General features: G+C 53.5%; 45 protein-coding genes, 1 other RNA gene and 1 pseudogene (1 of these 47 running past the window's edge). 22 read left to right on the top strand and 25 right to left on the bottom strand.

Annotated elements, in window-relative coordinates; genetic code table 11:
- Positions 1 to 265, bottom strand: the 5' portion of a protein-coding gene (gene fur, locus HYE77_RS26945; RefSeq protein WP_003212228.1) for a ferric iron uptake transcriptional regulator. Its footprint begins 140 nt before the window's first position; the window shows 265 of its 405 coding nt (coding positions 1-265); it begins with the start codon at positions 263 to 265; the stop codon falls past the left edge of the window.
- 98 nt (positions 266 to 363) lie between these two features.
- Here fur and HYE77_RS26940 point away from each other — a divergent pair, with 98 nt between their 5' ends.
- Positions 364 to 891, top strand: a complete 528-nt coding sequence (locus HYE77_RS26940) for an outer membrane protein assembly factor BamE (protein WP_003212232.1) — start codon at positions 364 to 366, stop codon at positions 889 to 891.
- Between the two features lie 62 nt (positions 892 to 953).
- Here the strand turns inward: HYE77_RS26940 and HYE77_RS26935 are convergent, their stop codons facing one another.
- On the bottom strand, positions 954 to 1,268 hold the full coding sequence (locus HYE77_RS26935; protein ID WP_003212234.1) for an RnfH family protein: 315 nt from the start codon (positions 1,266 to 1,268) through the stop codon (positions 954 to 956).
- The gene (locus tag HYE77_RS26930; protein ID WP_003212236.1) at positions 1,261 to 1,695 is read right to left on the bottom strand and encodes a type II toxin-antitoxin system RatA family toxin; all 435 of its coding nucleotides are present in this window, start codon (positions 1,693 to 1,695) and stop codon (positions 1,261 to 1,263) included. The genes HYE77_RS26935 and HYE77_RS26930 overlap by 8 nt, the downstream gene beginning before the upstream one ends.
- A 168-nt stretch (positions 1,696 to 1,863) precedes the next feature.
- Between HYE77_RS26930 and smpB the strand changes: the two genes are divergently transcribed.
- Positions 1,864 to 2,346 (top strand): SsrA-binding protein SmpB, encoded by a 483-nt coding sequence (gene smpB / locus HYE77_RS26925; RefSeq protein WP_003212238.1) that lies wholly within the window; start codon positions 1,864 to 1,866, stop codon positions 2,344 to 2,346.
- Between the two features lie 55 nt (positions 2,347 to 2,401).
- Here the strand turns inward: smpB and HYE77_RS26920 are convergent, their stop codons facing one another.
- On the bottom strand, positions 2,402 to 3,169 hold the full coding sequence (locus HYE77_RS26920) for an FCD domain-containing protein (protein ID WP_003212240.1): 768 nt from the start codon (positions 3,167 to 3,169) through the stop codon (positions 2,402 to 2,404).
- Positions 3,170 to 3,430: 261 nt separating this feature from the next.
- Between HYE77_RS26920 and HYE77_RS26915 the strand changes: the two genes are divergently transcribed.
- The 5 genes from HYE77_RS26915 to HYE77_RS26895 all read left to right on the top strand — a co-directional run bounded on the left by HYE77_RS26915 (position 3,431) and on the right by HYE77_RS26895 (position 10,415).
- Positions 3,431 to 5,125 carry a lactate permease LctP family transporter gene (locus HYE77_RS26915; protein ID WP_102604506.1) on the top strand — a complete coding sequence of 565 codons (1,695 nt, stop codon included), beginning with the start codon at positions 3,431 to 3,433 and terminating at the stop codon, positions 5,123 to 5,125.
- 70 nt (positions 5,126 to 5,195) lie between these two features.
- On the top strand, positions 5,196 to 8,006 hold the full coding sequence (locus tag HYE77_RS26910) for an FAD-binding and (Fe-S)-binding domain-containing protein (protein ID WP_177069918.1): 2,811 nt from the start codon (positions 5,196 to 5,198) through the stop codon (positions 8,004 to 8,006).
- Positions 8,007 to 8,192: 186 nt separating this feature from the next.
- Entirely contained in the window at positions 8,193 to 8,477 is a 285-nt protein-coding gene (locus HYE77_RS26905; protein ID WP_003212250.1) for a hypothetical protein, read from the top strand.
- Positions 8,478 to 8,580: 103 nt separating this feature from the next.
- Positions 8,581 to 8,974: a transfer-messenger RNA gene (ssrA, locus tag HYE77_RS26900) on the top strand.
- A gap of 184 nt (positions 8,975 to 9,158) precedes the next feature.
- A complete protein-coding gene (locus HYE77_RS26895; RefSeq protein WP_177069917.1) occupies positions 9,159 to 10,415 on the top strand; it encodes an integrase domain-containing protein in 1,257 nt (418 codons plus the stop codon).
- A 178-nt stretch (positions 10,416 to 10,593) separates the two neighbouring features.
- On the opposite strand, the gene HYE77_RS26890 is transcribed toward HYE77_RS26895, so the two are convergent.
- Both HYE77_RS26890 and HYE77_RS26885 read right to left on the bottom strand, forming a co-directional pair.
- The gene (locus HYE77_RS26890; protein WP_177069916.1) at positions 10,594 to 11,604 is read right to left on the bottom strand and encodes a Kiwa anti-phage protein KwaB-like domain-containing protein; all 1,011 of its coding nucleotides are present in this window, start codon (positions 11,602 to 11,604) and stop codon (positions 10,594 to 10,596) included.
- Positions 11,597 to 12,232, bottom strand: coding sequence for a hypothetical protein (locus HYE77_RS26885; RefSeq protein ID WP_177069915.1), 636 nt, complete (start codon positions 12,230 to 12,232; stop codon positions 11,597 to 11,599). The genes HYE77_RS26890 and HYE77_RS26885 overlap by 8 nt, the downstream gene beginning before the upstream one ends.
- A 521-nt stretch (positions 12,233 to 12,753) precedes the next feature.
- On the opposite strand from HYE77_RS26885, the gene HYE77_RS26880 reads away from it, so the two are divergent.
- Positions 12,754 to 13,041, top strand: coding sequence for a c-type cytochrome (locus HYE77_RS26880; RefSeq protein WP_177069914.1), 288 nt, complete (start codon positions 12,754 to 12,756; stop codon positions 13,039 to 13,041).
- Between the two features lie 87 nt (positions 13,042 to 13,128).
- Here HYE77_RS26880 and HYE77_RS26875 read toward each other — a convergent pair whose 3' ends face one another.
- The 4 genes from HYE77_RS26875 to HYE77_RS26860 form a co-directional block, all read right to left on the bottom strand.
- On the bottom strand, positions 13,129 to 15,306 hold the full coding sequence (locus HYE77_RS26875) for a TonB-dependent siderophore receptor (RefSeq protein WP_177069913.1): 2,178 nt from the start codon (positions 15,304 to 15,306) through the stop codon (positions 13,129 to 13,131).
- A 97-nt stretch (positions 15,307 to 15,403) separates the two neighbouring features.
- A complete protein-coding gene (locus HYE77_RS26870) occupies positions 15,404 to 15,817 on the bottom strand; it encodes a DUF2946 domain-containing protein (RefSeq protein WP_177069912.1) in 414 nt (137 codons plus the stop codon).
- Positions 15,817 to 16,455 (bottom strand): putative natural product biosynthesis protein, encoded by a 639-nt coding sequence (locus tag HYE77_RS26865; RefSeq protein WP_177069910.1) that lies wholly within the window; start codon positions 16,453 to 16,455, stop codon positions 15,817 to 15,819. The genes HYE77_RS26870 and HYE77_RS26865 overlap by 1 nt, the downstream gene beginning before the upstream one ends.
- Positions 16,456 to 17,065: 610 nt before the next feature.
- Complete coding sequence (locus HYE77_RS26860) at positions 17,066 to 17,797, bottom strand: SDR family NAD(P)-dependent oxidoreductase (RefSeq protein ID WP_025110493.1); 732 nt, start codon at positions 17,795 to 17,797, stop codon at positions 17,066 to 17,068.
- 755 nt (positions 17,798 to 18,552) lie between these two features.
- On the opposite strand from HYE77_RS26860, the gene HYE77_RS26855 reads away from it, so the two are divergent.
- Entirely contained in the window at positions 18,553 to 19,053 is a 501-nt protein-coding gene (locus tag HYE77_RS26855; protein WP_177069907.1) for a GNAT family N-acetyltransferase, read from the top strand.
- 310 nt (positions 19,054 to 19,363) lie between these two features.
- Here the strand turns inward: HYE77_RS26855 and HYE77_RS26850 are convergent, their stop codons facing one another.
- The 4 genes from HYE77_RS26850 to HYE77_RS26835 all read right to left on the bottom strand — a co-directional run bounded on the left by HYE77_RS26850 (position 19,364) and on the right by HYE77_RS26835 (position 26,861).
- Positions 19,364 to 20,875, bottom strand: coding sequence for an efflux transporter outer membrane subunit (locus tag HYE77_RS26850; protein ID WP_128191727.1), 1,512 nt, complete (start codon positions 20,873 to 20,875; stop codon positions 19,364 to 19,366).
- Between the two features lie 14 nt (positions 20,876 to 20,889).
- Complete coding sequence (locus HYE77_RS26845; protein WP_177069905.1) at positions 20,890 to 24,075, bottom strand: efflux RND transporter permease subunit; 3,186 nt, start codon at positions 24,073 to 24,075, stop codon at positions 20,890 to 20,892.
- 176 nt (positions 24,076 to 24,251) lie between these two features.
- Positions 24,252 to 25,427 carry an efflux RND transporter periplasmic adaptor subunit gene (locus tag HYE77_RS26840; protein ID WP_110968952.1) on the bottom strand — a complete coding sequence of 392 codons (1,176 nt, stop codon included), beginning with the start codon at positions 25,425 to 25,427 and terminating at the stop codon, positions 24,252 to 24,254.
- A 159-nt stretch (positions 25,428 to 25,586) separates the two neighbouring features.
- Positions 25,587 to 26,861 carry an MFS transporter gene (locus HYE77_RS26835; protein WP_039769096.1) on the bottom strand — a complete coding sequence of 425 codons (1,275 nt, stop codon included), beginning with the start codon at positions 26,859 to 26,861 and terminating at the stop codon, positions 25,587 to 25,589.
- Between the two features lie 356 nt (positions 26,862 to 27,217).
- On the opposite strand from HYE77_RS26835, the gene HYE77_RS26830 reads away from it, so the two are divergent.
- The 4 genes from HYE77_RS26830 to HYE77_RS26815 all read left to right on the top strand — a co-directional run bounded on the left by HYE77_RS26830 (position 27,218) and on the right by HYE77_RS26815 (position 30,666).
- The gene (locus HYE77_RS26830; protein WP_025110499.1) at positions 27,218 to 28,207 is read left to right on the top strand and encodes a GlxA family transcriptional regulator; all 990 of its coding nucleotides are present in this window, start codon (positions 27,218 to 27,220) and stop codon (positions 28,205 to 28,207) included.
- A 264-nt stretch (positions 28,208 to 28,471) separates the two neighbouring features.
- Positions 28,472 to 29,212, top strand: a complete 741-nt coding sequence (locus HYE77_RS26825; protein ID WP_016973809.1) for an SDR family oxidoreductase — start codon at positions 28,472 to 28,474, stop codon at positions 29,210 to 29,212.
- 366 nt (positions 29,213 to 29,578) lie between these two features.
- Positions 29,579 to 30,184 (top strand): SCO family protein, encoded by a 606-nt coding sequence (locus tag HYE77_RS26820; RefSeq protein WP_016973810.1) that lies wholly within the window; start codon positions 29,579 to 29,581, stop codon positions 30,182 to 30,184.
- Positions 30,184 to 30,666, top strand: a complete 483-nt coding sequence (locus HYE77_RS26815) for a copper chaperone PCu(A)C (RefSeq protein WP_016973811.1) — start codon at positions 30,184 to 30,186, stop codon at positions 30,664 to 30,666. Before HYE77_RS26820 ends, HYE77_RS26815 begins: the two co-directional genes overlap by 1 nt.
- A 337-nt stretch (positions 30,667 to 31,003) precedes the next feature.
- On the opposite strand, the gene HYE77_RS26810 is transcribed toward HYE77_RS26815, so the two are convergent.
- Both HYE77_RS26810 and HYE77_RS26805 read right to left on the bottom strand, forming a co-directional pair.
- Positions 31,004 to 31,390: a nuclear transport factor 2 family protein gene (locus HYE77_RS26810; RefSeq protein ID WP_047335640.1), complete on the bottom strand. Its 387-nt coding sequence runs from the start codon at positions 31,388 to 31,390 to the stop codon at positions 31,004 to 31,006.
- 308 nt (positions 31,391 to 31,698) lie between these two features.
- Entirely contained in the window at positions 31,699 to 32,430 is a 732-nt protein-coding gene (locus HYE77_RS26805; RefSeq protein WP_025110503.1) for a DJ-1/PfpI family protein, read from the bottom strand.
- A 54-nt stretch (positions 32,431 to 32,484) separates the two neighbouring features.
- Here HYE77_RS26805 and HYE77_RS26800 point away from each other — a divergent pair, with 54 nt between their 5' ends.
- The 6 genes from HYE77_RS26800 (at position 32,485) to radC (ending at position 38,040) form a co-directional block, all read left to right on the top strand.
- Positions 32,485 to 33,498, top strand: a complete 1,014-nt coding sequence (locus tag HYE77_RS26800) for a GlxA family transcriptional regulator (RefSeq protein ID WP_371321571.1) — start codon at positions 32,485 to 32,487, stop codon at positions 33,496 to 33,498.
- A 488-nt stretch (positions 33,499 to 33,986) separates the two neighbouring features.
- Positions 33,987 to 34,316, top strand: a complete 330-nt coding sequence (locus HYE77_RS32725) for a hypothetical protein (protein ID WP_008436736.1) — start codon at positions 33,987 to 33,989, stop codon at positions 34,314 to 34,316.
- A gap of 66 nt (positions 34,317 to 34,382) precedes the next feature.
- Positions 34,383 to 35,351 carry a DUF932 domain-containing protein gene (locus HYE77_RS26795; protein WP_047335639.1) on the top strand — a complete coding sequence of 323 codons (969 nt, stop codon included), beginning with the start codon at positions 34,383 to 34,385 and terminating at the stop codon, positions 35,349 to 35,351.
- A 111-nt stretch (positions 35,352 to 35,462) separates the two neighbouring features.
- Complete coding sequence (locus tag HYE77_RS26790; protein WP_177069903.1) at positions 35,463 to 36,467, top strand: YqaJ viral recombinase family protein; 1,005 nt, start codon at positions 35,463 to 35,465, stop codon at positions 36,465 to 36,467.
- 106 nt (positions 36,468 to 36,573) lie between these two features.
- A complete protein-coding gene (locus tag HYE77_RS26785) occupies positions 36,574 to 37,494 on the top strand; it encodes a hydrolase or metal-binding protein (protein WP_177069901.1) in 921 nt (306 codons plus the stop codon).
- A 48-nt stretch (positions 37,495 to 37,542) separates the two neighbouring features.
- Complete coding sequence (gene radC / locus HYE77_RS26780) at positions 37,543 to 38,040, top strand: DNA repair protein RadC (RefSeq protein WP_177069899.1); 498 nt, start codon at positions 37,543 to 37,545, stop codon at positions 38,038 to 38,040.
- 96 nt (positions 38,041 to 38,136) lie between these two features.
- Here the strand turns inward: radC and HYE77_RS26775 are convergent, their stop codons facing one another.
- Together HYE77_RS26775 and HYE77_RS26770 are read right to left on the bottom strand one after the other, a co-directional pair.
- Positions 38,137 to 38,793, bottom strand: coding sequence for an inovirus Gp2 family protein (locus tag HYE77_RS26775; RefSeq protein WP_177069897.1), 657 nt, complete (start codon positions 38,791 to 38,793; stop codon positions 38,137 to 38,139).
- 351 nt (positions 38,794 to 39,144) lie between these two features.
- A complete protein-coding gene (locus tag HYE77_RS26770; RefSeq protein ID WP_177069895.1) occupies positions 39,145 to 39,345 on the bottom strand; it encodes an AlpA family transcriptional regulator in 201 nt (66 codons plus the stop codon).
- Between the two features lie 385 nt (positions 39,346 to 39,730).
- On the opposite strand from HYE77_RS26770, the gene HYE77_RS26765 reads away from it, so the two are divergent.
- From HYE77_RS26765 to HYE77_RS26755, 3 genes and pseudogenes are all read left to right on the top strand, one after another.
- Positions 39,731 to 40,582: a hypothetical protein gene (locus tag HYE77_RS26765; RefSeq protein ID WP_177069893.1), complete on the top strand. Its 852-nt coding sequence runs from the start codon at positions 39,731 to 39,733 to the stop codon at positions 40,580 to 40,582.
- A gap of 278 nt (positions 40,583 to 40,860) precedes the next feature.
- A pseudogene (locus HYE77_RS26760) lies at positions 40,861 to 41,244 on the top strand (integrase); the annotation flags it as partial.
- Entirely contained in the window at positions 41,241 to 41,507 is a 267-nt protein-coding gene (locus HYE77_RS26755) for a hypothetical protein (protein WP_177069891.1), read from the top strand. The pseudogene HYE77_RS26760 and the gene HYE77_RS26755, both read left to right, overlap by 4 nt.
- Here HYE77_RS26755 and HYE77_RS26750 read toward each other — a convergent pair whose 3' ends face one another.
- The 7 genes from HYE77_RS26750 to HYE77_RS26720 form a co-directional block, all read right to left on the bottom strand.
- Positions 41,508 to 42,290, bottom strand: a complete 783-nt coding sequence (locus HYE77_RS26750) for an HNH endonuclease (protein ID WP_177069889.1) — start codon at positions 42,288 to 42,290, stop codon at positions 41,508 to 41,510. It lies immediately after the preceding gene.
- 169 nt (positions 42,291 to 42,459) lie between these two features.
- Positions 42,460 to 44,442, bottom strand: coding sequence for a hypothetical protein (locus tag HYE77_RS26745; protein ID WP_371321570.1), 1,983 nt, complete (start codon positions 44,440 to 44,442; stop codon positions 42,460 to 42,462).
- Between the two features lie 15 nt (positions 44,443 to 44,457).
- Positions 44,458 to 48,921, bottom strand: a complete 4,464-nt coding sequence (locus HYE77_RS26740; protein ID WP_177069888.1) for an Eco57I restriction-modification methylase domain-containing protein — start codon at positions 48,919 to 48,921, stop codon at positions 44,458 to 44,460.
- 22 nt (positions 48,922 to 48,943) lie between these two features.
- A complete protein-coding gene (locus HYE77_RS26735) occupies positions 48,944 to 51,724 on the bottom strand; it encodes a helicase-related protein (protein WP_177069886.1) in 2,781 nt (926 codons plus the stop codon).
- The gene (locus HYE77_RS26730; protein WP_177069883.1) at positions 51,721 to 57,012 is read right to left on the bottom strand and encodes a DEAD/DEAH box helicase; all 5,292 of its coding nucleotides are present in this window, start codon (positions 57,010 to 57,012) and stop codon (positions 51,721 to 51,723) included. The genes HYE77_RS26735 and HYE77_RS26730 overlap by 4 nt, the downstream gene beginning before the upstream one ends.
- Positions 57,005 to 57,247 (bottom strand): hypothetical protein, encoded by a 243-nt coding sequence (locus HYE77_RS26725; protein WP_177069881.1) that lies wholly within the window; start codon positions 57,245 to 57,247, stop codon positions 57,005 to 57,007. The genes HYE77_RS26730 and HYE77_RS26725 overlap by 8 nt, the downstream gene beginning before the upstream one ends.
- 2 nt (positions 57,248 to 57,249) lie before the next feature.
- The gene (locus HYE77_RS26720; RefSeq protein WP_122517440.1) at positions 57,250 to 57,444 is read right to left on the bottom strand and encodes a helix-turn-helix domain-containing protein; all 195 of its coding nucleotides are present in this window, start codon (positions 57,442 to 57,444) and stop codon (positions 57,250 to 57,252) included.
- Between the last annotated feature and the right edge of the window lie 227 nt (positions 57,445 to 57,671).

The following is a 57,671-nucleotide window of genomic DNA, read 5'->3' as shown; positions in this document are numbered from 1 at the left end:
GGTCGTGATGACCGCCGTCGGCCAGTTCGAACACTGCATGACCGCCGTCGAAATTATGACGAACCACCAGTCCTGCTGCTTCAAACTGGGTCAGAACACGGTAAACCGTGGCCAGGCCGACGTCCTCGTTAGACTCCATCAGCGCCTTGTATACATCCTCGGCACTCATGTGGCGCTGCTCAGCAGAATCGAGCATTTGTAGAATCTTGACTCGTGGCAGAGTCACTTTAAGACCGGCTTTGCGTAGTTCGCTATTTTCAACCATGGTTAGCTTTCTCGCGGATGCTGCTTCGCAGCTTCTCTTAATACGGGTATGATCGGCGTTTACGTTGTCCCAGCCAAGATAGTGGAAGTCGCCCACCGATGCAAAACACCAAGCTCTTGCTAACCAGTTTCACCTTTGTGGGACTGCTCGCACTCGCCGGTTGTTCATTCCCCGGGGTTTACAAAATCGACATCCAGCAGGGCAATGTCGTCACGCAGGACATGATAGACCAGTTACGCCCGGGAATGACCCGACGGCAAGTACGGTTTATCATGGGCAATCCCCTGCTGACCGACACATTCCATGCCGATCGCTGGGATTATCTCTATAGCATCCAACCTGGTGGCGGTGAACGCCAGCAGGAGCGGGTCAGCGTCATCTTCAATGGCAATGACCAGCTCGTCAGCCTGTCGGGGGACTTCAAACCGGGCGTAAGCCGCGATGAAGCCTTGCTGGGCAAGGACAACGGCACCACCGCTCCTGCGCCCGCGCAGAACGAGGAGAAGCCCAAGTCCGAGGTACCGGCCAAGCCTGGCTCGTTGCTGGACGAGATCCAGAAAGGCGTCGACGGCGTGCAAACCGTTCCGGTGCCAACTCCAGAACCTCTGGACGCCAGCCCGCAGTAAGTTTGTAACGCTCGATAAAAAGCCCGGCATGCCGGGCTTTTTGTTGTCTGCCGTTTCTCAAGCTATGAATTCTGCTGTTTTGCCTTGGCAGCCTTCGCCGCACGCAAGCGACGTATCTCCATCGGATCTGCCAGCAATGGCCGATAGATCTCGATTCGGTCTCCAGCCTGCACCACACGCACGTCAGCGTCTGCCACCACCTTGCCGAAAATCCCCAAGGGGCAATCCTGCAGATTCAGCTCCGGAAATTGCGCAGCCATTCCCGAGCCCAACGCTGCGGCCCTGAGGGTTGAGCCCGGCGCTACTGCCAGGCTCATCAACACCTGGCGATCCACCGCGGCGTACACCACCTCGATTTCAACCAATGGCTCAGCCATGCATTTGCTTGGCGCGCTGGCAAAACGCGTCCACCAGAGTATTGGCCGCCTGATTGAACAGTGGCCCCAGGGTGGCACGCACGATAGGGCCGGCATAGTCGAACGACAGGTCCAGGCTGATCTTGCAGGCTTTCTCGTTCAACGCCTTGAACACCCACACACCGTGCAACTGAGTGAACGGACCTTCTTCGAGATTCATCTCGATGGACTGCCCGGGCACCAGCGTGTTGCGCGTGACAAAGTGCTGGCTCAAGCCGCCCTTTGCCACCCCCACGCTGGCAACCATGTGCTCATCACTGCTCTCCAACACCTCGGCAGTCGAACACCAAGGCAGGAACTCCGGGTAACGCGCCACGTCGTTGACCAGGTCATAGAGCGCCTGTGCCGGATAAGGCAGCAGGGCCGAACGTTGAATATGCGTCGTCATGTGAGCGTTATTTCCACAGCTGAGCGGCAAACATCGCGAAAGGACAACAGGATTCGCGAAAGAAAAAAATCAAAAACCAGCCTGCATTGTCCGGGATTCATTCAACACGCTCAAGCACGCAGGTTGACCGTAGCCGACGCGCTCGCAACTCCCTATAATGCCGCCCCTATGGCTAAACAAAAGAAACACCCAACAGGGACCATCGCGCAAAATAAAAAGGCGCGACACGATTACTTCATCGAACATCGTTTCGAGGCTGGTCTGGTCCTGGCCGGCTGGGAAGTAAAAAGTCTGCGTGCCAGCAAGCTGCAGCTGGTCGACAGTTATGTGCTGCTCAAAGACGGCGAGGCATGGCTGCTCGGCAGTCATATCACGCCGCTGATGACCGCCAGCACCCACGTAATCGCCGACCCGGTGCGCACGCGCAAGCTGTTGCTCAATGCCCGCGAGCTGGAAAAGCTCCACGCCGCCGTGCAGCAAAAGGGCTACGCCTGTGTCTGCCTGTCGTGGTACTGGAGCAAGCACCTGGTCAAGTGCGAGATCGCACTGGGCAAGGGCAAGAAGGAATACGACAAGCGTGATACCGAGCGCGAGCGCGATTCCAACCGGGAATTGCAGCGTGCCGTGCGCAACAAGGGCAAGGAAGACTGACTTTCTTGTGACTTGATGTGGATGACGGAGCCCGCTCCCTCATCCACAGCATTTGCTACATCCCTTTGCGCCGTTCCGCCCGGGCCATGCGCTGAACCTCCTGCCGCACTTCCTCCAGCACTTCCTGCACATACAGCAGGTGACGTGTTGAGACTTCCCGTGCCTGCTCGGCACGCCCCTCGATAATCGCCAGGTACAGGTCCCGATGCTGATTGATCAGCATGTCGCGGGTCTCCGTACGCTGCTGGTACATGCCGCCAATATTGGTCACCACATTACGCTTGAGCAGGTCGAACAGGCCGCGAATGGTGTGCAGCAATACCGCGTTATGGCTGGCCTCGGCGATGGCCAGGTGAAACCTCGCATCCGCCGCGCCCTCTTCCGCCCGACTCACTTCATCCGACCGCGTGTAGCAATCCTGCAACTCCTCGAACGCCGCGGTCAGCCGCTCGCGGTCCACCTCAGTGGCACGCAACGCTGCGTAATACGCGCAAGAGGCCTCCAGGGTCTGACGAAACTCCAGAAGATCACGCTGAGCCTCCGGATTATTTTCCAGCAGATGCAGCAGCGGATCACTGAAGGTTGAACCCAGCGACTCCACCACATAATTGCCACCACCTTGGCGACTGATCAGCAAACCTTTTGCCACCAGCTTCTGGATCGCCTCACGCAACGACGGCCGCGACACCCCGAACTGCTCGGCCAGTGCGCGCTCGGCCGGCAAGCGCTCGCCCGACTTCAGCGTGCCCTCAAGGATCATGCCCTCAAGCTGCTCGACGATGTCGTCAGACAAACGGCGCTGACGCACCTGATCAAACCCCATAGCTCACTCTCCACCATCCCGACCACTCGCCGGGGCCCCTATTCTGGCCTATCGCCGCGTATCCGGCACCTATCAGAACGCCCTCGTTTAAGCCAATCAGCCCCCACCAACCCCGACCTACGACCAAAGATTCACAAGCGGCAAATTGACACATCCCCCAGAAGGCTTTTAACCTAGCCAACGGTGATTGTAAATTGGTAATACCAATTACCCAAATCATCCAAGCAGTGCCTGACCAACAACAATTAGGGGCCACCCCATATGCAAACCTGGCAACAGCTCTACAGCCCGCTCGGCAGCCTCGGCCTGTCCGCACTGGCCGCCGTCATTCCTATCGTATTTTTCTTCCTGGCCCTGGCGGTGTTTCGCCTCAAAGGCCACGTTGCGGGCAGCATCACCCTGGCACTGTCGATCCTGGTGGCGATCTTTGCCTTCCAGATGCCGGTCGACATGGCGCTCGCCGCCGCCGGTTATGGCTTCGCCTACGGCCTATGGCCAATCGCCTGGATCATCGTCGCCGCCGTATTCCTGTACAAACTGACGGTCAAGAGCGGCCAGTTCGAAATCATCCGCAGCTCCGTGCTGTCGATTACCGACGACCAGCGCCTGCAAGTGCTGCTGATCGGCTTCTGCTTCGGCGCGTTCCTGGAAGGCGCCGCCGGTTTCGGCGCACCGGTGGCGATTACTGCCGCACTGCTGGTAGGCCTGGGTTTCAACCCGCTGTATGCCGCCGGCCTGTGCCTGATTGCCAACACCGCCCCCGTTGCGTTCGGCGCACTGGGGATTCCGATCATCGTGGCCGGGCAAGTGACCGGGATCGACGCGTTCAAGATCGGCGCCATGGCCGGTCGCCAGCTGCCGCTGCTGTCGCTGTTCGTGCCGTTCTGGCTGGTGTTCATGATGGACGGCCTGCGCGGCGTCAAGGAAACCTGGCCAGCCGCACTGGTTGCAGGCCTGAGCTTCGCCGTTACCCAGTTCTTCACCTCGAACTACATCGGCCCGGAACTGCCGGACATCACCTCGGCCCTGGCCAGCCTGATTTCCCTGACCCTGTTCCTGAAAGTCTGGCAGCCCAAGCGCAGTGCCGGCGCGCAAATCGCTGGCGCAACGTCCGGCACTGCCGTCACTGCCAGCGCCGGTGGCTTTGGCCTGCCTCGCAACACCCTGGCTTCGCCTTACAGCCTGGGGGAAATTTTCAAGGCCTGGTCGCCGTTCCTGATCCTGACCGTGCTGGTCACCATCTGGACCCTCAAGCCGTTCAAGGCGATGTTCGCCGCCGGCGGCGCGATGTACAGCTCGGTATTCAACTTTGCGATCCCGCACCTGGATCAACTGGTGATCAAGGTTGCGCCCATCGTTGCCACCCCGACTGCCATCCCGGCGGTATTCAAGCTTGATCCGATTTCCGCCACAGGCACGGCGATTTTCTTTTCCGCCCTGGTATCGATGCTGGTGCTGAAGATTGATTTCAAAACTGGTCTGACCACCTTGAAAGAAACCTTTTATGAGCTGCGCTGGCCGATCCTTTCCATCGGCATGGTGCTGGCCTTTGCCTTCGTCACCAACTATTCGGGCATGTCATCAACCATGGCCCTGGTGCTGGCGGCTACCGGCGCGGCATTCCCGTTCTTCTCGCCATTCCTTGGCTGGCTCGGGGTATTCCTGACGGGTTCTGATACTTCATCCAACGCACTGTTCAGTTCGCTGCAAGCCACCACCGCGCACCAGATCGGCGTCAACGACACCTTGCTGGTAGCGGCGAACACCAGCGGCGGCGTGACCGGCAAGATGATCTCGCCGCAGTCGATCGCCGTGGCATGCGCCGCCACTGGCCTGGTGGGCAAGGAATCCGACCTGTTCCGCTTTACCCTCAAGCACAGCCTGTTTTTCGCGACGATCGTCGGGCTGATCACCTTGGCCCAGGCTTACTGGTTCACCGGTATGCTGGTGCACTAAGACCTGCACGCGATAGGGTAAGAACCGACGCCGGGCAGCGATTCCGGCGTCTGCTATTTCTGGAGGACCGATGAGCCTGCCTGCTGCTTTTCTGAGCGACGCCGCACAACTGATCCCGAAAGATCGTCGTTTCGACGATCCACTTTCCACCCTCGCCTTCGGCACCGACGCCAGCTTTTACCGACTGATCCCACAACTGGTGATCCGTGTCGAGTCGGAAGATGAGGTGGTGGCGCTGCTGCAACTGGCCCAACGCGATCGCGTGCCGGTGACCTTTCGTGCGGCGGGCACCAGCCTTTCGGGACAGGCCATCAGCGACTCGGTACTGATCGTGCTGGGGGACAATTGGAACGGGCGCGAGATTCGCGGCCAGGGCACACAAATCCGCTTGCAGCCCGGCGTGATCGGGGCGCAAGCCAACGCCTGGCTGGCGCCATTCGGGCGCAAGATCGGTCCGGATCCGGCGTCGATCAATGCCTGCAAGATTGGCGGCATCGTCGCCAACAATGCCAGCGGCATGTGCTGCGGCACGGCGCAGAATACCTATCACACCCTCGCAGGAATTCGCCTGGTGCTGGCCGACGGCAGCCGCCTGGACACGGAAGATCCGGCCAGTGTTGCGGCCTTTCGCCAACGTCACGGCGACCTGCTTGAACGCCTGGCAACCCTGGGTCGCGAAACCCGGGCAAACGCTGAGCTGGCTGCAAAAATCCGCCACAAATACCGTCTGAAAAACACCACCGGCTTGTCACTCAACGCCCTGGTGGATTTCGACGAGCCACTGGATATCCTCAGCCATTTGCTGGTCGGCTCCGAAGGCACCCTGGGTTTTATCAGCGCAGTGACCTACGACACGGTGATCGACCACCCGAACAAAGCCTCGGCCCTGATCGTGTTCCCGGATGTGGAAACCTGCTGCAACGCGGTGACGGTACTCAAAACCCAACCTGTTTCAGCGGTTGAACTACTGGACCGCCGCAGCATGCGTTCGGTGCAGGACAAACCCGGCATGCCGGCTTTCGTACAGCACCTATCGGAAAATGCCTGCGCCCTGCTGATCGAATCCCGCGCCGCCTCGCCCTCGCTGCTGCATGAGCAACTGGCGCTGATCATGGCCTCCCTGGCCAGCTTCCCAGTGGAGAAACAAGTCGACTTCACCGAAGACCCGGTGGAAAACGCGCGCCTGTGGGCGATCCGCAAAGACACCTTCCCCGCCGTGGGCGCCGTGCGTAAAACCGGCACCACCGTAATTATCGAAGACGTCACCTTCCCGGTGGAACAACTGGCCATTGGCGTTAATCGCCTGATCGAGTTGTTCGACAAACATCACTACGACGAAGCGATCCTTTTCGGACACGCCCTGGAAGGCAATCTGCACTTTGTGTTCACCCAAGGCTTCAACAGCGCGCAAGAAGTCGCACGCTACCAGGCGTTCATGGACGACGTCGCCCAGTTGGTGGCCGTGGAGTTTGGCGGCTCGCTGAAGGCCGAGCACGGTACCGGTCGCAACATGGCGCCCTTTGTCGAACTGGAATGGGGCAGCGATGCCTACCAATTGATGTGGCAGCTCAAGCGCCTGCTTGACCCCAACGGCATTCTCAACCCGGACGTGGTGCTCAGCGAAGACCCGCAAATCCACCTCAAGCACCTCAAGCCACTGCCCGCCGCCGACGAGCTTGTGGATAAGTGCATCGAGTGCGGTTTCTGCGAGCCGGTGTGCCCATCGAAGGGACTGACCCTGAGCCCGCGCCAGCGCATCGTGATCTGGCGCGATATCCAGGCCCGGAGACGCGCCGGTATCGATACCACCGAACTGGAAGCGGCCTATCAATACCAGGGCATCGACACCTGCGCGGCGACCGGGCTTTGTGCCCAGCGCTGCCCGGTAGGCATCAATACCGGCGACTTGGTGAAAAAGCTGCGCAGCCGCGACGCCGACCGTACGAAAACCGCCGAATGGTTGTCGACGCATTTCGCCACGGCACTGCAAGGTGCGCGCTTCACCCTGCACGTGGCCAACGGTGCGCGCATGCTGCTGGGCGCGCCGCGACTGGCGAAGCTCTCGGCCACGGTAACCCGGCTGTCCAAGGGGCAAATCCCGCAGTGGACCAACGCCATGCCGCAACCGGAAAAGGCCATTCGCTTCAGCCCCGCCGTGAGCGATGAGAGACCCCGCGTGGTGTACCTCGCCGCCTGCGTCTCACGTGCGATGGGCCCGGCAGCCGGCGACCACGAACAGATGTCGCTGTACGACAAAACCCGTGGCCTGCTGGAAAAAGCCGGTTACCAGGTAGTCTTTCCCGACAATCAGGACAACCTCTGCTGCGGCCAACCATTCGCATCCAAGGGCTACGCCGAACAAGCCGAACACAAACGCCAGGAACTGATCGGCGCCCTGCTCCACGCCAGCCGTGGCGGCCTCGACCCGATCTACTGCGACACCAGCCCGTGCACCCTGCGCCTGGTCCAGGACCTGGCCGAAACCCGCCTCGACCTCTACGACCCGGTACGCTTTATCCGCACGCACCTGATGGACCGCCTCGACTTCACCCCCCAGGAAGCCCCGATCGCCGTGCACGTCACCTGCAGCACCCAACACCTGGGAGAGAGCCAGGCGCTGATCGACCTGGCCAGGCAGTGCAGCAAAAACGTGGTGATCCCCGAAGGCATTCATTGCTGCGGGTTTGCCGGCGACAAAGGCTTCACCACGCCAGAGCTGAACGCGCACTCACTGCGCAGCCTCAAAGACGCCGTGCAGTATTGCAGCGAGGGCATCTCCACCAGCCGTACGTGTGAGATTGGCCTGACACAACACGGTGGAATTGATTACCACGGCCTGGTGTACCTGGTGGATCGAGTAACCCAGGCGCGCGCCCACTAGGGCCGCCCTCTTTGGGTGCAAAACCTAATGATTTCGGGGTTTTTCGACTAATCCAGCGACAAAACAGAACCCCTGCGCGCCGGCGTAGTCATCTGCATAGGCCTCGACAAACGAGGCTCATCAGTGACCTCGCTGGCTGCACGGAAAACCGGCAGCATCGAGCCCTATTTGCACAAGGAGATACCCATGAAGCGTTCCGCTCTTGCTGGTTTGTTCATTACCGCTGCGATGCTGGCGTCCCCCGCGTTTGCGGCCGGAACAAAAGACGATCTGTGCCAAATCAACCTGGACAAAATCAACAACGGTAAAGCGTTGCTCGCCACCGACACCAGCGGCAAATCTGGCGAAATCGACACCGCCGTTTCCCAAGCCAAGGCAGCCCATGCGGCAGGCGATGACAAGAAATGCATCGAGATCACCTCCAAGGCCCTGCAAAGCCTGCAAGACACGGACAAAGGCGGCAATCAGTAACTCGCTGATTGCCCGAGGCCAACCTTCGGGTTGGCCTTCTGTGACCGATTGACGTACACTGCACAGGCTTGTCTCTCACTAAGAAACAACGAGTTACAAGCACGGGGCCGTTTAGGATTCGACGCCGGTTGCGAAACTTTAGGTGCATGCCGAGTTGGTAACAGAACTCGTAAATCCACTGTTGCAACTTCTTATAGTTGCCAATGACGAAACCTACGGGGAATACGCTCTCGCTGCGTAAGCAGCCTTAGCCCTTCCCTCCTGGTACCTTCGGGTCCAGCAATCATCAGGGGATGTCTGTAAACCCAAAGTGATTGTCATATAGAACAGAATCGCCGTGCAGTACGTTGTGGACGAAGCGGCTAAAACTTACACAACTCGCCCAAAGCACCCTGCCCTTCGGGTCGCTGAGGGTTAACTTAATAGAAACGGCTACGCATGTAGTACCGACAGCGGAGTACTGGCGGACGGGGGTTCAAATCCCCCCGGCTCCACCAGTTCAACATCTAAAGACGTCCACGGACGTCTTTTTTTGTGCCTGAAATCCGGTGAATACGGGGCTTTCAGGGCCATTAGGATCCGTCAGCGTCCATAGACGTCTATGCAGACGTGTATTCCAAGTGGTATTCCAAGCTCCCTGCTGGTATTTTTTGGAATACACAAACAGCATTGGAATACACCATGTGCGCCCAAGCCACGCGCCTCTCAGACCTTAAAGTCAAAGCCGCCAAGCCTAAAGAAAAGGACTACACGCTAACTGATGGCAACGGCCTTCAAATGCGAGTGAGAAGCAATGGCTCTAAGCTGTGGAATTTTAACTATATCCATCCCGTAGCCAAAAAACGGATCAACATGGGACTAGGCACATTTCCGGAAGTGAGCCTGGCCCAGGCGCGAAAACGGACTGTTGAGGCCAGGGAGCTCGTCGCTCAGGGGCTGGACCCGAAAGAGCAGCGCGATGCGAAGCGGCAAGCGAAAAAAGCAGCCACTGAACACACTTTCGAAAACGTGACGAGAGCGTGGTTTGAGCTCAAAAAGGACTCAGTCACCTTTGCCTATGCCGAAGACATTTGGCGCTCTCTAACGCTGCACATATTCCCGGACCTGGGCACCACACCGATCTCAGCCATCAATGCCCCTAAGGTCATCGACTTGCTCAGACCCTTGGAAACCAAAGGCAGCCTCGAAACCGTTAAACGCCTGACACAGCGACTCAACGAGATCATGACCTACGGCGTCAATTCAGGACTGATTCACTCGAACCCGCTCAGCGGAATCCGCTCCGTCTTCAAAAAGCCAAAAAAGAAGAACATGGCGGCACTCCCGCCCGATGAGCTGAAAGAGCTCATGGTGGCAATCGCCAATGCCAGCATAAAAATGACTACCCGCTGCCTAATCGAATGGCAGCTCCATACCATGACCCGACCCGCAGAGGCTGCCACCACCCGCTGGGCTGATATCGACATAGAAAAGAAGGTCTGGACGATTCCAGCTGAGCGCATGAAGAAACGCCGTATCCACATCGTGCCGCTTACAGACCAAGCCCTAGCCCTGCTTGAAGCAATAAAGCCCTACAGCGGGCATCGGGAGTATGTGTTCCCTGCAGACCGTAATCCTCGAACCCACTGCAACAGCCAAACCGCCAACATGGCACTGAAACGCATGGGATTCGAAGGGAGGCTGGTAAGCCATGGGATGCGCTCTATGGCCAGCACCATCCTCAACGAACACGCCTGGGATCCTGAGTTGATTGAAGTAGCGCTTGCACACGTCGATAAAGACGAAGTACGCAGCGCCTATAATCGAGCGGACTACATTGAGCGCAGGCGTCCAATGATGAAGTGGTGGAGCGAGCACATCCAAGAATCAGCTACCGGCAATCTTTCGATGTCGGCCATCCAGAACAACCGAGACAGGAAGGTCGTCTCGATTAGTTGACTGATAAAGCTCTACCTAAGTAGCGCTGCCCCTCAGACATGCTATATCCCCCAACTAAGCACTCCAGACGCTAGCTATCTGGAGTGGTGCAAAAACAGGTCTATAGATAGCTCTTGACGCCACAGCGACCATCACCGCAGATATCACAACACACCATCAACCAGCAGGAGCCATAAAGTCAATTTCTTTTAACCAGTACACTTCCAGAATTTGATCCATACGTCTTACCTGTAACCATACCTTGCTTGTAATAGTCATTAAGCAGCTTCAAAAAATCCTCTACATCATCCTTATTTTCAATAAGCACTCTTCCGTCTGAAGTAGACTTCAGCTCTCGCCCTTCATACTGAAGAAGCATCTGCTTCATATTCTCAATTTCTGAAGCACCGATTTGGGCATGATTGTTATTTTTAGCGATATTCGCCAGTGTTCGCATCATAGAGGGTTTTGATGTGACTTCTGCACGGACAATTTCCAAACCTTCGACCACTGAATGTTTATTGATTATATCCAATGTTTCGTTTGACAGCTCAACAAACTCATCTTCTAGTTCGGCAATTTTTTCGAATGCTGCTTTAGAAAAAATTAAAAACGAATTACCTTGCAAGACGCAATCAAATTTATCTTCAAAAGTAATGTGCTCAGCCTTAATTTCCACCAACTTAGGATCCGTGGAGTCGAAGTGAGCCTTAATTTTCTTTCCAAAGCCTTGCGGCGTGTCTGTTGCAACGCTTGTAGCCGTTAACTTTTTGAAAAATAAGGCTTTCGCATTTCCGCCATCAGTCGTGCTTACAATCTTAACGCAGTAGAACCAAATATTCTTTTTTAGCTCATTTAAAGAAACGGCGGATTTTATTTCCGTACCGTTGAGAATTTTCTTCCAGGTATGATCTGAAACCCTAAGCTTTTCAGCCTCATCATACTTGAACAGCGTTTTTGGCATATCATCAGATATGACGGCATATTTCTGAGCCACTGCCGAGGACTCTATATATTTCTCAACTTGTGCCTTCGCGGAATTGAGAAAAAAGCCATTGACTTCTTTCGAGGCATCTAACCTACTAAGAGTATAGTTAAATCCTTTTTTCTTATTTTCAATCTTGTTTTTTCTTTGTATGAAGAACACCTCAAACGAAAGATTTTGTTGCTCTAGTAAACCCTGAACGGTGCTCAATGCTTCGCTACTCATCCTTCCTCCCCAAATCTATACCGAAATACAATCTGTGGGCGATTCGCTTCATTTTGAGCAAATCACCTTCTTCCATAAATTTTTCTTTCGTAAGAATTATTATTTTCTTCTTTGCTCCCGCAGTGCTTTCGACCTCTACGTGATAGAGGGAATACCAAAAACTCAAAGTTGGGTTGATGAGTATCATCGATGAGTTGACGTAAATTGTATACGTTACACACATCAAAGTTATTATTGGTATTAGCTGGGCAGGGTCCGCGGGATCTTGAAATACGAAAGGGATGATATAAGTAAATAGATAAGCAATTGATTCCGAATTCTTATTTTCTACGTCAACCACCTTGGAAATCTCACCGCTTTCCTCAGCTCTTTCTACGAGATTTTGGAGCAAGAGCATCAAGAAAATAATAGCCAAAACCGAGATTATTATAAGCGTGGTAGCCACCCCAAATTTCTTCACGAAATTCATCCAGGCATCGCTGCGAAAACCTCCAAAATTAAGATAGTCGCTGTTTTTATAAAACTGCTGAAAAATAATTATCAAAAACAATGGAATGTAAGACACTAGGAAAAGGGTAAGCCTTCCCAGCCGCGTCAATCCGTGCCTCCTGTCTCTACTGCTCTGCATTGGGCGATTCCTTGTGCCTTAACACGAGATCTTAGCTGATAGGGGACTACCCTCCAATCAGAATCCTATCCAGACGCTCAGCCTGATTCGTTGAGTAGTGCCCAAACGTCGCAAACGGAAAATTGCCTCTAAATTCCCTTTTTTGGCCAGACCCTAGATGCCGAGTCGGATTCAATTTGAGAAAACTTAGCCCTACATAATCGCAATGACATACCACCAGAGAGGTCCGCCCCATGTCATTGCAGTGCCCTCGCAACCACAAGCGTAGCAGCGCCCATCTGCGACAACCTGCCACAGATAGCGCGCCTGACTCTCAGGCGCACCTCAGCTCAACGATTAGGCTGCCTGGTGCGGCAGCCTGTCGCACTTGGGGTGTCAAAACACTCTTATTAAACTCAAAACGCCTTCGTGAGGTGCTTTCTACCAAGCGTTGAATGCACTGGCAGTTCTTATCCCCAACGGATTGACTACGCCCTTGCAAAGGCATCGCGTGATTATAAAAATGCCCAACGAGGTCCACCGTGAAAAAAGTATTGGCAGCTGTTTGTTTAGTCGTACTCTCAAATGCTTATGCCGCCCAAGAGCCTGAAGCGGTGTTCAACCGCTCCTGCACTATGTGCCATAACGGACAGTCACCCATGGCTCCAAAAAAAGGTGATCAAGTGGCTTGGAAACCACGCTTGGAGCAAGGCACCGACGTATTGGCCAAGCACGTGACCGAGGGCTTCAAGGCCATGCCGCCACGGGGATTGTGCATGGACTGTAGCGACGAAGATTACAAAGCCGTGATTGCCTGGATGTCTAAGTAAGGTTGCGGTAGGGATGGCAGCTTGCTGCCACCCACCCGCTCTTATCTACGGCCGCGGAACTACGGCATATCGATCGTGATGGTTTCTTTAGAAGCGGGCCGTCAGCGTCAGGTAAGCTGAACGTGGTTGAGTGGGCAGTGCCACTGGAGAGCCCAGATATTGAAAGGTCTCGAAGACTTTGCGACCTGTCAGGTTTACCGCCGAAACCGAGATCGTGTAGCGGTCGAAATCGTAGGAAGTCTGCGCATCCAGCAGTGCGTAGCCTGGTACGGATACCGTATTAGGCAGGGTCAGCTCACGCGCACTGACCGCTGTAATACCGGCACCGAAGCCCAGTCCTTTAGCGGCGCCATCAAGTATCCGATAGCGGGCTGCGAGGCGACCACTGTGCCGTGGTACGCGAGGCAGTCCATCACCCACCCGAATCGAGTTGTCCTCTGTGATTTCTGCCTGGGTGTAGGCGTAGTTACCCAGCAATGAAAAAGCGGGGGTCGGTTCCCAAACCAGATCAGCTTCTACCCCGCGAGCGCGTTGTTCGCCGCTCTGTACCGAGTAACCCAGAATCGCGTAGGTAGGGTCAGGATCAGGGGTGGACACATTACGACGCGTCTGCTCGAACATGGCGAGAGTGCCAGAAATGCCCAGATCGTTGAACGCCAGTTTGACGCCCGCCTCATAATTGCGAGACAGCTCAGGCTTGGGTGTCTCGTTACCAGTGAAGTTGAACGCCCCCCTGAAACCGGTGGAATACGATGTGTAGAGCGCAAGACTTTCGGTCAGGTCATAGGTGATGCCAAACCGTGGTGTCAAACGATGATATGAAGTATCTACACCTTGCTCTTGTTGGTTGATGTCGAGCTGGGTCAATCGCAACGACCCCAACAAGTGCAAACGGCCATAGGTCGCTTGATCCTGAACGTATAAAGCCTTCGTCTCGTAACGGTTGGTTTGGGACACGATTGTTTCGGGCGTCGCGCCGTAGGAAATCCCATATCCCGGATTGGCAAGGTCAAGCTCGCCGATGAGTTCAATGTCGGACATCCCCGAGCTGAAGTGAGTGTTGTCGTAACTGATACCAACCAGCAACTCATGATCTCCACCCAGCGATTCGACTCGGGAACCTAGGTTGGTATCCAGCGTGCTTTCCCGGATGTTCGTGGGCAGGTAAAGCTTGAATATCGGGTAAACCGTGGGTGTCGTAGGATTCGGTCCTAGAAGGTTCGGAAATACAAGGCCGCCATAGTCACGAACTTTGCCCTCGTAATACTGAGCGGTGACGGTCAGTCGTGTGTCGTCGTTAAGCTGATGTGTGAGTTCGGCAGTGGTTGTTCGATTCTCGATAGTGGTGTGAGGTTGTCCACTGGTCGCTCCTGGGAAAGCGTTGCGATCAATCTGCCCGCTCAATGCTTGGGCGGCTGGCAGGCCGGAATATTCGAGCTGGCTGCGATTCTCGTATTGGCCGCGCAGTAAGAGCTCAGTCTCTGGCGATAGCTGGAACGCGATACTTGGTTGTATCGACCACTGATGGCCGTTGACGTGGTCAATCCAGCTGTCATTTTCTTGATAGTCAGCGGCAATCCGTGCGGCGACCTTGTCGCCGATGGGTGTGTTGAGATCCAGCGAAGGATTCTCTGTGCCGAAGCTACCGGTGCGCATCGACAACAGTGCCCTTGGCTCGGTCTCGGGTCGTTTAGAAACTACGTTGATCAAACCACCCAGCGGTGCGCCGATACCGCCGCCGTACAACGCTGATGTAGGGCCTTTGAGTACCTCAATGCGCTCGGTGCCGATGAGGCTGGTCGGGTCGATGCTCGCTGCCGTGCCGCCAAATGCAGGCAGCCCGTTCATGTAAATTTCCGCCGGAAAACCGCGCACAATTGGCTGAGCGAACAGTGCCTCTTGCGGCTTGGTTGCTCTTACCCCTGAGACGTTAACCAGCGCGTCAGCAAGCGAATGACTGTCCTGCTCCTTGAGCATCGTTTGCGTTACAACTTGAACGGATTGCGGGACTTCGACCAGGGGCGTGTCGGTGCGAGTGGCCGACGCAGAAGAGGGTGCGCTGTAGCCTTCACGCGCCCCGGAAACGTTTATGGTTTCCAACGTCCAAATCTGTGATTGATCGGATGTTGGGGGTACATCCACGGCACCGTCTTGTGGGTGCGCAATGACCGGTAATGCTAGCCCCAGAAACACGCAAAAGGCATGGCGCCAACGCAGACGCGATGGATCAATGTAGAACAGCGGCCCGTTCTTGTCCGAGTACATGGGATCATCCGATAAAAGTCATTTGAAGCAGAACGCGCAGAGGGATTCGGCGTCGGCGGACTCAAAAGCCGGTCGATGCAGAGTCGGCAATGCGCGTTCAGCCAAAAGTGGGTATGACATTCAACGATCGAATCGGTGGCGCTCGGCTTCTTGCACCGAGGAATATCGGTGGCGCTGCTTGCTGGGGAATTAAGTGAGTAGAAAAAAGCTGTAACGGTGGAACATTAAGTTGAAACCTGGACAGGTTTGACTCGGCGAGAGCGGGATGCTGGAACAGAAGAGAGCAATATCCGCATTTTTCCCACACGACCAGATCATGGGTCTTGCCGACAGAAGCATGGTGAGACTTCTGGCTCGTGCCAAGCACGTCGTGGCACTCCATGCCAGCCATGCTCATTGGTTGACTTTTGCCATGGGAAAGGCTGATCCCCTGACTGATCAGGGGGCCGGCAAAAATCATCAGTATGGCGAACAGGCTCAGCCATGCTCCGATAATGTGACGCTTACGCATTAGCAGGGCTTCTGCTCATCACGCGCAGCCTTCGATACCTGCGTCTGCCGCTCGTATTCGGGGATGGGCAACCACCGTCGAAACCCGGCACCCCCTTTCCCCGTCAGAGGACACCAGGAAAAATCCCAGAGTGCCGGTGGGAAATCCTCTTTTTCAGGGTCAACACTAGCGATAGAACGAGGCGCTACTTTCCAGTCAAACACCCTCATCGGCGAGCCTTGCCAAGCCAACACCAGTCCTCGTGCTTGGCTATCGTCAGTATTTATCCACCGGGCCGCTGCCGCAGTCATGAAGGCATCAATGTGTTCTTCGTGGATGTGCGCCCGATAGGTCGACGTGAGTAACCAACGGCAGACACTCAGGTAGTAAGTCCAATTCAGCGACGGATGATTGCGGTACGCCCAGGTCATAAAACTGCGAAATATGTTCAAGCAGTCTGGTGGATCTAGCTTGAGCAGCCCCGGACACACATCGAACAACGTATGCCAATAAGGCAGCAACCTGGCATCCAGTTGAACAAAGCTGCGTGCGTTGCAGGGATAGTCTGGAAACGGCAATAGGAAGTCGCCACGACTGTTTATGCGCGACGTTTTGCTAACCAGCCGCGAAACGCCTGAAGGAATAACTACAGAGCGCATAGCAGCCTCCATGCCATCGCCGCTTGCGATTTATTGAATGCAGGAGAACTGAAAGTCAGACCTTCGGGAGCACTGGAACTGCAACCGGAGTGATTAATAACGCGAGACATACTGCCTTCTCTACAAGACGATTGGAGGGCGTTCAACGGCAATCGCTGCAGCGACGACCTAGCGTAAACGGACGACAACAAACGAGCGGTGGCGGACAAATCGAGCCAGCCCCCGTGGAAGCGTTAACTGAGGGAAAGCTCGAGGATGGGCTGAGGATCAGGAGTATCCAGAGGGTTGCCTTGCAGTGCATCTCGCGACTAGAGCGCGGCTTTTGTCCAATTCGTAGTAGCGAGGTCAGGCAGAAAAGTAAGGCGATGCTCAACTTCGCCACAGGACAGAATAGGCAGCAAAGACTACCGGCCCAACCACGGGTTGAACGGTCAGTGAAGTCCACGCTCTGTGCCGGATTATGTCTGCCCGATGCAGAGCAAACTGACCGCCACCAACAAGTTCAAGCCCTATCATCTGCTATGCCCTAAGCCGAATCACCGCGTGGAAAACTGCTGCTACAGGACCTTTTTTCACTATGGCTTAACACTCTCAGATCCGGCCATTAACGTTAGACATGCTGGCCACCGTTAACGTGAATCTCTGCGCCGTTTACATAAGAAGCGCCACCGGTGCAAAGGAAGTAGACGAGCGAGGCAACTTCTTCAGGTTTGCCCAGCCGGTTCATCGGCACTAGCCGTTCAACGATTTCCGCAGTGCCTGCGGACAGTATTGAGGTTTCGATTTCTCCAGGTGCGATAGCGTTGACCCTTACGCCATGTCGGCCAAAATCAAAGGCCATTTCCCGAGTCAGGGCGGAGAGCGCAGCTTTGGATGTGGAATAAGCGACACCTGCGAACGGGTGCACCTTGGATCCTGCAATAGAGGTAACGTTGATGATGCTGCCTTTTGCAGCTTTCAATTCATCAAACAGCCCCCGCGCAAGGAGGGCCGTAGAAAACAGATTGACATTGAAGACCTTGATCCAGGTTGCATAGTCGGACTCCAGAACACCGAGTCGTGTCCCCTCAGGCCCCTTAGGCGAAACTCCTGCATTGTTTACCAATGCATCCAAGCGTCCGCCCAATTTTTCCCTGATGGCCGCCAGGCTGTCACTGACGCTATCAATATCTTCGAGATCAAGATGAATGTGGTTGAGTAAGCCCTCGGCCCACGGGCATTCAGCGACCCAGTCCTGGCGAGAGGCGGTGAAAATCCTCCACCCAGCGGCTTGAAAGTGTTTGACGGTGGCATGGCCGATGCCACGACTGGCACCGGTCAATAACAATGTCTTCTCGCTCATACATGCATTTACCTATTAGAAAGTTTCGCTTTGTTTTTAAGCGGTCTAGGTCAAAAAAATCGCAATCTCGATGCGCTACTTTTTGGCAGGTCGTCATGAGGGGCCATGACTCTCATAGCCGCTTTTGATCGCTGCAAACATCGGGTGGTCCGCTGGAATCCCAAGCACTTTTTGGCCATTTCTCGTTTCCTTGCGTTGAAGCGCCTGAACGGTGATGAGTGTCCTTCTCCAGGATGAGGATGAGTCAATCTTACCGTTCGAACGTCGACTCTACGTCTGACTGCAGGAGGCGGAAACGACATTTTTCCCTCATTACCGGTCACGGGATGGCCCACTTACGGCGGCACCAAACTGCAGGTTTCTTCCGTCAAGAATCGCTGCTTCGACGAGCTGAGCCCTAGCTCAGAATCGTAAGTTCGCGAAGGGTCCAAAGCCAGTTCCGGCTGGCTGCGGTTTGTTAGGCACGGCACTCGATTGGCGGCTTGTACGAAGTTGAGCTACTCGCCCGGGATATGAGCGATGAGGATAGGCAGCGCATATCTGCTTAGTCATGCAACGTGACTTCGGCGGACGCATACGAACTGACCTCACAGCTCTGTTGTAGTCCGGCCGAGGCTCCTTGTTTGATCATTATTCGTACTCATGGACTCTCGGCAGGCTTGCATTCCATAGGCTCATTTCGTGACACTTGAGTTGCGTAGCTGCCTCCTCAGTCGTCGGTACGCGCTTATATCTACCAATCCAAGGAGCGATGAATGCGTGTGCGTCCAGCGATAATGAGTGACTCTGAGAGCATGAGTAGAATCGCGAAGGCTACCTTTTCACTGGCGTGCCCAGCAGACACTCCAGCAGAAGAACTGGAGCGCTACATCAGCGAAAATCTGACCGCGCGTTGTTTTCAGATCGCGCTGGATACGTCAAGCCAAGAGGTGCGAGTGTTGGAGAAAGCCGGAGATATCGTGGGTTTCAGTTTGGTCGACTACAAACCAGATCGATTAAGCATCCCACTGGCGGATGGCATCCCTGAGTTGACGCGATGCTATGTCGATTCAAAACACCATGGAACCGGTGCCGCACAACTCCTCTTAACTGCGACGCTTACTGATATTTCAGATCGTATTCGGCTCACGGTGAATGATCAGAATGCCCGCGCAATAGGCTTCTACCAACGTAATGGATTTTTGACAGTTGGAGAAACCAGTTTTCAATGCGGCGATGATGTCCACCGAGACTTGGTGATGGTACGTGAACTATAGGGTCGCGGTTTTTGCGTAAGCGCTCCGGGAAAACAGATTGCGAGACTCCTGCATTCAGGCGATTGGTGCCGAGTACCTAGGTCAGGTCGCCGGACGCTCACAATTAAGGTCAAATCGAATGCAAACACGTAGTCAACTGGAGTGCAATCTTACGACATGTAGGCACCCGTCTAATTAGGCAAGGTGTGTTGAGCGGACGCTTAATGCGGTTTGGCTCTGGCCAGGAAATTTCCGTTGGGTTTGAAGCATAAAGAGCGGGTCAAGTTGACCCGCTCTTTATGAGCAATTCAAAGCCGTCCAGGCTACGTGATCACCGCTTACGGCCATTGGAGGCAATGCTAGTGTCGGCTCGGTTCCACCCACCACCTAGGGCTCTAATCAGGTTCACCGTTGCAATGGCCTGAGTACCCGTCAGACGGCTCAGTTGCAGTTCGGTTTGTAAGACTTGGCGCTGAGCATCGATAACGTCCAAGTAGCTGATCTGCCCCTCTTCATACTGAGTTTTAGAAAGTCGCTCTGTCCGTATTGATGCTGCAACAGCTTCGCTTTGATTACCTTTCTGATCATCGAGCAACCTCAGATCTGCCAGGTTGTCCTCTACCTCTCTAAACGCCACCAATACTTGCTCCCGATACTTCGCAACCTGCTCGTCGTATCGAGCCCTTGCAGAGGCGAGATCTGCTTTCCTCCGACCACCATCAAATATCGGTAACGTCAGCGCCGTTCCCGCAAGGGGGCCTAGTAGAAAAGACCGAGTCGACCAGTCGAACAGATTCCCCAACGATGACGACTCGAAGCCGGCGGAGGCATTTATGTTAAGCCGCGGGAAAAATGCTGATTTCGCCAATCCGATTTGTGCATTAGCCGCGGCCATAGCTCTCTCGGCGGCAGCAATATCTGGACGGCGCTCCAGTAGGGCTGATGGTAACCCGATAGGCACCTGGGTCGCGATGGGCTCTATAGGTGAGTCAGGGAAGCCGAAGTCGGCAGGAGACTTACCCAACAACACGGCAAGACTATGTTCTGACGTCGCGCGAAGCCGTGCGATCCCTACCGAGTCCGCCCTCGCGGTCGATAGTTCGTTGCGAGCTCGCGAGAGGTCAAGTTCGCTTATGTCACCTTCTTTGAATCGCCCCTCTACTAATTTCAGGGTGTTTTCACGCAGGGTGACCGTGCGACGAAATAGTCGAAGTTGGTTGTCGTACTCACGCAGCTCGAAATAATTTTTAGCCACATCAGCTTGGAGGGCTAACAGCACAGAACGATACAGCGCCTCGTTCTGTGCTTGATTAGCGAGCGCAGTGTTCACTTGTGAATCCACCTTCCCGAACAGGTCTACCTCGTAAGAGGCCGTCGCCTGCGCCCGCCAAAGAGTCTGCGTGGACCCATTCGCATCGTCAGACAACAATTGTGAGGCAGGAGACAGGCGTTCACGCGTAGGACCAAATCCCGCATCTAGGGACGGGAACCATCCCGCTCGGGCTGATTGGGTCAAGGCTCTCGATTGCTGGACTCGTGCGGCAGCCGCCTTCAGATTCTGATTAGCCTCTGCGGCTTGCCGCTCCAGGTCGTTTAGCACCGGATCGCCAAAGACTAGCCACCATTCCCCACGATGCTCGGCATCGGCCGGTTCAGCGTTTTTCCAGGCGCTATCTTTGGGCAATGATGCTTGCTTCTGTTCAGCCGAAGCTTCCTTGAACGCCTGTGGAGTCGGGACGTCGGGGCGGTTGTATGTCGGCTCCACAGAGCATGCTGATAGAAGCGATAGCAGCGCTGAGGAAGTTAGCAGTCCAAATATAGACTTTTTAGGTAATTGGATCATTCGTTTGGCTCCGATCATGAGTCCAATGCTTCCGTTGTCAGGTGAGGCGCGTCTTTTTGAGCCACGTGTACTTTGCCACCTGCCAGCGTACGCAGGACCACGTAGAAGACAGGTGTTAGTGCGAGACCGAACAGGGTCACGCCCAACATGCCGAAAAACACCGAGATCCCCATGGCTTGGCGCATTTCTGAGCCCGCCCCAGTGGAAAACACGAGTGGAACAACGCCCATGATGAAGGCGATCGAAGTCATGAGAATCGGCCGGAGGCGCAAGCGGCTCGCTTCAATGGCAGCCTTCAGCGGCGTGTACCCGTCGTGCTCTAGTTCTCTGGCGAACTCGACGATCAAGATGGCGTTTTTGGAAGCCAATGCGACCAATACCATCAACCCGATCTGGGTAAAGATATTGTTGTCTCCTTGCGTGAGCCACACCCCCGTGAGTGCGCACAAGATGCTCATGGGAACGATCAGGATTACCGCCAAAGGGAGGGTCAAGCTTTCGTACAGTGCGGCCAGTACGAGGAATACGAGCAGGACGCTGACAGGGAAGACCCACATACCGGCATTACCTGCCAAAACCTTTTGGTAAGTCAGCTCAGTCCACTCGAATTTTACGCCTTGAGGCAACACCTCGGCTGCAATGCGCTCTGCTGCTGCTTGGGCCTGGCCAGACGAATAGCCCGGCGCTGGGCCGCCGTTAATATCCGCTGCGGTGTAGCCGTTATACCGAACCACCATGTCCGGACCGTAGGTTGGGGTGATACGAACCAGAGACGATAGGGGCACCATTTCTCCACGGTCGTTTCTGGTTTTTAGCTGAAGGATGTCATCTGCTCGCTGACGAAACGGTGCGTCGGCCTGCACTCGTACCTGATATACACGGCCAAAACTGTTGAAGTCATTCACATACAAGGAGCCAAGGTATACCTGCATGGTCTTGAATACATCGGTAACAGACACGCCCAGCTGTTTGGCTTTCACACGGTCTAGCTCGACGTTTAGCTGCGGGAAGTTGATCTGATAGTTTGTCAGTGACCCACCAAGCTCCGGGGTCACTGCAGCCTTGGCCATGAATGCTTGAGCGGCCTTGTCAAGCTCCTCATACCCGAGGCTACCTTGGTCTTCCAGCTGCATTTTGAAGCCACCTAGTGTGCCAAGCCCGAGTATTGGAGGCGGTGGAAAGGCTGCGACATAGGCTCCTTTGATACTGGCGAACTTTTGGTTAAGGGATGCGACGATGGCCGCGGCGGACTCATCTTTCGATGTACGCTCGCTGAGAGGCTTGAGGGGGACAAAGACAATCCCTGCGCTAGAACTGTTCATGAATCCGTTAACGGACATGCCGGGGAAGCCGACTGCGTGAGCGGCGCCCGGCTGCTTCATGACTATTTCGCTCATCTGGCGAATCACTTCTTCCGTTCGGTCAAGAGAAGCGCCATTGGGAAGCTGGGCGATGGTGACCAAGTACTCCTTGTCCTGCATGGGAATAAACCCAGCAGGCACAACGTTCCCCATAACCGCCGTGAGACCCAGAAGAACCACATAAACAACCAGCATGCTGCCCTTGCGCTTAAGGATGCCTGTTACGCCTTTCGAGTATTGCTCCGAGCCACGATTAAAAACCTTGTTGAAGGCTCGAAAAAAACCGCCCAGTAGCTTATTCATCACCCGCGTTAAGGCGTCTTGCTTAGCGTCGTGGCTACGCAAAAGTAGTGCGCTGAGGGCTGGAGAGAGCGTGAGTGAGTTGAAAGCAGATATCACTGTAGAGATCGCAATGGTCATCGCAAACTGCTTATAGAACTGGCCCGTGAGACCGCTCATAAATGCCAACGGTACAAACACAGCCACCAACGTGAGTGCGATGGCAATGATGGGGCCGCTGACCTCTCGCATGGCTTTATACGTGGCGTCCCTCGGGGTCAGACCGCTGGCTATGTTCCTCTCCACGTTTTCAACCACAACGATGGCATCGTCAACGACGATACCAATGGCTAACACCATTCCGAAAAGCGACAGGGCATTGATTGAGAAGCCGAAGGCCAGCAATAGCGCAAAGGTACCGATGATGGACACCGGTACAGCGATTAAAGGGATGATCGCTGTACGCCATGATTGGAGGAACACAATTACGACCACGACCACCAGTGCGATGGCTTCGAGCAGTGTTTCTATAACCGCCTGAATGCTCGACTTCACGAAGCGAGTGGGGTCGTAGATAAGCCTGTAATCCAGGCCTGGAGGGAAATCAGCGCTGAGATCTTTGAGTGCGGCGCGGATTTGATCAGAGATCTCCAGCGCGTTAGCGCCAGGCAATTGGTAGATGGCGAGGGAGACGGCGGGTTTGTTGTCCAGCAGCGCACGCAATCCGTATTCAGCCGCAGAGAGTTCGACTCGGGCGACATCCCGCAGATAAGTAACTGCGCCATTCGGGCTAGTTTTGAGAATGATGTCGCGGAACTCGTCAACGGTCTTCAAGCGTCCCTGGGCGTTGATTGTCAGCTGTACTGCAGTACCCGGCGAAGAAGGCGCAGCACCAACGGCACCCGCAGCAACCTGAATATTCTGTTCTTGAATGGAAGTGACAATCTCCGAGGCGGTGAGATTACGCTGCGCCACCTTTTGCGGATCAAGCCACACACGCATTGCGTAGTCACCTGCCCCCCACATATCGACACGGCCAACGCCAGGTATCCGCTCAAAGCGCGTTTTGACGTTCCGTAGGCCGTAGTTTCTCAAATACGTTGTGTCGTACCGATCATTCGGCGACACGAGGTGCAGAAAAAGAACTAATGAAGAAGAGCTTTTGAGCGTAGTAACACCCAATCGTTGTACATCTTCGGGCAATCGTGGCAATGCTTGATTGACTCGGTTCTGTACCAGCTGGGTAGCCAAGTCCGGGTCAGTTCCTAATGCGAAAGTTACAGTGATGGTCAGGTTACCGTCACTGTTCGCTTGAGACTGCATGTACAGCATATTCTCAACGCCGTTAATTTTTTCCTCAAGCGGCGCAGCAACTGTCTCGGCAATGACTTTTGGATTCGCTCCAGGATACTGTGCGCTGATTGTGACCGAGGGCGGAACGACCTCTGGATACTCAGAAATCGGCAATTTAAATATTGCTATCAACCCTGCAAGCAGGATCACCACGGATAGTACGCCCGCAAAGATCGGACGATCAATGAAGAACTTTGATATGTTCATTAATGACTCTTTAAGTGAGGCGGCTACTTGCTCTCAGCGCTGCTTGAAGGTTAAAAAAGACAACAGGACGCTTAAGGATGCACTCTGTTTTATAATCAATGCACGGATCAATAAATCCTAAGTGCCTGAGGGACACTCATTATTTACTGGTGAATTTTAGTTAGTCCTGTCGTGGGTCAGTGAGCGTTTCTAGCCTGAGCGTCATTTTGGGGAATTATCTTTCCTAGAACCTGCTCCCCTGGACGGACTCGCTGAATACCGCCTACCACCACCCGTTCGCCCTCTTCGAGTCCGGACGTGATAATGCGATAATTGCCTTGTAGATTTCCCAGCGCTACCGGGCGATAAACAATATGGTCATCTTTTCCCACGACCAAGACAAATCGCTTGTCTTGATCGGTGCCAATTGCCGCATCATCAATAAGAAGGGCCGCGTATGGTTCACTGCCGCCCACTTTTACACGCGCATATAGCCCCGGGACCATGGTGCCATCAGCGTTGTCAAACCGTGCACGCATGCGGATAGTGCCTGAGGTAGTGTCGAGTTCATTGTCTACGGATTGGATGACTCCCCGGCGCGAATACCCTGTCTCATCTGCAAGTCCTAGATCAACCGGAACAGTAGCCTTATTGCCGAGTCTGTTGATGTACTTAAGATAAGTCTGCTCATCAGCGTTGAACTCTGCGTAAATGGGGCTAACAGAGACAAGCATCGTTAAAGGTGCCGCGCCTGCCCCGGCGTTTACGATGTTTCCAAGTGTTATTTCTGCCCGCGATACTCGACCAGAAATTGGAGCTGTAATCTGGGTATGGCCGAGATCAATTTTAGCTGCATCCAGCGCCGCTTCAGCAGTCTTAAGATTGGCACTGGCCTCCAACGCCGCGTTGTTTTTTTCATCGTAGTCACGTTTCGCTATTGCATTTTCGGCAATCAGGCGCTGTGCCCTCTCCCAGTCGCTTTTCGTGTACGCGGCGCGAGCTTGAGCTGCTGCAACCTGCCCCTTAGCTCGTTCGACTTGTGCTTGGTAAGGTCGTGGGTCGATGACGAACAGAGTGTCCCCTTTTTTTACCAATTGGCCATCATGTATGTTGACGTCCGTTATGGTTCCCGCAACCAGTGGCTTAACCTCAACTTTTTCCACCGCTGCTAATCGGCCAGAGTAAGTTTGCCAGTCGGTAACCGTTTCTTTTTTAACGACCACGACATCTACCTCTTGGACTGGGGGCGGGCCGTCCTGTGCTACAGCTTTCTCTGAGTTATCGACCACGCCAAAGGCAACGACTCCGAAAATAATAAGTATACCTGCGGAATAAAGTGCCGGCCTAGTGCGGGGTTTGGAATTAGCGCTCATCATGACTCCAAGATTAATTCTGTTATAGCTTAGCTGTTGTGTGAATGCCAAGTTCCGATGGATCATTCACAGCAACATGAGGTGGCGTTTCTTAAAGCGCCAAGCTTTTTGGATCTCCAGCGATACCGCTTTTAAAAGGTATGCGTCACGCCCGGATAATTATGTCGCCGATCGGTTTTCGCTGCCCGAGACGTGTTCACTGGTTGCGTTTTTTATTCTGCGTTCGATACACACCCACCACAAGGTAATAACAGCGCATACCGCTAATAGTGGGAAAATCATATCGTTCATACCCTTCCAGCCAAGTGATTGCAATAGAGGGCCGGCGGCCAAAGTTGCAAATGCAGTGAACGTGTATCGAATAAACTCTGCCACTCCCTGCACCCTAGCCTTCTCGGAGGGATGATGCGAAGCAGTCAGTAAGACTGTGCCGCCCACAAACATAAAATTCCATCCCACGCCTAAAAAAAGAAGTGCAATATAAAATGCCGCCAAGCTGTCCGAACAATGTGCAATCAATCCGCAAGCTGCACTAAGTGCAATTCCCAAGAACAAAATCGAAGGCAATCCGAATCGGGAAATCAGGCGTCCAGCAAATAGTGACGGCGCGTACATACCTACTAAATGCCATTGAATAATGCTGGCGCCATCATTTATTGAGTGATTGCTGGCGACAGCCGCCAGCGGTGTTGCAGTCATGATGAACATCATCACCACGCCGCCTATGACGTTATTCGCGAGTGCCGCTAGTGAAACTGGCTGTCGAAATATTGTAAGTAACTTGCGTGGCGGCTGTTCGTGGCCATGCAGCTCCAATGATTCTGGAAGTGCATCTTCATAGCCTAACCAAAGTAATGCTGCCGAGGCAATGCCGAGCAGGCATACCATCAAATAAGAACCGGCGAATAGGGTAGCGAATAAATTCGTGCTCCAACTCGCTAACAAAGGCCCAAGAATAGCGGCGATCACTCCGCCCGCAAGCACCAACGAGATTGCGCGTGCTTTGCGGTCGTCAGGTTCCGAATCTGTCGCCGCCAAACGGTAATACTGGGCGAACGCTTGAAAGATACCGACGGCCGCTGTCCCGATGCAGAATAGCCAGAAAGAGTTCAGGAAGACCGCCCATACGGAAATCGATCCGCCTATTGCACAGGTGAAGGCACCTAGCACAAATCCACGCCGTCTTCCGATCGTCTGCATCAGAGTAGAAGCGAAATATGTCGCAATGGCGCCTGCTACGGTGATCAGTGCAAAAGGCAGAGTCGCGAGCGATTTATCAGGGGCAAGCTGATATCCCGTCAAACCGGTCAATGTGAGATCGATCGCGATGGCCGCCGTGAATAATCCTTGGGCTATGGCCAACACAGCCACATTCGAGCGACTTGACGATTTTTCTGGCGCTGGAATGTCTTCCGACGACTTTGATGTACTCATTGCACCCGCCTCCAGCTAAGAAGATTTGAGGTGACAGCCCTTACAGCCATGACGACTCTCCCGTTGAGAAACGGGAGCATTCTCTATGTCACTTATGGCGGGAGAAAGGACTTACTTCCCTCCTTTTTGGCCGTCATGCTGCATTGGCCAGCGGATGTCACAGACAGGAACGCAAATAGCGAAGCGGGACTACAAGGCAAAAAATGAGGATGACGTTTTTTGAGGGTTTTTTGCTCTTTTCGCCATACGACTTTTAGAGGATTATCCGAGGCAAGCAGTACGAAAATCGCCAACAGGAGGCTGGCAGGGAATAGTAATTGTGAACAGGATCAATGATTTTTGGAGAAGGTAATTCCATGCGTGACATCGCTTTCCTGGTCTTTCCCGAGTTTCAGATTCTGGACCTTAGTGGTCCGCTGGCCGCCTTTGAAATCGCTAAAGAGATCGGGGTATCAGATCCCTACTGCTGTTCGGTAGTCTCGTTGTCGGGCGGCCCCGTTATGAGTTCGTCTGGTCTGGAAGTAAGGAGTCAGAAGATCAGATCAAGCCCGTACGATACGTTGATCGTGGTCGGCGGTAAGGCTTTTTCCAAACCCTATGACCTTCCCATGGTGTCGGACCACCTCGCTAATGCGGCCGCGAAAGGTACCAGGCGAGTTGCGAGTGTTTGCACCGGGGCTTTTCTATTGGCTTCGGCGGGCCTGTTAGACGGTCGCAGGGCTACTACACACTGGAGGCAGACCGCGCGACTGCAACGCAATTTTCCGAAGGTGCGGGTACAGCCCAATCATATATTTACGAAGGATGGTGGCATCTGGACGTCTGCTGGCATCTCTGCGGGAATCGATCTGGCGCTGGCCATGATTGAGGAGGATCTGGGAAATGCTGTTTCCCATGAGGTCGCCCGCGCCATGGTCGTGTACCACCGTCGGCCAGGAGGGCAGTCACAATTTTCGGCCATGGCCGATATGGAGCCGACGACGGATCGCATGAGGGAGGTGCTTTCCTACATGCGAGAGCATCTAAACGAACAGCTATCAACAGAGCATTTGGCATCAATTGCTTGCCTCAGCTTGCGCCAATTTGGTCGAGCCTTTCTGCTGGAAACGGGGGAAACACCCGCTAAAGCTGTGGAGCGTTTGCGTGTCGAGGTCGCGAGGCTGCGCGTTGAACGTGGGGCGGAACCGATCGAACTGATAGCACACTCGGTTGGCTTCAAGGATCCGGAGCGGATGCGCAGAGCCTTCATCAGAGTTATCGGGCACCCTCCTCAAAGCATCAGACGGCTGGCCGCACATCAGGGTGTTAGCGCTTATGAGGTTACGGTTGAGGCTGAAGTGTCTTAACTGCCCGCTCAGGGTTCATTGCGCTCGGCGCAATCCCCTTTGCAACGGCGTATTTGAGCGCTGTACCGAAAGTCTATTCCTCTTAAAGCCGCCTCATCAGTAGATTCTAATTTCGGAAGGGGAAACAAGTTCGACTAAACCGTATGGCGTAAATCGAGGGGACTAAGTCGTTTTGCAAAGCGCTAGTGACGCTTAAACTTCAGCTTCTGGGTTTAGTGACCCCGAATGGTCGCGGTAAATCTCAAATCTACTAATGGGACAGTCATGAAAGAACTTTCAGGCAAACGTGCATTCATCACTGGCGCTGCACGTGGTATTGGCGCAGCTATCGCTATCGAGTTGGCAGAAAAAGGAGCTGATATTGCTTTCAGCTATGTTCGCTCTGGGGATGCGGCGGAGGAACTGGCCAGAGAAATTGAGGGATTGGGTGTTAAAGCCTTCCCTATCCAGGCCGATAGTGCGGATCCCCAAGCAGCTACGCGTTCTGTACATGAGGCAGCTAGGCTTTTAGGAGGGTTGGACATACTAGTAAACAATGCGGGCGTCGCTTTTATTTGCCCGCTGGAGACAATGCCGCTGGATCAGATAGACCAGATCATCGCCGTAAACATTAGAGCAGTGATCTTGGCTTCTCAAGCAGCCATTACCTATCTTGGAGAGGGCGGAAGAATCATCAATATCGGTTCCTGTCTGGCGGAGCGTGTGGCCTTCGAATCGGTCACAGTCTATTCCATGTCCAAGTCCTCCCTACTTTCCTTTACACGAGGACTTGCTCGTGAGCTAGGACCGCGTGGCATCACCGTTAATACTGTGCATCCTGGACCTACGGACACTGATATGAACCCAGCCGATGGTGATGGTGCCGATGCAATGAGGGCTCATTCAGCATTAGGCCGATACGGTACTGGGAAGGATGTCGCAGTGGCGGTCGCGTTCATCGCAAGCCCAAGCGCTAAACACATCACCGGCACCGGGTTAAGCGTGGACGGGGGCGTAAACGCGTAGTCCTGATTTATCTACCTACAGACTCTCTGACTAGTTACCCCAGGCACCTTGCTAGTAAGACTGTACGCCATTACGGGGCTAAAGAACTTGGTAGTTCGGGCTGATTTCCAGCAGTCATTCTAGTTGGGTGGCCGGGGAACTTAAATCTTCTTTTCGCGAACGCCTAGTTAGACGAACCACGTTTTACAGTTGAGGCGCCGTCAAAAGCATTAGAGACAACACCCTCAATTCAATCGCACTGGTGATCAGCTCGACCTGAACCGATGTATTTATACATCGGCAGCACGTGATCAATGTATGAAGTAATAATTCGAAGAAGACTTGCTAATCCAATTTGTGGTTTTTTGTATAAAGAGGCTTGAATCAATGAGCGTTTTGTTGACTCGCCGCAAGGTGATTTCAGGTATGGGACTTCTAGGTATCGGCATGCTGGCAGGATGCGATACCCGAGGTGAGCTATCGTACAAATACGGCAAAGACTTAAGCAATAAAATTCTTGGGCGCACATTCCGGCTAAAAGACACCGACGGCGAGGTAAGAACGCTTTCAAGCTATCGAGGCGTGATGCCCATGATTTTTTTTGGATTCACTCAATGTCCGGCAGTCTGCCCCACCGCCTTGGCTCGTGCAGTTAAAATCAAAAAAATGATGGATAAGGACGGCTACTTTCTTCAGGTTATCTTTATTACGCTCGATCCCGAGCGGGATTCACCAGCCGTCCTAGACGCCTATGTAAAAACTTTTGATCCGTCATTTATCGCTCTTTACGGAACGCTAGAAGAAACAGCGGCTACAGCCAAAGAGTTTGGCGTGTTTTACGAGAAAGTACCGATTGGGTCAACATATACACTTACTCATTCATCGACGAGCTATGTGTATGACTACCAAGGAACGCTACGCCTTGGATTTTCTCAAGCACTTTCGGCACAACAATGTGCAGAAGATCTGATTACACTCATGGAGATTTGCTAATGTATTCAGGTCCAAATTTTACCAATATAAATCAACACGTTAAACAGATCGTACTTGGATTTTCTCTACTAGGGCTGGCTTTCCAGGTTTCAGCCCAAACGCAGATAGAGGGCGCATGGGTTCGCGCGACAGTGCCAGGACAACAAGCGACTGGTGCGTTCATGACGATAACTGCAAGCAGCGACAGCAAGCTGCTCAGTGCCCAGTCACCGGTGGCGAAAATCGTGCAAGTTCACCAGTCGACAATCAAGAACGACGTGATGCGCATGCAACCAGTAGAGTTCGTCGCCTTGCCTGCTGGCAAAGCAGTCATCCTGGATCCCCACAGCTATCACATTATGCTTATTGACTTGGTGAAACAGGTAAAAGAAGGTGACCAGGTGCTTGTGAATCTTACGGTAGAGAACGCCAAGGGCGAGAAGGAATCGATCAAGGTTGAGGCCACCGCGCGAGCTTTAAATATGGCTGATGACGCAAAATGAATCGATAGTTTCAACGATGAGCGCCAGTAGATAAAAGTGGCTGACCGTGACGAGCGTTTAAACTGGGCGACGCCGCCAGCCACGTTGTCGGATTCGCTGGCCGCGTTTATCGAGTAGATTCGGCATGAAGCTAAGGCAAAGAGTTTTTTTGCCTTAGCTACCTTCGTGCGTGTAACACAACAAAAAATTGCTGGCTTATCTCAGGTGACCTCGCGCGACCCTTGTCTGGTTGCGATGCACCTCAGGTTAGCGCGCTCAAGCCTTTTAGCATCGGCTTAGAGGAAGAGGATCTTGCATCTGACGGGCTAAATTTATCCGATGCCGCTCCGTCGCTTGCTTAGGCGTATCGTTGGAATATCTTCGAGATTATTTTCCACTGACCGTCGATCTTGAGCAGCGAAAGAAAGTCGTGGAAGCTCGAGCCCAAAACGTCATTCTCCATGTCCACTCGGACAACTGCAGCTGTGGGTGCGATAGCCAAGATATCCAGGCGACTGCGGGTGTTCGGTGAAGCGCCCAGTGCTTTGAAGAAACTCGCAAATACCGGAACAGCTGGACCTTGAAGCAGCTCATCGCCCGTGTAGCCCCACATTATCGCGTCTTCGTGGAAGGCTTTCTCAATTCCAGCGATGTCCCCAGAGCGATAACCGTCAATATAAGCTTGAGCTGCCTGAATTACATCGTCGTACTCAGTCGTGGCGACTGGTTTTATATGCGAAGTCATGTTGAATCCTCGAGAGCTACTTAGTGAAATGTGCAAGTTTTAGAGCCGCTCAGCACCACGTACTGCGATCACCACAATGGTTATTAAAACGAGTGCTCGCTCCCTGGCGTAGGATCGATGCATTCAGATCTAGCTGCGCGAGCCCCCAATTTTCAGGTACTCCCACGGCAAGTCCCCTGCGTGTAGGAGTCCAGGGGCTTTTTGTTTGGCGATGACTACTGCTCAGGACCTGCCCCTAGAGCGACCCCGCGGCATGGCGCAGAAATGACTGACCAAGGTCCGCCGAGAACAACGTTACAGAGCAACGATCACGCGGGAGCTAGTTTTGATAACTGCGCTCGACGCTTCATATGCTCACTCGCGACTCTCACAGCCTCGTCAGTTCGCCCCCACAGACCCTTTATCTGTGCGACGATCTCCGGCCGCGCGGTACGTGGATTCCCCGAGTTCATTGTCGGCTGCGGGTCGTACTCGAGCACCAGCTGCGTAAACTCTGCCGCATCCTGGCCTTTAAGCTCGGCGATGACCTTCAGCGCAAAGTCGATACCTGCCGTTACACCGCCACCTGTGATTCGGTTCCTGTCGACGCATACCCGTTCGTAGCTCGGTTCGATACCCAGTGCGATGAGGGGTTCGTAGAAAGGCCAGTAGGTTGCTGCACGGTAGCCCTCCAATAGTCCCGCCATAGCAAGAAGTACAGAGCCTGTGCATACGGCAGTTACATAGGTGGCAGTCTGTCCTGCGCGAGCAATAAAATCGAGCAACTCCCGGTCCTTCATGATTTCAGGGGTTCCTCCGCCACCTGCGACAAACAGCACGTCTAGGTTATCTGGAACGTCATCAATCGTGATCGTGGGGTTCAGGGTGACGCCCATATCCGTGGGAACGGGCTCCAGCGTCTTCCAGATGATGTGAGTTTTGGCATGAAGGCCGAACGCCGTCTGTGGGCCAGCCAAGTCCTGCAGAGTGAAACCAGGAAAAATTACCATGCCAATCTGCAGTTGTCGGTCTTGAATCTTATTGCTCAGCTCATCAGACATTACCGTCTCCTCTCGTCGTAGTTGACGAAAGAGTATTCCTGCTAGACGCTACACGTGAGTGGCTTAAATGACATCAAGCGATCGTTTTCTGCCAGTTATTTGATTTTGAGAGCGGGGGTCAACGCCGTGCATAAAATTGCGGTTCTGGTATTGAATGACGTGGTGCCGTTGGACTTTGGTATCGCCTATCAGGTTTTCGCTTTGGCTTCTCAGGTCGATGGCAGCAACGCATACGAGGTTGAGGTGTGCGCACCCGAGCGGACAATTCGGTCTGCTGGTTTTGATATGCAGGTGCGGTACGGCCTCGACCGTCTTGAGCTAGCGCACACTATCGTCGTTCCAGGGTGTGAAGACCCGTTTGGAGAGGTTCCAGAGGCAGTAAGAATCGCCCTTCGCGAGGCATATGTTCGTGGTGCACGATTGGCTTCAATCTGCACGGGGGCTTTTATCCTTGCCGCGAACGGTCTTCTTGATGGAAAACGCGCTACCACCCATTGGCGTTTCGCCGAGGACTTGGCCAAGCTTCACCCAGAGATACAAGTAGAACCTAACGTTCTGTTCGTCGATGAAGGAAGCATCGTGACTTCGGCCGGCGCGTCAGCAGGATTAGATATGTGTTTGCATCTCGTGCGACGCGATTTTGGTCAGACTGTTGCGGCAAACACTGCCCGTCTAGCGGTCGCGCCACTGTACCGTGACGGTGGTCAGGCCCAGTTCATTCGTCAGGAGCTTCCAGGCTCTTCAACGAGCTTAATGCCCTTGATCGAATGGATACGGGACAATCTGAACAGTTCGCACACGGTCGACAATCTTGCGGCGCGTGCCAACATGAGCTCTCGCACCTTCGCTCGGCGATTTCAAGAACAGACCGGGACTACACCTCTACAGTGGCTTCTCACCGCCCGTATTGATCGAGCGCGTGCATTGCTTGAGGAGAGCGAGACGTCGATTGATCAAACGGCACTTCTTTCCGGATTCGGGTCTGCGGTGACCTTCCGGTCGCGATTCCGAAGGGTCGTTGGCCTGACGCCGACGGAGTACCGTCGTCGTTTCAGCTCAGCAAACTAAAATCCAATACCCGCAGACCATGGGTTTGGATTTTCAGGACGACCGACACGCTCACATCGATGCGTCAATCGCCAATTCCGCTGGCGATCAATGACAGTACCTCGCTCGGCGCATTTTTCGGGGCACAACAAATTCTGGATGGGAGGGCTGTAGTTTCACTACGGCGAAGCCAAGAACTTCTCATGGACAAATGCTAGAAAATCTTGCCCTTATGCCAGCACCTTAGCCTGAGTCTTTACTGTCGTAAAGCTGGGCGCTATCAATGGATTTCTGGTCCGAGAGACCCGATAGGCGGTCAGTTGTAGGCCGGGTTTGCCTCATACTCCCTCCGGCTCGAGTGTCATGACCATTGGCTATGCGCCCGTGGGTAATCAAAAATATTTCAGACCTATATCACCTCTATGAACGCCCACCTGTATCGACTGCAGTTGGGATTTTGGCGTGCCTGCACTTCGCTTAGCACGCTCATCATTTGAGAGGATCTGCGTATGTATAGCCCTTGCCCAAGTTGTAACTCTGGACGCATCGTCACGAAAAATATCGGCAAACAAGCAGGCGGTTTGATCGGTGCCGCAGGCGGCGCCGCTAGTGGTACAGCTGGCGCTCTGTCCGGCGCTGAAGCTGGAGCTGTTTTAGGTGTCGCCGGAGGCCCAATAGGCATCGCAATCGGGAGCGTCGCTGGGGCGATTTTAGGGGGGTTGTTTGGAGGGGTCGCTGGCGGTATCGCCGGGGCCACGCTCGGTGAACAGATCGATGACAAGGTACTGAATAACTATCAATGCCTAGAGTGCGGTTACAGCTTCAGCGCTAATCGCTAACTCATCGAGTCAGCCCCTGTTTCTCATGCAAACAGGGGCGCCCCTTTTGTGAAAGGACCTATTCCCATGGCTCATCTCATTGAACAAATGGCTTATGTTGGCGCAACTCCCTGGCACGGTCTGGGTAGTCGTCTTTCTCCGAAACAACCCATCGAAATCTGGCAGCGCGAAGCGGGTATGGACTGGAAGATCCAGGACAGCCCGGTGCATTTCAAATCCGATAGCATCGGTGCACTTGGCTCAATTCACACCTTCCCTGACCAGAAGGTTCTCTACCGCTCCGATACTAAGGCCCCGTTGTCCGTGGTTTCTCAGCGCTACCAGGTCGTGCAGCCGCGCGAGGTCTTGGAGTTCTATCGGGACCTCACTGAAGTATCGGGCTTCGAGCTGGAAACGGCCGGCGTACTCAAAGGCGGTCGCAAGTTTTGGGCGCTGGCCCGCACTGGCCAAGGTACGACCTTGAGAGGCAACGATCAGGTCAATGGTTATCTCCTGCTGGCCACCTCCTGTGACGGTACCTTGGCTACCACGGCCACACCTACAACTGTGCGGGTAGTTTGCAATAACACGTTGACTATTGCGCTGGACGGTTCGGCCAAAGCGATCAAGGTGCCGCACAGCACGCGTTTCGATCCACAGGCAGTTAAAAAGCAACTCGGTATCGCCGTCTCGCAATGGGACAACTTCATGCACCGGATGCGAATGCTATCTGAACGCAAAGTTCAGTGGCATGAAGCCATGGGATTCTTCATGAACGTGCTGTGTGATGCCAATCCGAACATGCCACTACCGGCAGTACTTCCCAACGAGCGGGCGCTACGCAAGGTGCAATGCCTGTATGAAGGTCAGGGCCGCGGGTCAACCCTGGAGTCAGCTCAAGGAACCGCCTGGGGCCTGCTCAACGCCGTGACGGAGTACGTCGACCACGAACGCCGTGCGAGAAGCATCGAGTACCGTATGGACTCTGCCTGGTTCGGGCAAGGAGCACAGCTCAAGCAACGGGCGCTGGAGGCGGCGCTACAACTTGCAGCTTAGGCCTAGTTTTCACTGTCCTCATAAACCCCTTCCCCATTCTGTTCTTCCACTCCCTAAACGCCTGATCAGCTTCGTGCTGGTTGGGCGTTTTTATGCCTCAAGGAAATGATTATGAGCTCTCAATCCCTACTACATCTCAGAACTAAACCCAGTCCTGCCTTACGCTTGGTCGGTACCAAACAACTGCCGCGTGAGGACTGGTTGACCGTGCGCAAGCAAGGCATCGGCAGTTCAGATGCCGCCGCCGCTGTGGGCCTGAACCCTTATAAATCACAGCTGGAACTGTGGATGGAAAAAACCGGGCGTGACACCTTACTAACCATGCTCGATCCGCAGGATGAGGAAAGCCCCGCGTACTGGGGCAACATCCTGGAGCCGATTGTCGCATCCCATTACACCCGGCGCAGCGGTCATCGGGTCCGCCGGGTCAATGCGGTTCTGCAGCATCCTGATCCCAAACTGGCCTGGATGCTGGCCAATATCGACCGTGAGGTTATCGGTGCGTCAGAAGTGCAGATTCTCGAATGCAAAACCGCCGGCATACACGGCGCACGTCTCTGGAAAGAAGGCGTGCCCGAGTATGTGCAGTTGCAGGTCATTCACCAGTTGGCCGTGACTGGCAAGCAGGCGGCGGATGTGGCGGTACTGCTCGGAGGTCAGCACCTGGAAATCCATCGCATTGAGCGCGATGAGTCACTGATAGCTCGGCTGATCGACCTGGAACGGCTCTTCTGGGATTACGTCGTCAGTGACACCCCACCGCCGGCAGACGGTTCGGCCTCAGCGGAGCAAGCTTTGCGCTGTCTGTATCCGCACGACAATGGACAAACCCTAGACTTTAGCCAGGACACACTGCTCTGCACGGCCTTTACCGAGCTGCAGAACGTGCGCAAGTCGATTGCTCTGCAGGAGGCGCAGGAAGCTCAACTTAAGCAAACACTGCAACAGGCCATAGGCGATGCCAGTCGGGCGACCTTCGCAACCGGCAGCATCATGTGGAAGAAAGCCAAAGACAGCTTGGCTCTGGATATCCCCCGCCTGCTAAAAGAAAAGCCTCATCTGCAAGTTCGCTACTCGACCACCAAAGCCGGTAGTCGACGTTTTCTGCTGGCTTAAACGATCGTCCGCTCCTCCCTTATCCCCGTGCCCTTTCCCTTCAATGCCACCCTGGTCGCTCACGCGGTCTCGGTGGCGTTTTTATTTCAGTGACAGGAGAACTCCCATGCTCAAAGGTTTAGCCATCACACCGCCGGTTTTAGGCCGAATTTCCATCGGCAAAGTCGTCGAAAAGAACGGTAAGCGTCTGCCAGAAAAGGACGATCAATTTACCCTCACCTCCCAATTACATAACCGTGACGGCTGGTTGCTGCATCCCCTTAACGAAGAACTGCGCAATGGTAAGGACGGCAAGCTGCGCAGCATTCCGATCCGGCTGCTGTTCAACGAGCCGGACCTCAACTTTCGGGCTGACTACAGCCTGTTCGACCGTAATACTGGCCGGCCGCTGTGCGTCGGCAATGGTGAGACCTGCAAGCGTCTGACCAAGGATGGTATTCAGTCGTTGCCCTGCCCTTCACCGGATGGCTGTTCACTGGCTCAAGGCAATGCCTGCAAACCTTACGGCCGGCTCAACGTTGTGATTGGCGATGACGATCCACTTGGCAGCTTTGTCTTTCGCACTACCGGCTACAACAGCATCCGCACCCTCGCAGCGCGACTGCATTATCTGCAAGCCATCTCCGGCGATCGACTGGCCTGCCTGCCGCTGGAGTTGCGTCTTCGCGGTAAGTCCACTCGCCAAAGCCACGGCGCACCGATTTTCTACGTAGACATCACGGTACGCAGTGGTCTGGGCATGGAGGATGCCTTAATCGCAGCCAAGCAATTGGAGGAGACCCGCCAAGCCGCAGGCTTTGACCAGAGCGCCTTGGATCAAGCGGCACGGCAGGGTTTTAACAATGGGGCCTTTGAAGACAGCGAGGAGGACACCGGTGCCGTCGTCGAGGAGCTCTTTCCTGTCATTGAGGATCAGCCCAGCCGCATAAAGCTCAAAACCCCATTGGCAGCGCCTGACAAACCCTCACTCGCCCAAAAACTGGAGTCGCAAGCCTCGCAGCACAAAGGCAGGCCTTCGGTTCAGTAGCCCTTCTCAACTCTTCTGCGTTCGCCCTATTCGCTCAGGAATCCCCGAATGAAATATCACAAGCTGATAGCCGGTGAAACAACCGGTACCTATGTCATGGAATCCCCGGTTACCGAGGCTGACATCCTGCAAATGGCGCAACAACTGGCAATGAGTCGTCTGGCTAAAGGCCGGGCATTGACGGAACCAAAACAGGTTTTTAGCCATCTGCAAACGCTGCTGCAGTACCACGAGCACGAGGTCTTTGCGCTACTACTGCTCGACAGCAAACATCGAGTGATTGCCTTCAGGGAGCTATTTAGAGGCACGCTGGATGGTGCCAGCGTGTACCCGCGAGAAGTGGTCAAGATTGCATTGGAGCTCAATGCTGCAGCGGTAATTCTGGTACATAACCATCCATCCGGCGATCCTGAACCAAGTCAAGCCGATCTCACGCTAACCCTGGCGCTCAAGAGCGCCCTCAGCATGATTGGCACCCAGACGGTGGATCACATCGTTGTAGGTCATGAAGGCTGCGTATCTCTGGTTGAACGAGGTTACCTTTAACTCCAATGTACACACCGTCCGATGGACCGCCTTTGGCATTGCTAGGGTGGTCGTCGGCACGGTGTCTTCTATTTTTTTTGTGATTCAGCGTTGTGCTCAGCTTCTGCTGCACCCGAAACCATGGGAACCATCCCCAAAAACCTTCGTGCTCGACTTACACAGGTAGCTTGCACGATGGAAGAAGGCTGCCTGTCCGGCTATCTCGTCGCGATACAAGTGATAGTAAGGATTTTGTGGAATCTCGACCAACCCCCTGACGGCTTCTACTGATAGCCCTAAAGCACTTGCCCACGCTCCTTCCAAGCGATTAAACATATTGTCTCTGCCTGATTCGAGCTTACCCAGCGCATTGAATGCATCGTAGTTCAGCAAGATCGCAAAGTGATGATGTGGTCGCCCGTGCTGCCCTTGTTCCCTAGCCCAGACGTAACGCACCTTGGTGTCGTGTGCGTACTTATTCACAAGTTTCGCCATTTGGCGATTGTGCTTGATCTTGGCTTTAAAGGATTCGATGAAGCGGTCAACAACTTCGTTTGTGAAAGCGTAATCGGGCAATTGAATGTTGGTGGGCAACCGTAGATCGAATCTAAATGCAAATATACGACGGTACTGATTAAGCGCTTGAGATACCGTCTGATGAAGACGGTCAAGGTACTCTTGAATAAACGGTCCCTTATCTGCTTGTAGGCCTAAGCCTTGATAGCAGCCTTCGTAATGAAGGGTCAAGTTCGAATTGCCTGGATGTCTAGCCATGATGAAGCTCCGAGTATTTGGTTTCATATAGTCAGTACGCCAAGTACATTTCCACCTCACACCTCAAATGCAGAGCACTGCACTGCCTAGATAAATCACCCCCTCTAATACAGACTCCATGATTAACTAGTAAAGGAGTGCCAAATCCATATCAGAGATGCTGCATGGCATAGTACCAATACCGAAAATTCTCTGACGGCATGACATTAGACAAAACACTCGCAAACCTCATTGAAACGCAATATTACAGACACCACAATTACTCTGGAAAAATACCACCAAGAAACTTATCCTTGATGGTGTTAACTGAATCTGGTTAATCAAGCGTATAACGCCAGCCACAGGAAAACCTCAAGTGCTCTTGTTCACCATTTGATCCCGCTCATTAACTTTATGCAGTATCCAATCATGAACTTCACTTTCCAACCAGCCTACACAGCGCTCACCCAACGATATAGACTTTGGAAAAATTTCAGCCGCAATAAGCTTGTAGACAGTAGACCTCGCAAGGCCTGTGAGATCCATGACCTCTTTTAGTCGAATAATCCTCATGAACGTGGCTCCTCTGTTCGTTCAGAGGATTGGCAAGGTCAGTAAAGAATAACGAATTCGGCCTACCTATCGAACCGCACACAGTGAACCGACATTCATAAAACCGCGGGGCGAGCCCTAAATTGCTACCGTCTTTTTTCGCCCTCTCATACGCCTTCACCTGCATCTCCCGAAGCCGCTACAGACCTCATGCGCTACGCTCCTGCCGCCCTATGGCCTGAATAACTCAGGCCTAGAGCTCATCAAAGCTCAGCAATACAAGACAAAAGCGCTATTTTCGACTACTTTTATTCTACTAGAAGTATTCTTAAGAAATACTAGATCACTCCTTAAAAGATTCTTGATATTATCTTGATAAACGCTCAGACCACGATGGGGAAATAAAATGACCGTTCACCATAATGATCGTCTCGCCCAAGTCTTAGGCGACTCAAAAATCAGCAGCAGGCGTGATATATGGCTCTGGTTCGCTCTCAATAATTATGGATTCAATCTCGGTCCGCTTGAGCGATCAGGTCCAGCTATAAGAGACCAAATGGCTAATTGCCTGCATGGAAACCAAGGATTAATAGAGAAAATAAACCAAGACCGACAAATTCAACTTCTCCCTGAAGAAAGCTTCAAATGGTTTAACGAAGGGAACAGGCAAATAGAATGGCTCAAATCAAAAATAGCAGAAGCCTCTGGATACCAATGGCTCAGCAGTCCGCTGACCTTACACGGAATGGACTTGTTACTATCAATAATAGATCGATGGCCAACAGATATTACGCATAAACAACTCGTTTTAAATGACATAAGAGTCAAGTGGGAGACACACAAAAAAGGCGACAAAGTATTTAAATGGTTTAGAGGTAATGACCAGAAGTCTGTGCTCGCGTGGGAATGGCTTAGCAAGCATTCATCAATACTCATTAGCTACCGCCAGCCATTTGAAAACTTTGAAGACTTATTAATTTTTTTTGATAGCGTCACCTACACGGTTGAACAAAGAGATCTTTACATTGAAAAAATAAAAAAGAGGTGGGCACAGCAAAAATACAGAGAAAATCTAAAAGGTAAATCTCAATATAATTTTGTGCTTTCAGACAAAGCAGTCGAAGAGCTCGAAAAGTTAGCTAGTAAGTACGAAATAAGCCGAGCAAGACTTCTAGAAATCTTGATAGAGACGGAAGCAGAAAAAAACGACCATATACCTGAACGAATCAGAACATCACAACTACTGAAAAACCTATAACAAAAACAGTAACATTAATCCCATAATTGAGTGGAGTGATAACTCTCAAAAACTTATAGCTCAGACTAGACTACCGCACTCATCACCTAGTGCTTTATCTAACAATTTAAGGAAACGCTCGCCTAAAACATACGACCTTTTTTATCGCCCCTTACCTAAGCGATCTAAGGAGCTATAGATAACCACATGCATCTTTGACTCTGTAAGGAGACCTTCGACCACCCGCTCACTTCTTCGGAGGTGTTCAGGAGCCCAGATCATGAGATGCCCAAGCTCCCGGTCGTAAGGAGCCGTCAGCACCGCGATGGGTTGTGGTTAATAAAGCGGTGAAAGCAGCGCTGCAGTTGGCTCGTCAGACGTCGCCGACCGGCAGCCGCAACTTGCTGACCCGAGACGAAAGCTACGCCGCGTTCCTACAACAAACCGTGCTCCCCGCCCGCGAAACGCTGCATGAACACGGACTGAAGGGTTGTCATGAACTGCGAGCGGCCTACGCCTGCGAGCGTTACGAGCAGCTCACTGGTCACGCCACACCGGTCAATGGTGGTCACTGCTATCGCATTGACCGCAACCTTGATCGACAGGCGCGACAACAGATCAGCGTTGAACTCGGGCATAACCGGATCGATGTGGTTTCGGCCTACATTGGAGGTCGAGCGTGACCAAGATCCTTGATATGGAGTTGTTCCTGAGCGGCGTACTGACCGGCTCGAAGGTCACGCAACAACGCCACCTACGCCAAGCCCGAATCATGCAAGCGGCCATTCAACAACGATGGCAATGCGATAATCCCTGGACCTGGCAGCTCAAACATGTGCGTTGGCTTTTGGCGCAACACCTCAAGGATCGTTCCCAGGCTACCCGATATTATTATCGGCTCACGAGCCTACTGATCTGGAAACGGATGGGAAATACACAACTGTAATTAGACCTCTCCTACTTCGCCGCAAGACTCATAAATCGAACGATGGAAGCACAAGTACTTCTTGTGCTCAGCAGCCAACCAGCGCAGCCTCATCCCGGAATGAATGCCTAACTGTTGTAGATCCGCAACAGGAATTCGAGAAGATACCAGTAGCCCCCCTTGATCATCGAAGCTGATCAGAAATCTATCGAACAAAGCGTCCAGATTAGCGGTAAGCAGAAAGCCATTAAAAACATCTAGCCGCTCCGCATCGGATAGACATTCCGCCCAAGGTTTGGCGTGACTGGCACGCAATACCTCAGGCAGTGCAACACCTGTCACGGCACATGAGCTACCCCAATACTCAAGCAATGCATCACGGAATTTTTGCTGCCCCACACGCAGGCGTACCAAGCGCTCGATTTCGGTACCTGCCAAACCATCAGGCAAAGTTGACAATGCCTCGGCAACAGCCTTACTGTAGCCAGTTGCAGCCTGGCTAGGTAATGCAATGGATAAACTAGCAGTTCGACGCAGCAAAGCTGCTAATGCTGCTTCGTTGGTTACTCTAAAATCGCCGCCGGCCTGCTGTTCTGCTGAAAAACTGCGTATCAACTCGGGCAGCAAAGAAGCCATGCCTGACATGACGGAGATGTCGAAACCACTGCCAACAACCGTCACTGTGGCACAGGTTGGGTGTCGAGCCGACGCAAGGGTGACGCTACCTACCTCATCAGCAAATGTGTGTTCAAAGCCATTGTCCGTGCCGCTTTTTTCTATTAGAGCTCGCTGAAGAGAATTCATCGAAACATCATCCGTGCTTGCTTATGCTGGTTGAATAGGCAACAGAGCTGCACATGATTGTGGGATTTTCCAGGCAACGTCATGACAAAAAAGTCCTGCATCAAGCAAGTTCGACCGATAAACCGTAACCGACTAACTTGTCTGAGCCATTGAGATGAATCCGCTGCTTTCATATCGCTTCAGAAAATCGACGTTTGAAAAGCATGCCATCATCAAAACTAGGATCAAGTAACAGACACACCCGCTCGCTACCGATCAGCTCCGCTGGGGGAGGTGTGGTAGTGGTCACTATGTACTGAAACGGAATATTCGCGCCGACTTCAAAAGCTTTCTGCAGACGATCGGTTAATAGCAGGTACCCCTCATACAACCCGGCGCTCATATCTGCTTCGCGTGGGCAATCGTGAATGACCAAACCAGGAAACGCATTACCATCCCCTGCGCTTTCCATAAGGCATGCGATATCACCCAATAGAACCTCCAACACACGGTAGGCTTCACCGCCTCGCATCGATATTCGGAAAGGTCGATTTTCATCGCGGGGATCAAATGCGCCGAACGCGTCATTGGACAGCAGTTCTCCCGTAAGACGATCCATGATGCTGGCTATACGTTTTTCTCGGGTTGATAAATCTTTCTGTACTATCGCCAACTGAGTTCGGGTGCTACTTATATCGCGTTCAATGCCCTCAGACTTAGCACAGGACTGATCAATAGCAGCTTGGGAAACCGAGGAGCCTGCCGACTTCTCCCAACGTCCCATTTCAACAAGCAGTTCTTCTCCGCGACGAGCCTCATGAGACGTCTTATCCCGAACTTCACGAATTTTATTGCGCTTACCAACCAATTCAGTTTCGACCTTCTCCAGACTTTGAAGCTTAGCTTCGAACTGCTTCTTACGTTGAAGTACAGCTACCGCCCGTGATGCAGATTCCTCCATGGCACGACTCAAGCTTTTCTTATCACGCTCATCTCTTAGATTAGCCACCTGCAAGCGCCCAACTTCTGCCTGGATGTGCTGGCATTTCGAAAATGAAATATTCCCCTCTTGGCAGTCCCCTGCAAGTTGAGTGAGCCTCAGTAGTTTCACGCCAATTGCTTTATAGGCGTCCTCATCTCCCACCCTTGCTGCCTCAACATAATCGTACTCTAAGCTTGCCCTGTTGAGCTGAGTCTGTAGTTCCGTTACTTCTGCACGCAGCTTTGCCAGATTTTGTTCGGCTTCGTCTTGACGCTCATTCCAATCCTGCAATACAGACGCTGCTTTATCAGTAGCGTTACGCACTTCCTTTACCACTGAGTTAGCAAACAAATCCTCAGCGTGCATCGGCAAGCTATCCGATAGATTCCGCCAAGCACGTAGGTCAGACTCAATGCGCTTGCGGATCAATACTGGCTCATGCAATAACGCAGTCGTTTGCTTCTTAGCATGCTCCAGGTCCGTTTCCAACTCAGCCAAGCGACTCATGAGGCTTGATTCCGCCTGATCCAGCAAACCCAAAACTGCACGCATAATAATGGGTGGATCCTGGCGACTGCGTTGCAAACCCGTGCCCTCGCCCTCGCGCCAAGAGAAAAAAGACTTAAAGCGCGAACCTTGGTCACGGCTGATCCAAGCCAAGAGGTGGCGCCATTCAATAGCCTGATCAGTTTCCGGGATAGCGCGTGGCGTAACCTTAACCATCATTGTGTCGGAAAGGTGTTGTATAAATGAGCGGTCTGTATCGCCGGTTTCCTCGCCCCATAGCGCGTTGATGTCGTCACCTTCCAGAGCAATACCTTCCTTGTAGGTATTGAAATGGCGGAACAGAGTGAATACTTGGTCCTCTACATGCAAAACGGCCGCGACACCACCTTGCGGGAACTCACCGAACAACTCCTCACGCACCTCACTGACGGCCTTGGCTGTATCTCCCAGACACAAGCGCAGTAACAGGCATAACGAGGTCTTGCCAACCCCGTGGCCTGCTGCACGCGCTCCAGAGGCGCTACCAGCCAGCGGTTCCTTGGCCCAGACAATATTCAAGCCACGCCGAAAAGTAACGGTGCGAAGAATATGGTCAGGACCCGCTTCACGAAAGAGAGTCAAACGCTCGAACCATAAACGCGGACTGTGCCTCACTTCCGGTAATTGCTGGATCAATTCCTGCACCGCTTCGCTCCCTGCCTAGGCTTGTTTGCTTGATTGTTGACTAATCAGTATCTCTACGTCACCAGCACCAACCTGCATCTGCTTCGCAGCGTTCCACAGAATGCTAGCGACTGACGCAGCTTGAGTATCGACAATCAGATGAGCAGGAACATCTAGTCCCTTTAGCGCGACGAGTTGATCGGACTCCACTCGCACCAGGCCAGCGGCCTCGAAATAACGAATCCAATCCTGTATCCGACCACCTTCCAGTCGCGTGGAGTCGAAGATCCCGGCGTACTGATTTTCAAAGATCGCAACTTTTTTTGCATTCGTCTCCCCTACATAAGCCAACAACAATTCAGACCGGGCTGCAATAAGCGAAGCGTCGTACAACTGACGACGCGGTAAACGCCCTGCTTGCTGAATCAACGCGAGCAGCAGCCCCGCCAAACGAGCATCTAGCTCATCGCGAATAACGCCACGCTCCGAATAAGTTGGCTGTGTCTGTTGTCCAGGTGGTGGCATCAAGAGGCTGACATAGGCTTCACCACTAGCTTCTGCCAAAGTCATTCGGTCGAATTCACGCATAACTAAATGTAGAGTGCGATATTGACCGAAAGACTTAGTTTCATTGCTTTTAAGTACGCGAAACGTCTCGCTGGGATAATCTTTGCCCATAACATCAGCCGGATCGAGAATGTAGCGCAGATCGTCGCGTGCCAAGCCATAAAGGCGAGCGTAATAAGCATCAAGCTCGGCACGCAGCAGGGCACGACGATCGAGATCAAAAGCGAACGGCGGACCGTCATAACTCAGATCTCTAGCCCAAGGACCGAGGTCGTAGCTTGTGTAAGTGAGCTCGAGTAATCGTGGGACGATAAAGACTAAGTCGTCATCGGTATAACGGCCTGGTGCAAGCACGGGCAATTGCTTCAGGTAAAAGTAAGTTAGCGAAGTGCCACCAATTTTTTGCCGAGCGACGTAATCCAGCACAAGGGAGTTCATATTCCCAAGCAATGCCGCCACATGCGAGAAACTTGGCGATTTTTTAGCAAAAAATAGAGGGGTTTTATGATTAACCCCTACTCTTGGCATAACAGACGCAATCACTGTACGTTCGTCAGTCGCACGACAAATATCTCGCCACCCCATCAACCAACCGGGCGCCCAATCCTTTCCATTCAGACGTATCTCAACTTCCTCTGAGTCCACCCAATAGCGTGGTGTAATGCCGAAGCCAGGATTACTCTTTTCCTCTGCCGTGACATCTTGGGTACCTCCATCAAGCTTGTAGCTGGCCCAACGATGGTCGAATTGATGGATCAACTTGGCTTCGTACAGCGGCAGTCGATTGTCACCAGGCGTTTCATAGAACAAGTGGCTAGCGTTCGACATGTGCATCATAGTCATAAACGAAATGCCCCAGGGGTTGCCCGTCGACTTACCCTCTTCGATTAATACAGGGGTCACGTGATATAACTTCTTAGTCAGCTCGGCGTCACGCTTGCTCCGAAACACAGGACATGTGAGGGTGTTGGGATTGAGCAAAAAGAAATCTTCGGAAGATAGCTTGAACCACTTTTCTATCTTTCCAAAGTCCTCCACGCTCTTCGCCTCGAAAAGAAAATCTGCCGAATCCCCGTCCCCTAACGTAAGCAAACAGAAGGACTTCCTATCATCCGTCGCCTTGAACCATGCTCGAATTTCATACAGGCTTATGAGCCTAATCAGCTTTTTACGTTTTACTACATCGGCAAAAAAAGCCTTTGTAGTATCGTCAGTAGCTATGCCGGTCGGAACAATGAACCCCGCACGCCCGTTTTCCTTTGTAATTTGACTAATGGTTTCGGCAAATAACGCATAGGTGTTCACATCCCCTACGCCAGTGAGTGGGTAACGTCCGCCGTCCTCCCCTTTGACGTGCGCAAATAAACTAGCAGCTTCGGCCGTGCGGCGAGCACTAATAAACTCTGCATACAAGCGCTGCTCAACTTCACGATCGGACACGTTATATTCTAGTCGAGGGTAAAGGTTTTTTGACAGCGTACCTTCACTTAACCACTGAATGCGCCGGCTACGCTCGGCCTTGTTTTTTGAATCAAAGACATCCCGGTGACGAGTAGCGAAGAACTCCTCCTCTTGCAGCTTTATACGCTCCCACGGTGGGTTGCCTAATACGCAATCAAATCCACCGACTGCAAATACTTGCGGAAAAGCCAATGGCCAGTGCAATGCGCGGGCATCTACACATACCGCTCGCGCCGCGGCTAGTTGTTGGTGGTTCGCGTCGGAAAGCGTATCGCCTAGCAGCGTGAGATAGAGAGTGGCGCTGGTGGGGATGGAGCCTTGGCTGGCTTCGGTCTTGGGTAACAAATAAGCACCTAGCGCTAAATCCGCGGCAAGAGCCAAACGGCTGGTTTTGGCCGTCGCCAGGAACTCAAGGTAGGCAGTTTCCTTATCGATAATCTGTTGGGCGCTGTCTTGTGGCAGAGCTTCGAGCATCTGCAGGGCCGCTAATCCGTTACCGTCTTCAAACTCAACATCCAACTGACCGAACGCATGGGCATTTCGTTTCCTCTCCAAGTGCTTCAGAGCTGAGGCATTGGCTTTAGCGAGAACCTTACACACCTCCTTGTCATCTCCAGACAAAGGTTTGAAGGCATCCTTTGCGATACCAAATTCCAGTGCGCTCAGGTGAGTCAGGCCCAGCAATGCATCCCCACATTGGAGATGGTGATCAAGAAAGCCCAGAGGACGACCCTCCTCAAAACCTTCCAACCACAAAGCAGTACGCGCCAACTCCAATGCCATTGGGTTTCGGTCCACCCCGAAAATACAGCGACTGACCACCTCACGTAGAGCGTGCCTATAGTCCTGCGGTTTTACTGCTCCTTCGGGCGTCTGCAGTTGTGCGAGCTTTTCTGCTAGGCGACGGGCAGCTGCAAGAAGAAAGTGGCCACTTCCGCAGGCAGGATCAATCACTCGAATAGATAGCAGCGCCTCAATCGGGTTAGTGGGATTATTGTCCAAACGCTGCTCAATCACCGGGTCGAGCGCGGACTTGATCAGCTCCTGGACTAATGCGTCAGGAGTGTAATAGCTACCAGTAAGCTTGCGGGCGTTGCCGGCGACGCTACCCTCACTGGTCAGTCCGATAAAGCCAAAGCTTTTGGCGGGTAGGTCAATTTCCGGCACTAACTCCAAAAGGCTTTCGTATACACTGCCCAGCTCTTCTGGCCCCATATTACGGTAGTCTACCGGCGCCAGGGTGCCCCCACGGTTGGACCAGCGTAAGTTTTGCATCACGGCCAACAGATGAGCATTGCTTAAGCTCGATGCATCAAGCTGCGGGCACTGATTTTGTGCAAATAGTCCACCAAGTGCGGGCAAGGCCAAGCGAGACTCACCCCCATTTAGCCCATTGAAGACGATGCGTAATGCTTGCCAGTGATCATCAAAGCGATTGCGGCTACGACGCTTCAAACAAAGTTCGCGCAAGCGGCTCACAGCATATCCTTCGGAATATGAACGACGGGCGGCGATAGCTTCTTTATTCTCGTCTGCTGGATGCAAAAGGCCGCGCTCCTCCACACTGAACAGAAAGATGAGCCGATAGATAAGACGCAGCAATTGCTGAAAATAAGCATCCTTGCTCAGCTCTCCGTCGTGCAACGCGCGGCGCAGGACCTCGTTGCTAGGGTGCTGTAAAAAGCCTTCGCCCAAGGTGAGCAACGCTTGGGTGACGCCCAAGCGAAGACCATCACGTACACGGGTGCCCTCCTCCTGCCCGGCTTCGCGCCAACGCTCCCAGATGCAACTTTGTGGGTCATTGCCGGCACGACTGGCGTGCAACAGACGCCAGACATTGGTGAACTCGGCATAACGCTGACCGCTAAGTAAGTCTTGCAGGTCCACTTCCAAAAAGCTGGGACGGGTGAGTGTGGCTGCGTCGCGCAACAGACGAAGTTGTTTGCCATTACTGACAATCGCCCAGAGGTACTCGGAGCTGGCGTTAAGCAGTTCCTGCGCGAGTTGGAAAGCGGACTTTTTTCGGTTACCGCTGCCTGCGATAGCGAAGCACGTATCGGCATCATCCAAGCCCAATGTGTGCGGAGCAATGACGATGGGTAAAGATCCTGCGAGTAGCTGCACGGGGTAGTGACGCTCACCCACGGTAATGCCGTTGACTCGCAAAAGATTGCTGTAGCCAAAGGCATCTCTCAGCAGCTCATGCACTAGAAGTTGCGTGACTTCCCCTGCATCCAAATCCGTACGGTCTATTTGCGCAATAAAGTGTTTGTACTGGGCGCTGGCAATTTGGAAGGCCCGACTGTAGTCGTCCTTGAGTTTGAGCCCCTTAGGGATGAGGTAATCAGTTTCGGTTTGCCATTTAGCACTGCCAAGGGCGGCCTTTTCCAACTGGTCAGGCAGGAATAGACCGCCTTCGAGCTTAAGAGTAGGTAGGTTGAGCGCGGCCTGAGTTTTGCGAAGCTTTTTCATTTTTGACTTTCCCTAGGCCCGCTTACAGCGAATCCGGTAGCAGTACATACACACCAATCACATCTACCGGTAGACAGGGGCTAACGCTGTACTGACCAACATCTCGAGCGGCTTCGCGCACGCGACGATGGTCGTCCAACAACGAGTTGGCGCGTTCGGTAGCCAACGTTTCTAGTCGCTGCTGGTTGCTGACAAGGAAATCAAGAGCGGTGCGGATTTCGCGCTGCATGGTCTCAATGGGTAGGTTGCCACTAGGCGTACATTGCAGCAGTTTGCTGGCCAACTCATCACTCAACCACTGCGGACTACTGCGACCTATAACGGCCAGCGCCACAGTTTCTTCGGCCATCATTTGAAAAGGTTCGCGACGGCGCACATAGCCGAGCTGGTGGCGCAGGCGCAGCAGGTAAATGGTGGTAACCACTTCCACCGCATCGGTGAGAGTGGCAGCGCTGCGGGCAGCGATGGCATGCTCACTCGAAAGGCTATCTTCAAGCAGATATTCCGCTAGTACGGTGACCAGTGGATGGCTGCGGTGCAGCTCGTTGAAATCAATTATCAGCGGTTTACCGATGCCTTCATCGGCTAGACGCATCCTCAAAGCGTCGGGCAAGTGCTGTGGCAGCAATCGCTGGTGATGCGGCTTATGCGTGGGTTCCAGCGGGGAATTCAATCGGGCGCAGGCGCTTTGTACAAAGCGTTGAACGTCGGCCTGGGTACCCAGAGCCTGCTGCTGTTTTTGCCATTCAGGTAACACTTCATCAGGACGGATACGTCGTTGAGCGAATACCGTGCGGTTGGCCTTGGCTTTTTCCAATGCGTCCTGCCACTGGGCTTGCAGCGGCTGCAGTTCAACATTCGCGGCAGCAAACATATCTGGCGTATAGGGAGAGTTGATCCCGCCACGCTTCATAAGGGCAGCTTTCACCAGTGCTTGGCTGATGCGCTGCTCATCTTCGGGCATGGGTACTAATACGCCGAGCTCTTTCTGGATGGCCTCGCCCTTGCGCAGAATGACGTTAATCACAAAACCATCAACTGGGTTGTCCTGCCCATAGAGCATCGTGCAACGCACTTCCGCCGCTTGCTGACCAAAGCGGTCGACACGGCCTTCACGTTGCTCGTGACGAGTTGGATTCCAAGCCAGGTCGTAGTGGACGATGGCGGTAAACAAGTGCTGCAGGTTAATGCCTTCAGAAAGGCAGTCTGTGGCGACCAGAATACGTTGGTCCCCCTCCTCCATTGCGTCAACTCGCTCTCGACGTTCTTCTGGTGTGTATTCGCCGGTGACGGCTTCGATGGTGACCTTTGGGAAGGCTTTTTTCAGGTGCTCGGCCACATAGTGAGCGGTTGCGATATAGCGACAGAACACCACCGGCTGGTAGCCATCCTTAATCAGGGTTTGCAGGTGCTGAATAAGGCTAGAGAGTTTAGGGTCGCCGGCCTTGCCAGAAAGGCGCTCAGCCTCTTTGATGAGGGTTTGCAGGCGACTGCCATCTTGGAGTTGAGCTGGTGGCTCCAAGTCGCTGCTTTCCAGGTCATCAGCCTCGCCGTCACGTAAACGTTCGTCGGTCAGCAGATCGTCGAATTCGAGAGCGCCCTCAATCCGGGTGGTCAAGGCTTTAACTGCCGCTGCCGGAGAGGAAGCAACGCAACGCAACAGGGCAAGGGTGGCGTACCAGATCAGACGCACGCTGCCGGACTTTGTCTGCTCAATGCTTTCGGCAAGTTCACGGCAGTAGCTTTGTACTGCATCGAAAAAGCGGCCCCAGTCACCACTAAGCTGGTAGGTAACTTCGGTTTTCATGCGGCGCGGAAAACCACGGCCATCGCCGGTTTCCGCTTGCCATTCGGCTATATCCTTACGGCGACGCTGGACGAAATGGCGGGCGAGCTCCTGGCGCAACGGATCAGTGGTGGACATACGTCCTTGCAGTGCAGCAAAGCGCGGGTCAAGCAAGGAAAGTAAGTTGTAGAACGCGACTTCGTCGCCAGAATGCGGTGTGGCGGTGAGCAGCAGCAGATGGCGACTTTCGTCTTTCACCAAGCGTTGCAACAGCTCAAAGCGCAGTTGTTTACCAGCACCACTCCTAGCGCAGGTGTGTGCCTCATCGACAATTACACATTCCGGAGCAATGGAAAGGAAGTGTTCGCGGTGGCGTTCGCTTTTGATGTAGTCGAGGCTGACCACCACCACAGGGTAGTGATCAAACAGGCTAACACCGTGTGGCAGGTCTCGCTCAATGCGGCTAGCGCTGCTAGAGGTAAGCGCGACGGCTTGCAGATTGAAGCGGGCTTCCAACTCACTTTGCCATTGTTCGACGAGGTGCGGCGGACAAAGTACGGCAAGGCGGCTAATCTCACCACGATCCATCAGCTCGCGGGCAATCAAGCCGGCTTCAATAGTTTTGCCGACACCTACGTCATCGGCAATCAGTAAACGTACAGTCGTCAAGCGTAGGGCCATCAACAACGGCACCAATTGGTAACCACGAGGCTCGACGGCGATATTGCCAAAGCAGCGGAACGGGCCACCACCGTTACGAAGCTTTAAACGCAGCGCATCGCGCAATAACAGAGCCGATGCATGGTTGCCAGCCTGTTCAGGCTGTGGCCATGGGAAGGTTGCCGGTTCGACGGGCTCAAGCTCAAGCTCAGGAATCAAGGCGATGGTATCGTCATCTGCGCCACCCAACGGGCGCAAACGCAGCCAGTCGCGTCGAGAGTCGCTTTGTACTACCCACTCGCGCCCACGGGCGCGAATCAAGTTGCCGGGCATGAAATCGTGTTCGAGCGTCGTCATTGTTGTTTCTCTGGCATGTCAAACACGTCAGCATGGCGGGCGAACTTGACTGACCATTGTGATGGGTCGGAAAAGTCAATCACTTGCCAACCTTTGTCGACTAGTAGGCTATGCAACTCATTGGATACCGCCTTAAGGAATACTAATGCGCGGAGAGCTTTGTACTGTCCGGCTGCAATAGCCATCCCATTAAGGACTGACACATTGATGGTATCGGGCTGACGGTGCCCTGCCCGACTAAGGACTTGCAGCCATTGCTCTAGTAGGTCATCACCGCCGCTGACTGAACTGCGTGCCGCCGCGACAGGTACCTGACCCGGTTGTACTTGGGCGTTGGCCAACGCCACCAGAAGCTTGAGTGCATCAGCGTTGCGGCGATTGATGTGCTCGTGATCGGGCTGATTGAAGTATGAAAGTAGGCATTGGTAGCAGCCGGCTTCGCAGATACGGCGGCCCATTGCGTCGATTTGTTCTAGCTCGGGTAGGTTGTCGAACTGCCACTCACCTTGCGGTACGTTGTAATGCATAAGACTCAGGGCGCTGCTAGCGACTTGCGCAAGACTGGCAGGCTCGCTTGCTAGGCGGGTTAGCACTCCTGCACCGCCTTCGGCTGCCTCGTAAAACATCAACGCCCGGCGTTCGTCGCCTTTGGGCAATGGCTCAGCGACCAGTTCGGACTCTTCGATCTGAAAGGTCATTTCAATACCGCGCTTGAGCGCTGCCTGCAAGGTAGCCATCGCCTCAGTGGAAAGCGGGTGCAGCGGTGCCAAAATCAACAGATTTCGATGATCCTCGACAAACGGAACGATGCGCTGATTGGGTATTTTGTCTAGTAAGACTTCGTCATTGCCGCCGTCTTCGCTGCCACTAGGATCGTCCTGCTTGCTCCAGGTACCAGTGATGGGATTAATGTAGAAGCCGAGCTGTTCCTTATTCTTACGTCGACGCCAGCCTCGATTTATCCGCCACAAGCGGGCGGCGGGAGCATAGGTGAGCTCGGCCAGTACGTCTCCGCCCTGCTGGATTTCCGCCTTACGCTTCTGGATGACACCATCAGGCCCAGGCAGGAAACGGTAGGTAGTTTGTAAGTCGAAGCCTTGACGTTGTCGGTCTTCATCATTAATGGAGATGCGCTCGACAGCTACGGTTTCGACAGTCTCGACGCGATAAAGCTCACGCACCCAATCATGCTCGGTTAGCAGTGCATCACAGTTTTCACAGGTGTTAACGGCGAGCTGCCCGCCGCCGGGCTCCCCCACGTGACCATATCCGCACTGGTTACAGACCAATGAGGCAACAGTAGCCAACTGACTGTTGCCCGAAATGTGATCAGACGAGCCGACGTTAAGTTTGGCACGCACCACGCGATACATGCGACCTTGGTGGTAGATAAGGCTGCGCGGGCCAAACTCAGAAAGGCCTAGAAAACGCGGACGGCTTACCATACTGCCTTCGTCGTCCTTGCCGGAATTAGAAATACCGCCACGAGCGGGAATCCAAGCCATAAGCGGCAAACGAGGGAAGTTGTAACCTGGTAGGAATCCTTGGCTGGCCAAGTAGCGATAAGTATAGAAATCCGAGTTCTGCGTATTGCCGCTCTTGAGCAGTACGGCGTATTGACGAGCGGCATCCCCATAGCGACGCTGGGCGTTTTGTCTTTCGCTGTTGGAGGCGGTATGGCTCTTTACAATTTGGTCAGCCATATTCATCTGTGCGCGGGTGGCATCGAACAAGACCCGCCAGCGCTCAAGTGCGTTGGAGAACTCTTGTGGCGCCTCTTTAATGACCTGCTGCACATAGTCGGGTTTAAACCAGTCGCTGCCATTTAGTTCGTTTTGCAACTGAGCGATGACTCGAGAAGCGCTGAGCTGTGCTCTTGCCTGAACCGCGGGGTCATTGAGGGCATCGTAATAATGCTGGATAAGCGGTTTTTCTGGCGGATCTAGATCAAGCATAAGTGCGATGCTGGAGTCTAGGGCTACTTGTGCGCAGGCCAGCCAGACGGCGTTCAGGTGACTTTGTATGAGATCACGGTTGGCCAAATCGAGGGTGGGGGGCCGTACTATGCCATGCACCATCTCATTGGCATGATGGAAAAACCATTGGTCGTGCGGGCTCTGAGAAGCGCAGTAAGTGACGACCAACGCCTGCTGTCCGGAGCGGCCTGCCCGGCCACTACGCTGCGCATAGTTAGCTGGGGTTGGTGGCACGTTTCGCAAGTAAACGGTGTTAAGCGCAGAGATATCCACACCCAACTCCATGGTTGGCGAACAAAACATGACAGGTAAACGCTCAAGCGGCGCTTCATGCGCTGGGTTGCTCGCCCAATCCTTGCGGTCTTTCTCGGTATAGCGGAATCGCTGCTCCAGCAATTGCCGCGTTCCTGCATCGACTTGGGCAGTGTGTTCATGCGCCTCAAAATCGAACAGCGAATGACCGCTTTGTCTCAGCACCGTAGCGACACTGAGATAGAGCGTACGGAAGAAAGCATTAGCTCGACTATCATCACCCTGGGCATCGTCAGTGATCAGACACCAATCCAGCGCCGCTGCATTCAAACGCCAACCCACCAGTCGCTGGTCAATCGGGTGCTTTTGCACATAGCCATAAAGGTTAGCGGCCTGCAGCAAGGCTTCCACTAAGTCGCGCCAGTCAGCATCTTTCCAGCTCGCCACTTGGCCAGCTACTGAAGTTTGCTTCCAGAAAGACGCTGTTTTTATGTCGCGCAGAAGGCGCGAACGTGGGCCACCTGGCATCAGATCGGTTCGAGGTTTGCCCTTGTAGTCAGGACGCTTGTCCAGGATTAGATACTTGGCAGTTTCCAATTGCTCGTCAGCGGCAAAGGCCCAGCGATCATTGAGGTAGGAGAAAGCATTAGTACGGGCTTTATCCTGCTCTACGGCATCTAGGTATCGGCTCTCCAAACACAGACCGCGCCGCATGGCATCAAAAACTTGCTGGCAGAGGAATGTGCGATTGTGCGCATTCAGTTTGCTCAGTGTAGAGTTTTTGGCAAAGGAGGCATCGTCTGCACAGAACTCATCCAAGCTGCGATACCGAATGGCAAGCAGACCCAACTGATCAAGGTTCGGATTGTTGAAGCGCCAGCCTCGGCGAAGGTCGCGCAGCAACCGATATCCGATAATGAAACGCAGCGTGCGTTGCGCCTCCTGCCGTGCCAGTCCCATAAGTTTGGGAGTACGCAGGTATTCAACGAGAGTGGCGTCATTCAGTTGGTCAAAGCCGAGCGCCTTGAATACCGAGTCGGCCAACTGCTCTTCGGTCAGGAGCCCCTGGCTATTTTGCAGCGCGCCGATCAAGCCGGAACGCAGTGTCAACAGAAAAACAAAATCGTTGAAATGCCCCGCCTGCAGAGCGGCATCCTGACGGTTGTCGGTAAAGCCCAGAAGTTTACGAGGATCGGCTTGTCCTGGACCCGGGTCCCCCTCGGCAAACAGTTGACGCAACGCACTCAAAGTAAGGATGGTCGTGGCAGATGAACGACCCTCGCCCGAAAGGCTAGCGAGACGGTTTATGTCTTTGCCGTGGGCTTCATGCACTTGCGAGCATTTTAGGCAGAAACGGAATTTGCCGGGGATATACCAGAAAGACTCGCCGGAACCCTCATCACCTCTCACGCTCACTGATGCTTGGTAGGGTACTAGTTTTTTGTAATTCTGCTTGAGTTTGGGTTCGTCTTTGCTCAGGTCCAACCAAGTCTCGGGCAAATCCTCTAAAAGCCCACCATACTTTTGGCCGGATTGCACCGGACAGAGAAAACCAAAGGCAACGTCTTCATTGTCATCGGCGGCTATATCATCGATTTCGCGAGGCTGGTAGCTGGTGGGCAGTTGCTTGGAAAGCCACACAGGGTGGTATTCTTGGCCGCAGTCGCGACAGAAATGTACGGGGTATAAATGGACACCTTCGTCCTGCCGTCCCGGCGCAAACCGCTGCGCGTCGAGGGTCACATGGCGCGCGCCCTGAGCCTCCAGAGTAGCCAGAACTTTTCCCGGACCACTGATGAACTGATGCAGCTTGAAGGCAAAGGGCGGGCGGCCTTGCGGGGTTCTGATTTCATGAGCAGCGACCAAAAAGCGTTGCAAACTAACGCGAGCATCCTCCGGAGTGACTCCAGCCACCTTTGCAAGTTTGGCGCTAGCATCATGCAAAGTCATGGGTTTGGCACGGCGTGGAGGTTCATTGTCCGAAAAAGCGATCCCAAGATTTAGCTCTACCCAGATTGCCATCGGGTCAGCGCGAAAAGACTCGAATCCTTCCCAGGCAAACTCCTTACGGCTCAACGCAATTTTCAGTTTCGGTAGAATGGCCGCTACATCCTTGAGCGGATCTGTTACCCGTTCCAGCGTTTCGCCAATGACGTCTTGCTCAGTAATGCAAGCGCCAAAAAGCTTGCTAGCGACCTCTGCCACCGTTTTGTTGCGGTCGGCTTGGCTTCCTGTGCTGGACATAGTCGCAGAGGTGCCAATGCAAACTAGCTCATCGGCTTGTAAGCGCTCGCGCAACCGTCGCACCAGCAACGCAACATCAGCCCCCTGCCGCCCGCGATAGGTATGCAGCTCGTCAAGAATCAAGAACTCCAGGCCATGACAATGCTCAACCACCCGCCGATCGTCCTCATCAAACCGAGTAAGAATAAGCTCCAACATCATGAAGTTAGTGAGGAGAATATCCGGAGGATTGTCAGCAATGGCGGCGCGTTCGATACGCGACTCCTGCCCGGTGTAACGAGCGACGGTGAATGGCTGCAACCCTTCAGGGTAACCATGCAAGAATTTGTCTAGCTCTTCCAGCTGGCTATTGGCTAAGGCGTTCATTGGATAGATGACGATGGCGCGGGTACGCGGACTTTGATCCTGATCCTTGGCTTTTAAGATCCGATCGATCACAGGAATAAAAAAGGACAAAGATTTACCGGATCCTGTGCCAGTCGTGACTACATAGCTCTGGCGACCCTGACCTTTGGCCAAGGCTTGTAACTGGTGGGCGTAAAGGTGCAGCGGTTCCGGGTAACCTTCCGTTTTCCCTACCTGAAAAAGCTCGGCACAGGCTTTGTGCAATAGGCCGTCCCCAGCAAGTTGCTGCACCGTACCCTTGCGCTGATAGTTTGGGTTGATCTGGATAAGCGGTTCAGGCCAATAACGACCACTGGCATACTGCCGTTCGACTTCCTCTCGGATGTCGGCAGCCTGAATCCGGGAGAAGCTGCGGGAAAAGCTGCTGTATTCATTTATCAATTGATCGCGGAAATTGAATACGTTATCCATGCTTTGTTTCTCCTTCCACTTCGATTTGATAACCAGCAGTCATGAATGCTTTGCTCTCGCCTTCGAGCGTCTGCGGACGCGTCAATACAATGTGCTCAAGGAAGTTCACGTACCCACAGACGGATTCCCCCAGCCCCACGCTTTTTTGCAATGACAAATTGCGACCGGCAACCCGCTCAGCCTGCCGAGCAAACAATACGCTCGCGGCATTAGACAAGCGATAGCGTTCGGACATCATCACGAGCCTAGTGCGCAGCTGTCACTGGCACCACCGGCCTTAACCCAGGCATCCACCTCTGTTTTCTGGAACTTCCAAAGCCGGCCGACCTTGTGTGCCGGCATGTGGCGCTTGGCAATCCAGGCGTACACCGTGTCCTTGCTGACGCCGAGGTGCTCGGTGATTTCTTCAACGCTAAGCCAACGGTCTGTCATGACTAGATCCACGGAAACAAGATCGCGGATCTTAGCGGATTTAGCCTGTTTTAGTAGGGTTAACTGGATCGCCAACAGAAGTACCTTGACTTAGCGAGCCAGTGATCAGCAATCCTAGGCACCTTTGCTGTCCAGGTAGCAATCACCGGCCACAATGTCCGGTGCCATACGCGCAATCATCTCCGACTACAACCAACTAATGGCAGCTAAGGAAATTCTGAAAAAGA

The organism is Pseudomonas sp. IPO3774, from assembly GCF_013386835.1.
Lineage (GTDB): Bacteria > Pseudomonadota > Gammaproteobacteria > Pseudomonadales > Pseudomonadaceae > Aquipseudomonas.
Note: the sequence above shows the minus strand (reverse complement) of the source record. Positions and strands in the feature narration are given on the sequence as shown.

Excerpts from the sequence above, each read along its gene's own strand:
- HYE77_RS26940 (WP_003212232.1), top strand. The coding sequence starts at position 364 with ATGCAAAACACCAAGCTCTTGCTAACCAGTTTCACCTTTGTGGGACTG.
- HYE77_RS26935 (WP_003212234.1), bottom strand. The coding sequence starts at position 1,268 with ATGGCTGAGCCATTGGTTGAAATCGAGGTGGTGTACGCCGCGGTGGAT.
- HYE77_RS26930 (WP_003212236.1), bottom strand. The coding sequence starts at position 1,695 with ATGACGACGCATATTCAACGTTCGGCCCTGCTGCCTTATCCGGCACAG.
- smpB (WP_003212238.1), top strand. The coding sequence starts at position 1,864 with ATGGCTAAACAAAAGAAACACCCAACAGGGACCATCGCGCAAAATAAA.
- HYE77_RS26920 (WP_003212240.1), bottom strand. The coding sequence starts at position 3,169 with ATGGGGTTTGATCAGGTGCGTCAGCGCCGTTTGTCTGACGACATCGTC.
- HYE77_RS26915 (WP_102604506.1), top strand. The coding sequence starts at position 3,431 with ATGCAAACCTGGCAACAGCTCTACAGCCCGCTCGGCAGCCTCGGCCTG.
- HYE77_RS26910 (WP_177069918.1), top strand. The coding sequence starts at position 5,196 with ATGAGCCTGCCTGCTGCTTTTCTGAGCGACGCCGCACAACTGATCCCG.
- HYE77_RS26905 (WP_003212250.1), top strand. The coding sequence starts at position 8,193 with ATGAAGCGTTCCGCTCTTGCTGGTTTGTTCATTACCGCTGCGATGCTG.
- HYE77_RS26895 (WP_177069917.1), top strand. The coding sequence starts at position 9,159 with ATGTGCGCCCAAGCCACGCGCCTCTCAGACCTTAAAGTCAAAGCCGCC.
- HYE77_RS26890 (WP_177069916.1), bottom strand. The coding sequence starts at position 11,604 with ATGAGTAGCGAAGCATTGAGCACCGTTCAGGGTTTACTAGAGCAACAA.
- HYE77_RS26885 (WP_177069915.1), bottom strand. The coding sequence starts at position 12,232 with ATGCAGAGCAGTAGAGACAGGAGGCACGGATTGACGCGGCTGGGAAGG.
- HYE77_RS26875 (WP_177069913.1), bottom strand. The coding sequence starts at position 15,306 with ATGTACTCGGACAAGAACGGGCCGCTGTTCTACATTGATCCATCGCGT.
- HYE77_RS26870 (WP_177069912.1), bottom strand. The coding sequence starts at position 15,817 with ATGCGTAAGCGTCACATTATCGGAGCATGGCTGAGCCTGTTCGCCATA.
- HYE77_RS26865 (WP_177069910.1), bottom strand. The coding sequence starts at position 16,455 with ATGCGCTCTGTAGTTATTCCTTCAGGCGTTTCGCGGCTGGTTAGCAAA.
- HYE77_RS26860 (WP_025110493.1), bottom strand. The coding sequence starts at position 17,797 with ATGAGCGAGAAGACATTGTTATTGACCGGTGCCAGTCGTGGCATCGGC.
- HYE77_RS26855 (WP_177069907.1), top strand. The coding sequence starts at position 18,553 with ATGCGTGTGCGTCCAGCGATAATGAGTGACTCTGAGAGCATGAGTAGA.
- HYE77_RS26850 (WP_128191727.1), bottom strand. The coding sequence starts at position 20,875 with ATGATCCAATTACCTAAAAAGTCTATATTTGGACTGCTAACTTCCTCA.
- HYE77_RS26845 (WP_177069905.1), bottom strand. The coding sequence starts at position 24,075 with ATGAACATATCAAAGTTCTTCATTGATCGTCCGATCTTTGCGGGCGTA.
- HYE77_RS26840 (WP_110968952.1), bottom strand. The coding sequence starts at position 25,427 with ATGAGCGCTAATTCCAAACCCCGCACTAGGCCGGCACTTTATTCCGCA.
- HYE77_RS26835 (WP_039769096.1), bottom strand. The coding sequence starts at position 26,861 with ATGAGTACATCAAAGTCGTCGGAAGACATTCCAGCGCCAGAAAAATCG.
- HYE77_RS26830 (WP_025110499.1), top strand. The coding sequence starts at position 27,218 with ATGCGTGACATCGCTTTCCTGGTCTTTCCCGAGTTTCAGATTCTGGAC.
- HYE77_RS26825 (WP_016973809.1), top strand. The coding sequence starts at position 28,472 with ATGAAAGAACTTTCAGGCAAACGTGCATTCATCACTGGCGCTGCACGT.
- HYE77_RS26820 (WP_016973810.1), top strand. The coding sequence starts at position 29,579 with ATGAGCGTTTTGTTGACTCGCCGCAAGGTGATTTCAGGTATGGGACTT.
- HYE77_RS26815 (WP_016973811.1), top strand. The coding sequence starts at position 30,184 with ATGTATTCAGGTCCAAATTTTACCAATATAAATCAACACGTTAAACAG.
- HYE77_RS26810 (WP_047335640.1), bottom strand. The coding sequence starts at position 31,390 with ATGACTTCGCATATAAAACCAGTCGCCACGACTGAGTACGACGATGTA.
- HYE77_RS26805 (WP_025110503.1), bottom strand. The coding sequence starts at position 32,430 with ATGTCTGATGAGCTGAGCAATAAGATTCAAGACCGACAACTGCAGATT.
- HYE77_RS32725 (WP_008436736.1), top strand. The coding sequence starts at position 33,987 with ATGTATAGCCCTTGCCCAAGTTGTAACTCTGGACGCATCGTCACGAAA.
- HYE77_RS26795 (WP_047335639.1), top strand. The coding sequence starts at position 34,383 with ATGGCTCATCTCATTGAACAAATGGCTTATGTTGGCGCAACTCCCTGG.
- HYE77_RS26790 (WP_177069903.1), top strand. The coding sequence starts at position 35,463 with ATGAGCTCTCAATCCCTACTACATCTCAGAACTAAACCCAGTCCTGCC.
- HYE77_RS26785 (WP_177069901.1), top strand. The coding sequence starts at position 36,574 with ATGCTCAAAGGTTTAGCCATCACACCGCCGGTTTTAGGCCGAATTTCC.
- radC (WP_177069899.1), top strand. The coding sequence starts at position 37,543 with ATGAAATATCACAAGCTGATAGCCGGTGAAACAACCGGTACCTATGTC.
- HYE77_RS26775 (WP_177069897.1), bottom strand. The coding sequence starts at position 38,793 with ATGGCTAGACATCCAGGCAATTCGAACTTGACCCTTCATTACGAAGGC.
- HYE77_RS26770 (WP_177069895.1), bottom strand. The coding sequence starts at position 39,345 with ATGAGGATTATTCGACTAAAAGAGGTCATGGATCTCACAGGCCTTGCG.
- HYE77_RS26765 (WP_177069893.1), top strand. The coding sequence starts at position 39,731 with ATGACCGTTCACCATAATGATCGTCTCGCCCAAGTCTTAGGCGACTCA.
- HYE77_RS26750 (WP_177069889.1), bottom strand. The coding sequence starts at position 42,290 with ATGAATTCTCTTCAGCGAGCTCTAATAGAAAAAAGCGGCACGGACAAT.
- HYE77_RS26740 (WP_177069888.1), bottom strand. The coding sequence starts at position 48,921 with ATGAAAAAGCTTCGCAAAACTCAGGCCGCGCTCAACCTACCTACTCTT.
- HYE77_RS26735 (WP_177069886.1), bottom strand. The coding sequence starts at position 51,724 with ATGACGACGCTCGAACACGATTTCATGCCCGGCAACTTGATTCGCGCC.
- HYE77_RS26730 (WP_177069883.1), bottom strand. The coding sequence starts at position 57,012 with ATGGATAACGTATTCAATTTCCGCGATCAATTGATAAATGAATACAGC.
- HYE77_RS26725 (WP_177069881.1), bottom strand. The coding sequence starts at position 57,247 with ATGTCCGAACGCTATCGCTTGTCTAATGCCGCGAGCGTATTGTTTGCT.
- HYE77_RS26720 (WP_122517440.1), bottom strand. The coding sequence starts at position 57,444 with ATGACAGACCGTTGGCTTAGCGTTGAAGAAATCACCGAGCACCTCGGC.